Raw genomic sequence first — 57,671 nt, forward strand, 5'->3', positions numbered from 1 at the left:
GAAATAGCTTCTTCTTATTAGCAGCATATTCAAATCCACCTTTATATAGAAATGTTTGATTATACCACAGCAGAGTAAAAGACAGCTGGAAACTGAGTGAAGGATTTAATTCCTTAACAGCTTCCACCAGTTAACAGCTTTACCTGTACAAATTTCCACAGCCAACTGCTTCATAAATGATTTTATTAGCGGTCGTCGTCCTGCTTCTAATCATAAATTTTTCCATAAGATTGATGTTTATCTCTTTAGCGTGGTCGCTTTCCAGCTGGGAAATTATATTAATCCATGAAAAACAGCGAAGAGCTCTGCTTTTCTTTATTATCTGAAACTGCGCTCTGGCTTGCTTCTCCAGGAGACTCGACTCTAAAGCAGCAGGAAACTTTCTTCTAAGCTCACCTGTATGCAGAAAGCCAGAATATACACAGCACGGAAAATGAGAACGGAATGCAAGTATGTGTATATTCTGAAAGAATATTAATTTACGATCGATGAAACACTCAAAAGTATGCTATTTTAAAAATTAAGTACCTTAAAAAGTAAGGTACTTTAAAAGCGGCACAGCTTAAAAGTAACGCATCTGTATTTCGGCTTAAACAGAGTTTTTACAGCTTAAACATAGAGTTCAGAAGGATCCTGAGGAAGTCCTTTTCTGCCAAGTTTTGCAAGAGCTTTTTCGAAATCCTTGCCTGTTACAATTTCCCTGTCTTCAATAATTGCCTGGTGGAGAGCTGTCTTCAAAACCTTTTCCACAAGGTCCCTGCCCGAAAGCCCTTTTGTTTTCTTTGCAAGAGCCTGGAAATCGCAGTCCTCTACCGGCAAGGGGAAGGTTTTTACATTTGATTCGAAGATCCTGAGAACCTCTTCTTCTCCAGGGAGAACAAATTCGATCTCTTCTTCAAACCTGCTTCTTACAGCGGAGTCCAGGGAATTAATCCGGTTTGTGGAGCAGATAGTACATACTCCATCGCGTTCCACTATACCATCCATTTCGGTCAGGAGAGCGTTTACGATTTCACTTACATCTCCTCTTAACTCCTGGAATTTCCTGTCCAGGGCTATGGCATCAAGTTCGTCAATGAAAATGATACATGGAGCCATTTCTTCCGCCCGGTCGTAGAGCTGGTGAATCTGGCGGGCTCCGTCTCCCACGAATTCCCCTATAAGCTGGGTGGCTTTTACAGGAATGATGGGCACATCGGTTTTGTTTGCGAGGGCTTTTGCAAGCATTGTTTTTCCGGTTCCTGAGGGCCCGTAAAAAAGAATGTTTCTTGGCGCCCATTTCCCGAAACGCTCGGGCTCTTCGAGGAAACGTTCAATTAGCCTGCATTTTTGCTTTGCAGTTTCCTGCCCGACTACATCTTCGAATATAACACTGGTCTTTATTTCCGTAGACGATGGAAGGCCGTTTTCCTCTTCAGTTACGATAATTGAGGTTGAGTTTCCTATCATGGATTCTGCAGGTTCCACATCTATAATTCGGTAAGCAAAATCCGGAAACATCCGTCGGTCAAAAAGATAATCTCCCTTGCGGGCAACATACCCATTCCACTGTTCTCTGGCATAGAATTCAAAAACATCCCTATTTTCAATAACAGGATATTCGTCCATCATGCCGCTTAACGGATAACCTTCGGGCTTCAGAATAAGAAGCTCGGAAGTAGACTTCACAAACTCGGTATTGTTTTCAGGAGTTTTTTTCGCGTTCACTCTTTGTGAGACTGGTCGCACTTTGTTATCAACTCGAATACTTTTCTATACCTCTATAGTGATCCGAAGAGCTAATAAAATTAACCCTATAAACTAATCCGGATATTCGACTGCGAAAGGCTCACCTGGTTCGGAGAGTTAAGAAAATGGCCTTCTGAAATATTGCTATCGAGGCATTTGCGCGGTAGCCATCTGTCAGGTCTGTTCTTCGAGCCTCGGGCAATTATTATATATTCAGATATGCAATTTATCAGTGCATATGTCCTGAGGGACATTATATAAGTGTAAAATATTTATATGAGTAGACAGATAAATGGTTTATTATTTGAAATATGCTTGAATCACTGATTGTGTAAAATAACAGGCTTTCTAAAGGTTCTAATGTTGGAATTTTAAGAGTGTAGCCCTTTATAATGCGCATGAAGATCTGATGTAAAAGAGAAAGCTAATATATTATATTAATAATATAAAATCCTAACTTATTGAATTAAAATTATTTTCAAACATCGTTTGAAAATTTATGACTAATGTCTGGTAAATTGCCTGACTAATATATATCAATTCTTAAAATTGTACAGCAATATTACGCTGGTAATTAGCAGACTAATGACTTAAGAATCTCAGTACTAGATACGGGTAGTTTCAGAGCATGATTTTTATGTTTACTATGGAGAACACGGAAGGTTTCGACCAGAAAACTCTTGATAAGATGAACTCTGAAGTCAAGAAAACTATGAGCAAGCACGATCCGAAGTCAAAGGACTACAAAAAAATATTCGAACAAGTTGAAGATCAGGTCTTCGACAAATACTGTTCCGAGGTGTTCAGGCCCTCTCTCAAACTTTGATAATTTGTCGTTCCGTAAACACTGCGCCGGTAAAATTTTATTTTTATTTTATTACTTAGCTTTTAATTTTTACCGGCTTTAATTCCTTTAAAATAGATTTGATTACTTTACTAGTGTTGCGTCAATCCTCAAAGATTCAATGATTCTGAATAGTTGCAATCGATTTTATACGACATTTTGTTGTTGACTCGACACTAGGGTTACTTTAAATTTTACTTTTATTTAGAAATGTTATTCAAAGTTTCTTGATTTTTCTTTTAATTTTTAATTGAATTTCAGTCTTATCCGTAAGTTATTTTTGAGTTATATCGATCCTGAAGAAAGAGTATAGTCCCCTATATTTGTGAAAAATGAAAAGAGATTCTCTTGCTTATGGTTTTCAATAACTCACCCTCAAGACCTGAATTTCAATGTAACTTATATTGTAACTATTTTTGTCTTTTTTTGGATTTACCTGTATCGATAACTTTTTTTATATCCCTACCTCTTATTCTCAATTATGATTCATTGCAACAAAATCAAGGCTTTGAGTTTTTTCCTTCTCATTATGCTTTTGTTTGTCCCGATCGCAGGTGCGGCCTCAAATGCAGGTGAGATCCGGAAAGCCGACCTTTTTGAAGCCCCTGAGAATTCTACTGCTGATAATGATCTCTTTACAGAACTGAGTGAAAAAGCCGGGCTTTATAACAAGAATTTCGATCAAGTTCCCGCAATTCTCCAAAGGCTTGTGGCCAGTGAAGAAATTTCCGGAAAAATTAAACTTGATAACGGCGAAATGCTTTACGTGACTTTACTTATGAGAGGAGGACAAATAGGGGAGTTTTATAGGTATGATACTTCTACGGACCCAAACTCTAAGTTAGGGCCTACCATAAAAGTGGAAACCGATGAGCAAACAGTAAAAAGAGTGCTTGATTCGAAAGACCCCTTTAAGGAAGCCATAAAAAGCATGAATGAGGATTCTTTAAAGGTGGAAACTAAAGGTTTCTTCCGAAACACCGTGCTCTGGACTTTAAAGCATTTTTATCCATGAGCTCAATAAAAAAATTAATTTAAAATGCCCTTTCCTCCTTATTTTTTAGGGGAAAGGGTTCTGACCTTATTTGTCAGAATTTCAATGTCAGGATCAATGCTTGACAACCTCTCCAGGATACGTATATCTTCCCTTTTCCATTATCACGCCGATATTTATACTTGTATTGATACCGGTATGCACGTCATCTCCCATAATCACTCCGAGCTTTCTCCTGCCTGAGTCAAGAATCCTTCCTTTCACCATTACTTTTATATTTTTCCCGTCATGACGGAGATTTGCAACTTTCGTGCCCGCCCCAAAATTACAACGGCGCCCGATGATGCTGTCTCCTACATAACTCAGGTGCCCCACATGGGTATCTTCCATTATAATTGTGTTCTTAATTTCCACAGCATTTCCGACTCTAACGTGATTTCCGATTGCAGTGGAGGGGCGGATAAAACAATTCGGCCCTAGATCACAGTTTTCCCCAATTACCACAGGCCCTTCAATATAAGAGCCGTTTCTTATAAGGGTGCCTTTTCCGATTACAACCTCACCTTTTATAGTTGCATTCGGCTCTACCGTGCCTTCGCACATGCCCTTAAGGTCTTTCAGGAGGTATTCGTTTGCTTTCAAAAGGTCCCAGGGGTACCCTATATCTATCCACCTGCTTTCGAGGGGGCTGTAGCCTACAGCTGCTCCGCTGTCGATCAACATCTGGATGGAATCCGTAATCTCGAATTCCTTTCTCACCGATTCCGGGGTCCTGTCAATAAGGTCAAATATAGATTCCCTGAAGAGATATATTCCGGCATTTGCAAGGTTAGTGGGAGGATTTTTAGGTTTCTCTATTATTCTGATCACTTTATTATTTTCGGTCTCAAGAACTCCGAAATCAGATGGATTCTCCACCTCTTTTACGCAGATGACAGCTTCTTCTGTCCTTGAAAGCAGGGCTTTTAAGTCCTCCTGCCCGATAAGCATGTCCCCATTAAGTACAAGGAACTCCCCCTCAACATATCCCCTTGCATACCCTATTGCATTTGCAGTTCCTAGCTGTTCCCTCTGCCGTACGTAATCTATGCTTACTCCCCATCTGCTCCCGTCTCCGAAATACTCTTTTATCTTCTCTTCCTGATAACCTGTGATGAAGACAAAACCCTCAATGCCTGTTTTTATGGCTGAGTTAAGGATATGCTCGAGTATGGGTTTGTTTGCGACCTGGAGCATGACTTTAGGACAGCCAGAAGTAAGAGGCTCCATCCTTGTGCCTTTGCCTGCCACAAGGACAACTGCTTTCATTTAAGCGCCTCCGTTACTAGGTTTTTAGCCATCTCAAAAATTTCATCAACGTTTTCCCGGGCTTCAGCCGTAATTCTCACTTTTGCCTCTGTGCCCGAGGGGCGGACAAGTACCCAGCCATTTTCCATTTCCACACGGATTCCGTCGATATCAAGGACTTTTCCCAGGGGCTCGAGTTTAACCTTTATTTTTCCCATAAACTCTGCCTTTTTCTCGTTTGCACAGGGGAAAGCCCCTCTTTTTGTGGCATACCTGGGAAGCTCTTCTCGAAGCTCACTTAATTTTTTATCCTTCAAAATCTCAACAAGTCTTGCGGCCGCATAAATCCCGTCCGGGCAGTAGGAAATCTTCGGAAAAATCCAGCTTCCTGAAGGCTCACCTCCGTAGATAGCTCCGCACTGTTTTATGCCTTCTGCGACATAGACGTCTCCAACCCTTGTCCTCACAATTTCCGAACCTTTAAGAGAATCGTCAACCATCATCGACGTGTCCACAGGCACTACAACTGTCCCTTTATTGCCTCTGCATTCAAAGAGCCCGAAAATTGCAAGCAGCTCGTCTCCTGACACAAAATTGCCTTTCTCGTCTACTGCCATCATCCTGTCTGCATCACCATCGTGCGCTATTCCCAGATCGGCTCCGAAATCTACAACAGCTTTCTTGAGCATGGAAAGGTTTTCATCTGTCGGCTCCGGATTTCTTGCAGGAAAGTGGCCATCGGGCTGGGCATTCAGGGTTATTACCTCACAGCCCAGTTCCTGGAGGAGATAAGGGCTGATTGTCCCTCCTGCCCCGCATCCGCAGTCCAGCACGATTTTCAGGCTGGAACTTCCGACGAGCTTTTTAATCATATTCATATGATCCCGAATAGCATTTCCGTCTTCTTCGAATTTGCCTATCAGGTTCCAGGGAACCCTGGAAAAGCTCTTATCTTCAATAGCTGTTTCAATCTCGTCCTGCTGAGCCGAATCAAAAGCCATGCCGTCAGGATTCCAGAGTTTGATCCCCACATATTCAGAAGGGTTGTGGGAGGCTGTGACCATTACACCGCATTCGTATTCTCTGGCTGCGTATGCCAGGGTTGGAGTGGTAACAAGGCCTACCTCTGTAACAGCACAACCTGATGCTGTCAGTCCTGCAATCAAAGCATGTTCGATCATCGGGGCCGAAACTCTTGGATCCCTCCCGATAACTGCAGTCTTTTTCCGGCTTCCCAATACAAGCCCTACATTAAGTGCAAGTTCGGGCGTGATTTCCTTGTTTGCGATTCCTCTTATTCCTGAAGATCCGAACAGTTTCATGTATCCCACTCCGAAGTTTCATGAAGTGTATTTTTCTCGAATTCTCTCGATTTTTCAATTATAAATATTCAGTCTTTTCATTATTCTACAGTGACGCTTTTCGCAAGGTTGCGCGGTTTATCAATAGAGCAACCTCGAGCAAGAGCAGTATAGTAAGCAAGCAACTGGAGAACTACAACACTGAGCAACGGAGAAAGCAGTTCATCACTCCGCGGAACTGTGAGGACTATATCTGCATACTTTCCTATCTCCGTATCCGTGTTATCAGCCACTGCGATAACAATCGCGTCCCTTGCTTTTACTTCTTTTATATTGCTCAGCACCTTGTCGTAAGTCTGTCCTCTTGTTGCAATTGTGATTACCGGTGTTCCTTTTTCAAGCAGGGCAATTGGCCCGTGCTTAAGCTCTCCAGCGGCAAAGCCCTCTGCATGCAAGTAGGAAATTTCTTTTAGTTTGAGAGCCCCTTCAAGGGCAATTGGATAGTTCAGATGCCTGCCAAGGAAGAAGTAGCTCTTTGAATTAGCAAAGTTCTCTGCACATTCCTTTATTGCTTCTTTCTGGTTGAGAATCTGCTGAATCTGGCCCGGCACCTTCCGGATTGCCGTAATGAATCTTTTAACATAATCAGGGCTTAACTTGCCTCTTGCGAGAGCAAATTTTACTGCAAGCAAATAAAGGAGGATCAGCTGAGTGCTGAAGGTCTTGGTCGCCGCAACCCCTATCTCAGGCCCTGCTATGGTATATAGTACACTATTGGCTTCTCGGGTAATGGTGCTTCCTACAACGTTCGTTATTGCAAGAGTAGGGCAATTGTAAGACATGATCTCCCGAACGGCTGCGAGGGTATCTGCAGTCTCTCCCGACTGGGTGATTGCTATTGCAAGAGTCCCATCATTCATAACCGGGCTTCTGTACCTGTATTCCGAGCAGATATCTATGTCGCAGTGAATTCCTGCCAGCTGCTCAAAAAGGTATTTTCCAAGCAGCCCTGCATGCCAGGAGGTCCCACATGCCAGAATCTGAACCCTTGAAAGTTTCCTTATCTCCTCCTCGCTCATGTTCAGTTCTTTGAGATCTATGGTTCCTTCAAGCTCCGAGACCTTGCCTGCGAGGGTATTATGAATTGCACTCACCTGCTCGTGAATCTCTTTAAGCATAAAGTGTTCATAACCAGCTTTTTCAGCAGCTTCAAAGTCCCATTCTATCTTTTCTATCTTCTTTTCCTTGACATTTCCTTCTCTGTCAAAGATCTCTACACTAGAAGGAGTTAGAATTGCTGTGTCAAAATCATCTACGAATATAACGTCTCTTGTAGAATTCAAAAAAGCAGTTACATCCGATGCGGCAAAGTTTTCCCCTTTGCCAAGTCCTATAACAAGAGGGCTGTCTTTTCGAGCGAGCACGAGTTTATCAGGTTCGTCAGCGCAGAGAATCGCAAGGGCGTAGGAGCCCTCAATTTCCTTCAGGGCTTCTCTGAGTCCTGTAAGGAGTTCGCATTTTGCTTCTGTTCCGTTAGGTTTCTCATATATGTGCTTGTGCAGGAGATGTGCAATCACTTCTGTATCTGTTTCCGACTTAAACTCGTATCCCTCTGCAGTCAGCTTCTCTTTCAATGCCATATAGTTCTCGATAATCCCGTTATGCACGACCGAAATCTTACATGGATTTCCAGAGTTGTGCGGGTGGGCATTTTCCGTGCTTGGACGTCCGTGGGTTGCCCAGCGGGTATGGCCTATTCCTAAGTTTCCGCCAATTCCTTTCGGGAGTACGGCTTCGAGATTTACAATTTTACCTACTGATTTGTAAGTATCGAGTCCGCTGCCCAGAACCGTAATACCAGCGGAGTCATATCCACGGTACTCGAGTTTTTTGAGGGACTCTATAATAACAGATGCAGCAGAATTCTCCCCTGCATATCCTACGATTCCACACATTTTTTTACCCCTTTTGAAATTAAAGAACTACCGAATGACGGGACAGATCTCTGTATATGGTATTTCCAGATTCTACCTGGCAGTCGACAGCTATAGTTACTCCGGCTTTCACAAGTACGCTGTTCCCGATCCGATTATCGTCTCCAAATATGGTACCGAGTCTGGGGGCTCGATGAAGAGTTTTATTCATAGTGATCAACAGACCTTCTTTTTCTTCAACAAAGAAACCTGAGCCAATTGTATTATTGCTTCCAATTATGGAATTGGAGATCTGCCCGTGCGAGTATATCCTGCAGTCATTCATTATTATACTATTCTGGATCTCGGTAAATGACCTGATCGATACGTTGTCTCCTATTGTTGTGGAGGGCAGGATAACAACATTGGGGCCTATATCGCAATTGTCTCCTATAACAACAGGACCTACAATGTAAGTTCCGGAGCGAATCCTTGTGTTTTTTCCTATTGCTACCTTTCCCCGAATTACAACTCCTTCTTCCACTTCTCCTTCAACCTTCAGATTCCTGGAGGAATTTAACACTATGGCATTTGCTTTTAACAGATCCCAGGAATGGACAGCATCCAGCCATTTTGATTCTGTCGGGACGGAAGTAACTGTTTTTCCCTCGTCTATCATAATCTGCAGAGTATCAGTTATTGCATACTCTCCATTTTCGGATATCGGGGTTTTTTCGATGGTTTCAAAGATCTGCGGCGTAAAAACATAAATTCCGGTATTTACAATACGGCTCAGATCTCCGGGCCTTTTTTCCAGGATCCTTGTAACTTTATTTTTTTCTTTAAGAACCACACCGTAACCTGCCGTCTCTTCCATCCTCACTGTTAGAAGGCTTGCGACTCCACCGTAATTCTTAATGAGATCGGCTATAGTTTTTGGTTCAACCAGATTATCTCCGTTCAGCACTAGAAATTCTGAGTCTTCGGGGCCGATAAATTTCTTTGCCTGTTCAATTGCGTGTGCAGTGCCAAGCTGAGCTTTCTGTTCTACATATCTAATTTTCACCCCGAAGTTCAGCCCGTCTTCAAAATAGTCCATTATTCGTTCTTTTTCATATCCGACAATCAATATAATATCGGTTATCCCATTTTTTTCAAGCGAAGCTATGACATGCTCCAGAATGGGCCTGTTGGCGATAGGAAGCATTACTTTTGAACGAGTAAGAGTGAGAGGTCTGCAGCGCAACCCTTCTCCGGCTGCAAGGATAATAGCTTTCATAGATTTAAAGATCCTTTTTTAGAATTTATACATTACCTTCGAAAGTCTAAACAGAATAATTTAATCTAAATATATACTGGATGTTATGCCTGTATAAGGGATAACCTACAATAAAAAAGTAATCTCTGTATAATTAAAAAATAAGTTTATCCATACAAGGTAAACAGCTCCAGAACATAAGCCGGATAAACTCCGAAATTAGGCCTTCCTCCTACTTTTCCAGCTTTTTTCCAGCAAATCTGAAGACTATGAGGGCAGGAATATTAGAAGCCCGATAAAAATCGTGTTATTCAAGCTTTTTCGAGACTGGGGGCCTGCAGACCTGAGCCGTAGCTCAGGAAATAATTAATACATTAACAATATTTGTAGATCGTTGTTTCTGACAGGATTCTATTTAAGGTTGTATCTTTTACAGGGCATCTTTGTCTTTTTTTCAGAGTCTGCAAAAGTATTTAATTTATAACCCAGAGAGACATTTCCTGCATTTTATACCTTACACGTCTTAACAATTGAGAGTCAGGGCAACTTCGTAAAGATTGGTTTATATCGAGATTTCGATTTACTGTTCAATATTTAATATAGTAATTACCAAATTAGTTGATAACCCCGAAGATGAATCCCCGCCAGCATAGGAAAAGTTGTGCTCGCGTTTCCTTTATTCCGGGTTGCAGGTGCTTTGCATGGTTGTAGAGTCTTGAGTAAATTAGGTATAAATGTGTACGTTAGAAACTATAAGTCACGCCCTTCCAGGAAAATCCCTGAGGACATCTCTCAAGGATTTCAGCAGGACACGTATGAGTAGACAAACAAGATATTTTTCATAAATAAATTTAAGTATGGCTTGAGAACATAGGTCTATTAAAAGAAACTTCAAATGAAACGTTGAAATAATTTTGAAGTGAAAATCAAGCCGGAAGCGGTTAGTATTTCTTTGGGAAATATGAAAGCAGCCTGGAAAAATAAATATTCCCTACAAGAAGAGTGAATTTTAGAGACAAATTCTTTTTAGGGTTTTATCGTCCCTAAAACTAATCATTCAGGCATGATTTCTTTCCTGAGATCAAATACTTTCACTCCGCTTTCCTCAGGTTTATATCATGTGGCGTTGTACTTTGGAACGCCTCTCTATACTATAAAGATAACCAAGAGGCTTGAGGTAGAAAGAATGAAACAAACTGCAGAATCTATTAGAGACCGATTTTTAAAGCTTGGAATCGATGTGCCCCTCGAGGACATCGAAAGCAGACTCGACGAACTGATCACGAAATTCAAAGTTCCTTCCAACGAAGCCCAGCGCAGCGTGACCAATTACTTTTTGAAGAAATATTCCATTCCTAAAAATGAATTTTACGTGAGGCAGGCTGAACCCCAACTTACCAAGATTGTGAACATCTCGGAAGACGGGCAATGGGCAAACCTTAAGGCAAAGGTTGCCCAGCTCTGGGAAAATACTCACGAATCCATATCTCAGGTAGGGCTCCTGGGGGATGAAACAGGAATCATAAAGTTTACCGAATGGAAAAATGCTGAACTGCCTAAGCTTGAGCAGGGAGAGAGTTACCTCTTCAAGAGTGTTGTTGTAGGAGAGTACAATGGCAGGTTCCAGGTTCAGATTAACAAGAACAGTTCAGTAGAAAAGCTGGATGAACCCATCGAGGTAGGGGGCGGGGATTTCACGCCGACTGCAAGAGAAGCAGAGCTCAGGAATATTGCCGATCTTATTGGTGGCCAGTGGGCTACAGTTAGAGGAAAAGTAGTCCAGCTCTGGGAAAACTCCCATGAATCGATTGAGCAGGCAGGGCTTTTAGGAGACCAGACAGGTGTTATCAAATTCACTAACTGGGCCAGTTCCGAACTTCCGGATATGGAAGAAGGCAAAAGCTACATGCTGAAAAATGTAGTTATCAATGAATGGGACGGCAAGGCTCAGATCCAGCTTAACAGGTCAAGTTCCATAGAAGAACTTGATGAAGATATCGAGGTCCGAACATCTACTTTCACATACTTCGGAGCAATGGTGGACATTCAAACCGGCTCAGGCCTTATAAAGCGCTGCCCCGAGTGCAAGAGGGCTCTGGCCAAGGGTGCCTGTGCAGAACACGGGAAAGTAAAGGGAGAATACGACCTCAGGATAAAAGCGGTCCTGGATTCGGGATCCTCAACTCAGGATGCTCTGATTAACAGGGAACTTACCGAAGAGCTTACAGGACTTTCTCTCGATACTGCAATTGCAATGGCCGCAGATGCCCTTGACCCCGGAGTTGTGCTGGACAAACTGAAACACGAACTTGTGGGCAGATATTATACTGTCAGCGGGCACAAGCTTGACCGCTATATCCTTGTGGATTCGATTACTCCAAGGACTTCTCTGGACAGAGAGCTCCTTGAGGAAATGCTTACTGAACTGGAGGTGGAGTAAATGACAGGCTTTTTCAGGGAAGTAGCCCGCAGGGTCTTTGCCCAGGAGCTGAAAGATTCGAACCTGACATCAAGGGATGAAAGTGACCAGTACGCACCACAGTATGTCCTAACCCCAACAGGAGCTAAAGTAAACCGCATCTTCCTTGTAGGCACACTTATAGAAAAAGAAGATATCGGAACCGACTCCGAATACTGGAGGGGAAGGGTTTCAGACCCAACAGGTTCCTTCCTAGTCTATGCCGGACAGTACCAGCCCGAAGCAGCCCAATTCCTTGCCGACTGCGAACTTCCAGCTTTTGTGGCAGTCGTGGGCAAAACCAGCACCTATACCACAGATGACGGTAATGTGTTGACCTCTATACGCCCAGAATCCATCCAGCAGGTAGACGGACTTGCCCGGGACCTCTGGGTACTCGATACCTCAAAGCAAACTCTTGAGAGGATAAGGGCAGTTGAGGCAGAGGAAGACCCGAACTCAAAACTTGCAAAAGAACACTACTCTACTGATACAGATTATTACCGTGCAATGATTAAAAAGGCTCTCGAGTCCCTTAAAGAAAGAGAATAAGAATTAAATAATAGATAAACGAAGGGGAAAACCCCTTAATTTTTTTCAAATTTTGAAATTTTTTCCTTTTTGGGTTTTCCGGAAATTTTTGTATCTCTTGATTCCTTCTTTTTTATTATCCTTTATTCATCTTCTTCGTATTCTTTTCCCAAATTTCTCTCCTTATTCTCCATTTAAACCTCCATTTTACCCGGATTTGTACATTTACATTTCTCGGGTTGATTTAACATTTTGATTGATTAGCAAATATTTTTATTTATACTGTCTTTGGACAAAAAGAGGCAAAATATAGATAAATAAACGAGACATGATATAAAATGAGGAATATGTGTTTGAATGCGAATTATGTGTTCGAATGCGAATTAACGATAAAATAATCAAGAAATTGAAATGTGAGATGATCCTGTGAAAACCTATCTTCTGGTCTGGTTCAGCAGTGAAGGTGCCCGTCCATCAGAGATTAATCGAAGACTGACGTCTCTGGGTTTCGAACCCATGCAAGGTAGCTACGATTTTATATATAATTGGAATAGCAACGTTAGTGTAGAGAAGGTTCTCGAGTTTGGGGATAAGGTATACTTGAGCCTTCAGGGCACAGGTGTAATGTTCAAACTGGAGACAATGTGAACTGGTAGAACTCGCAAAAATAAAGTGCGTGAGACCTCACTTAGCTAAGGGCTTATTAGAAATAAGTCGGTAACAATTATTTTGGAACCAAATCGAGGAAGCTGCATATGAGAATAGTTAAGTACGGTGTAAAAATGTACCTACATTATTTCGTGACTGGTCCTGAGCATGTGCCGGAACTCAGGCAATAAATAAACCGGTATTTAAAATTATTATTCAGGCGTAATTGAGGATATAATTCTTTTTCAGGCCTATCTCTGTAAGTCCGGTCAGACCTTTTTTTCATCCAGGCCTTCTTCCTGATTACGTTTTTTCAGGGCATCCCGGAACTTTAGATATCCGCAGGTGTCCCCTTCAAGAGGAATTATCCTGCCGCTAACATTCCCTTTTTCAATAATCAGTTCCACAACACTCGGATTTGACATCCTGGGTTTGGTAGGAGAGCCCGGACAAACAAGAACAACATCCCTTTTCTCAATTAAAGGACGGTGCAGGTGCCCGAAAATCAGGATGTCTACTTCCATTTCTTTTGCAAGGTAACCCTGCGCAGTCGTATCAGTTACCGAAAGTCCTCCTTCATGCACCACTCCGATTTTTACCCCTTCAACTTCGAATTTCAGCCTCTCGGGAAGGAGCTGCTTAAGATCGGAAGCATCATCATTTCCGAAAACAGCTTTCAATTTTCCGCTGGCGTTGAAAGCCTGATAGGCCTCCATAGTACTGAAGTCCCCTGCATGGACGATAAGGTCAGACTCTTCAAGAAGTGTTTGAAGTTGCGGGGGAATTTCCCTGGTTTTCAGATGAGTGTCGGAAAGTGCAATCAGCTTCATGGAAAATCTCCTCATTATATTAATAAAATATGCTCTATAGATAAAAATATGCAGTTAAACGCGACAAAACTGAAATAACTGGCAACTGACAATTATTCTGGAAAATATAGTCATTCGGGAAAAATTCTGAGAAAAATTATCCGTTAACTGACAATCTGTTTGGAAAATAAAAGCTTCTTACCCGGGGGTTCGGATCTGTGTTTAAGAAGGTAATCAACTACAGGGCAAAAATACAATAAACAAGGTACATAAGGCCTTGTATGGATAAGAAAGTAACGAATAATATAACAAATATTGTAGAAGTATGGCTTTTATCCCTACCTGCCACCTTCTGTCTTCGCCGGAAGCTGCCGAGGAAGGGAATTACGGCCCCATTGTAAAAAGTCAGAAGAAATTACTCGAGTGTCAGGTCTACGAGTTCGTACTCCAGATTCTCGGTTTCCAACCTGTTAAGGAGAGAAGCAACCTGCTCATCCACTGAAACCACAAGGGATGATAAACCGTGGTATGCAGCCTCGATAACTGACTCATTGGTTCCGAACATAACATTCGGGCTTACGCCTATCTTGCGCAGAGCGATAAGCGCTTCTACACCGATAGCTGCTATATAGGGTTTAGAGCTTGCCAATGGTTTCAGGCGCTCGATATCCACCTTTCTTGACCCTCCGCGCTCAATCCTTGGAACCTTGCAGATTGTAATTGTCGCATTTTCCAGGTCGATCAGGCCTTTGAGGCTGGTTACTCCTACATCATCCCCTGCGGCTGCATCGGATATGACAGTGCCTGATGCACCTGTCTTTTCCGTGCTGCTTACGTACAGGAGTCCTTTTTCCATTTTCAGGTAAACCTGCTGGCCTTCTTTTACATCCTCTTTTGTGATGGCTGTCCAGGTTGAAACATGACTGATTATATCCTCCATAACAAAGCGAGCGTAACGCTTCATATCTACGGCATTTTCAAGAACCCATTCCACGCCTTCTTTTGTGATCCTGTACCTGACGCGGCCCTCAGTAACAATCAGCCCATCATTTACAAGCTCCTTGATATATTCCGAAACTGCCTGGGGGGTTATTCCGATTTTAGCGGCAATTTCCTTTTGTCTGACATTGGGCTGGTGGGCTGCAACTTCAATAAGGACCTGAAACTTGGTTACTCCACTTTTAGTCTGGAGGATTTTAATCATCAATCGTAATTCTCCTCGACATCTTCAATTAATTTTAACCTTTGTCCCATTACCGAAAGCCTTTCAGACCGTCTGGCAACAGCACAGATATAGAACGGGTTTTTATTAAGGGCACGCGTGAGATTGCTCATAGAGGTATTACCTTCTTCTACCAGCCTTTCCAGTTCTTCCATGGCATCTTTGACCTCCTCGTATGGCTTGAAGGTCAGCATAATGATATCGCTAAGATCTTCAAAAGAACACTGAAAGTTAACCTGAACCTTGGAATAGGAGCTGTGGTATTCTTTGGAGGGTTTTTGTCCTGCCTCGGGAACTCTCCACTGGCTCTCAAGGAGCCCTGCTTTTTTCAGGATATGAAGGCTTTTTGATGAGTCTGTACCCATGAATTCGTCTATCTCTGTTCTGGTCATCCATTTGTTTGAAAGTGCATCGAATATCTTTTTGTGAGTTCTTGACCCAAAAGTCCTGAGTAATGGTACTAAATAGGAAGGATCGTTAATTATTCGAGTTCTTTTACCCATTTACTCTTCTCCTTCTCGTCTTATGTTATAAGCTTTCAAATATAATAAAGATTTGTAATGTGATTACTCGTTATAACCGATATCAAGCCCTTCAGGCCCTTCCCAGTTAAAAACGGGGGCAATGCGCTTCTGTCCACGGCATTTTTCATGCAGGGCATGAGCAACGATCGGAAGAGCAATAGTAGCATCCACGAAAACCTGGACTTTTTTTGCTTGGGCTGCGATCTTTCCCCAGGAAACAGCTTCGTCAAAAGTACAACCTGAAAGTCCTCCCCAGTGTGGAGAGTCGGAAGTATACTGGATTGCATAATCATGCCCTCCAACATCCATTCCCAGGATAGAAGCTATTACTTCGGTCTGCTGGATAAAATTCTTTGGAACTCCGCCTCCAACATAGACAACTCCGGTTTTTTCGGATTTTTCCACAATCTGCGTGATCTCATCAACATCTTTTATCTGGTCGATATCAAGTTTAAATCCTCTTCTTCTTGCAATGGTAAGCCCGATACCTATTGAACTGTCAGAAAGTGCAGGAACAAAGACCGGAATATTCTGCCTGTATGCACTCACTACTATAGAATCCTCTGACGCTCCACGCCTTACAAGTTCCTTTCCTAGCAGGTGAATGAACTCCCTTGATGAACAGGAAATTTCTCCGATTTCCTCTGCAAAATCGGCAATGAGGTTATCTGCGCTCCTGAATTCTTCTTCTACTGCAAAGACATCGTATATTCTGTCCACGCCGTGCTCGAAGAGTTTTTCGTCGTCAGCAAGATGGGAGCCCACATAATGCTTCTTGCCGAGGGCCTCGTGGGAATCATGGAACAGATTCGCCCCTGTGCTTACAAGGCAGTCTATCATCCTCTGCCGGATCATATAAGAAATAACCCTGCGCATGCCAGCAGGAACCATAGCTCCGGATAAGCCCATAAGCACTGTCATATTGTTTTCTTTTAGCATGTTATGCCAGGCCTGAACGGACTCGGCCAGTTTCCGTCCCTGGAAACCTGTTTTGAGCATTCCGTCCATCAATTCGCTTATAGACCTGTCCTTTACATCTATTGGTACGGTTGGGTTATCTGTGAATACATTAAGATGCATACCATTCTCCAAATAAACAGATAATGATAGTTTTGCCTGTAACTCCTGATGCTGCGGCATTCGGCAACAGGCGATAAGAAACGCAAATAGCGCTCTAAATGATTATATAATTTTTATTAAATATCAATATATGTGGACCCTTTCACTGGAGGATTTGACAAAGATAAATTATTCCAGAGAGAAAATAATTCGCCGGGTTCAGGGGGGTTGAACCAGAAAGTAAAGAATATGAAATTGACAGATAAAGATCAGTTTTAATATCCTCAAAGTAATGTCCGTAGATAATCTCGGAAATAAATGTGAGATTACCTGTTAAAGATTCAGATTACAAAAACTGCTGCAGATACCACGGTCATCCAGTTTCCTTGCTCGTCTACGAAAGAGGACCTCGGAACGCTGAAGGTCCTGAGAGGCGCTTCATTTGCCCAGGTGGTATACATGTTTCTGGCAAGTTTCGCTGCATGTTCCCCTACGTCTTGTTCAGTTTCTCCAAAAACGTGAAACTCAGAGATGTAGCCGTGTTTATCTGAAATTTGAGGGAGTGCGCATCCCACCGATGTGCTTAGCGTCCTTCGTGGTTCATTGGAAGAAATTCTCGACATCACGCAAAATACAATCTCCCCAGGATTCAATTCTTTTAAACCTTCCTCTCTGGATACTATCTCACAATTGGGAGGCAGGATAGAACTTACAGTGACAAGATTAAATTTCTCAATGCCTGCATCTCGGAGTGCAACTTCAAATGATTCAAGATGTTCGGGGTGTGTACCAACTCCACTTGTAAAAAATACTTTCCTGGGAATTAATTTCGTAATCATCTTTACATCCTTGTGAAATAATAAATTGAAGCTTAATCCAGATGGCAATTATCATTTTTAAGTGTTGCCCTTCAATTTTGCTGGAAAGAAGCTCAATTCCTATTTATTTAGGAAATAATGAATATAAGAAAGTTTGAAAAATTCCTTTAATTTAAAGTTATCAGTTGCGTTCTAATTTTTATGACCCCAACTCTTTCACAAGTTCTCTCATAAGCTTTATATTATGCAGGACAATTACATCGTGTATTACTTCCTGCAATTTTCTTGCTTACCTCTCTCAGGACAGAGAATAATCATGTCTTTTTCAAAATTTGCTGAAAAAGAAGGGCCTGTTTGTCCAATTGTCCTGGCAGAAATGACGTTCTTTCTGGCCTGAGGCCTGAAGAATCAACCAACAGCAACAAAACGTGATGTCGGTATAGATGGAAGAGAAGCTCAACTTAAAACTTCTGGAACTACTTGAGGGCAGGCAGCTCTCGATCAGCGGGCTTTCCCGGGAACTGAAAGCCGGAGGCATAGAAGAGCACAGGCTGATCCTTACCGGCTATCTCAGGGCACTCAGGGACCTAAAAATACTGGACGAAATCGAAGTCCCTCCCTCCAAAATTTATGCTTTACCTGAAAAAATAAAAGAGCCATTATCCGAAAAAGGCAAGGAACTCAGGTCTCCGGAACTTTCGTACTCGGAAGACATTTATTCTATATTCAGAACGCAGCTCCTTAAAATCGACCTTGACATGCGGATTCCTGTCGGGGTATATGTAGTCTCAAGGCTGTTTGAAAGGCCCTGCTTTCGCCGAGAGTTAAAGCTTATAGGAATAACTCAAAAACATCTTGACCAGTACCTGGAAAAACCCGGCATAGTCTGTGAGGCACCGGATGCATACCTGAAGAAAGCGAGAGCCGATATCACAAAGGTTGAGATCCCTCCAGATGACCCTGCATACGAAATACGGGAAAATAGGGAAGAGATAGCCAGGCTTGCGAACGAAGTGCTTGCAGGGCTGATTAAACACAGGGTTGACCTTGAGGGCCTGGTAGCAAAAAGCAAGCAAACTACCCTGCTCCCCTGAAAAAGGTTTCATTTTTAAATCTGAAACTTTACGTAAACAGGAATCAAACCGTTTGATTATAGTTCGCTGGTGGTTCGAAAATGAAAGTTGCCTGTGTCCAGATGGATGTGTTGCACTGCAATAAACAGGAAAACCTTGAAAACGCCCTCTCTATGGCTCTTGAAGCCTTGATAAAAGGAGCCGAAATTATTGTTTTTCCCGAGGTTTTTTCCACAGGCTTTTGCTATGAAAACTTCGACCATGTGGCAGAAAACCTTCCTTCCCCGATCCTTGAGAACCTGGGGTGTTTTTCCGAAGCCAATGACTGTGTTCTCATAGGCTCCATAATCGAAAAAACTGTTTTGGAAAAAGAAGTTTCTGACGCCGGGGTTTCAACTCACTATAATAATTCCACTCATTATCATAATCTCGGCTTCTGTTTCGAGTCAGGAACTCTTGCAGGCACTTATCGAAAAACTCACCCATTTAAGAACGAGAATCAGTACTTTTCCAGGGGTAACTCAATTGAACCCATTTCCCTTAAAAAGCAAAATCTGAAAATTGGCCTTGAGATCTGTTACGAACTCCGCTTCCCCGAGGTCGCACGAAAACTTGCCCTTTCCGGTTCCGATCTCCTTGTAACGACAGCAGCTTTTCCCAATCCCAGATCCGAACACTGGAAAACCCTTACAAAGGCAAGAGCAATCGAAAACCAGATCCCGCATATTGCCTGTAACCGCACAGGCTCTGCTCCTGACTGCACTTACTTCGGAAACTCAATGATTATCGATGCATGGGGGAAGGTAAAGACTGATGCAGGCGACAAGGAATGTGTTATTGTCTGCGACCTTGACCTGTCCGAAAAAGACGAAGTCCGAAAGGCTATTCCTGTTTTTGAGGATAGGAGAACCGAGCTTTATTCCGACAGGTAACATATTGTTTTAGGCAAGGTCGAGAACTTGCTGTAAATTTAAAGTCTATTTTTTGTGCACTGAGTATAATTCCGTTCTCTCAATTGAATTCTACCCGGCTAACTTCTCGAGATCCATTTATTCGTATCTCAGTGCATCCACTGGCTTTAATTTCGAAGCCCTGTACGCAGGGACAACTCCAGAGATAACTCCTATCATGACTGCAAGAGCAAGTCCTTCAAGCATTAGAGAAATTCTTACTCCACTGCCCCCTCCAGTCATATCGCTTCCCATCATCGCCTGAAGACCAGATGAAACAAAGGATCCCAGAATAACTCCAAGAATACCACCAACAAGACCTACCATTGCGGAGTTAAAAAGGAAAATCATAAGGATATCCCTATTTTTTGCTCCAATGGCTTTCATAGTCCCTATTTCCTTTGTCTTTTCAAGAACAGAGGTAAACATGGTATTAGCAATCCCGACGGCTCCTACAAGCAGGGACACGGCTGCGATGGCTCCGAGGAAAAGAGTCATTGAACTCATCATTTCGGTGATAGACTCAGCCATAGATTTTGAGGCTGTTAAGGAAAAGTCCCTGTCATCTCCCTGGATAATGTGCCTTGAGACCATAAGCCTTTTTTCGATGTCTTCCGTCAGTCCATCCACCTGATCTTCACTCTTGGCTTTTACCGTAATACTATCATAAACATCTTCTTGTGCGTCCTCAATAAGGTCTACTGCTCCATCGATTGGCATGTAGATATTTGAGTCATCCCCCATGCCTTCTTCTGTAAGGATTCCGACAACTCGCACTGATTTGTTGTTTACTGTTATTACCTGGTTGACTCCAATGTCATGGTCATAAGTTTCACTGGCTATGCCGCTTCCTATGACTGCAACATACTTATCAGCTGGTTCAAGTAATCTTCCGGATTGTGTTTCCAGCGTAGTCATGTACTTCCAGACCTGGGGATCCACACCTGTAATTGAGAGAGTTGCAGTTTCTCCTGTATATTTTACCTCCTCCCTGCCGGAAATTTCTCCGGCTATATACTGTACACTATCCAGGCCTTGAAGTGCGTCAATGTCATCATCCGTCAATTCAGAATCTGTTGATGAACCTCCCATTCCGGGTGGTCCAGGCATGTTAGATGATGCCTGGGTATACCCCGGACTTATTGTTATTATCGTCAGGTCCAAATCGGCTAACTCGCTCTGTATGCTCGCTTGCATGGCATCCCCTAAAGATATAATGCCAATTACAGATCCGACTCCTATAACTATCCCGATAATGGTCAGCCAGCTTCGGAGTTTACTATGCAGAAGCATGTTCAGACCCATTTTCAGGTAGGTTGAGTTTCTCATCTTGCATCCTTCCGTTCTATATTGATGCTGCTCTTCTCAGGCCTGGGGGTCTTCAGGCTTTTTATTACCGGATTTTTCTATTCTCCTTGCCTGGATTTTTTCCTGTATTTTCTTCCGGTAAACGAATACCCCTCCTGCAAGCACTATTAACACAATGTAGAGTAAGTATGAACCGATACCACTGCTGCTGCTTTGGCCTCCTGATCCCTGTGCAGTCATATTTCCGGAGGTCATTTCGAGTTTTACTTCCTTATCAACTGTTATTCTTTCTCCTTTTGCATCCGTATATTCAATCTGGACTTTCAGTGGATTTGTATCCATTGAAGCGGAAGTTGCATTTTCTCCTTTATCACTGGATTTTGTATTATCCGGTGATGCTTCGGGACTACCTCCTGCAGCCTGTGAGCTCGCAACGTTGAAAGAAGCAATTGTATAGTCTCCTTTCTCAAGATTTCCCACAATCGTTGAAGAACTTCCCGACACCTTGTAATCATCCTGGTCCGGGACCGATACTTTCACCGAATATGCCATATTGTTGCCTACGTTTGCAACTGATAGGGAAATCTCGCCTGCATCGCTTTCGGAAAAGGAAACATCAAAATCAGTCTCTCCACCTACGAAAAGCCCTGCCGTGGTATTGATACTTTGTTCGTTGGATTCATAGTCTTCATAACTAAGATCCATATCCAGCGTGTATAGACCAGGATCTGCGTTTACATCTGCCATGATGGAGTAAGATACGGTTACAGAGTCCCCAGCTTCCAGATATTTGATGTACTTTGTGTTGTCAGAGTATACCGGCAGAATTACCCCTTTCGGATCTTTCCAGGAGACTACCAGATTTTTGATAGGGGAAGTTCCGGTATTCGTTATGATAAGGTCCAAAGGCTCTTCTTTTGCAATATCAATATTCGCTTTGCTTATGGTTACGACCTGAGCGTATTCTTTACCCTTTACTTCTAGCTGGATCGTTTTTGTAGTAGTAATTGTATTTGATGAGGCTCCGCTTTCTTTTGCAGTGGTAGTGATATCTATATCATATGTTCCTGCAGACGCATTTGAATCCGTCATGAATCTGAATTTAAGAACCGCTGCATCGTCATCATCCTGCCGTGCATTCAGGTAGGAGATCTCTTTTACAAGATTTTCTCCTGAAACCTTACTGAAAGGGTATTCCGGATTGACTGTAACAGTTATGTCTTTGAGGTCAGCGTTTCCTACATTCTGCACGCTGACAGTGAGTTCAACAGTTTCTCCAGGACGAGCATAATCAGGATTCTGATTAGTTAGATTTACATCCAAGGATGCGGAATTTATGTTTCCGTTTGAGCCAAGCGCTGTCCCGGCTCCCAGGCATATGAATGCTGAAAACAGCAGTAAAAGTGTTAGCAAAGAGAACTTTTTCATTTTAATCCCTAAGGTTCATTTTTTGTTCGTTTTTCGATTTTTTCGATCTCCCCATCTCTGATGTACACAACTCTTGTTGCATACTTTACAATGTCAAGATCATGGGTCACAATAATGATTGTCTTTCCTTCTCTTTCGTGCAGCCCGTCCAGAAACCCCAGGATATAGTCCCCAGTCTTGGTATCCAGGTTTCCTGTAGGTTCGTCTGCCAGGATTATAGGCGGGTTAACGGCAAGAGAACGAGCAATTGCAACTCTCTGCCTCTGCCCACCTGAAAGCTGAGAAGGAAGGTTCTTTTTCTTGTCCGTAAGTCCGACAATATCAAGCAGGTATGCTGCTTTTTGTCGGGCTATTTGCCTGCCCTCTTCCTGGAATTCCAGGGGTAAGAGCACATTTTCTTCCGTACTTAGAGTGGGAATAAGGTTGAAACTCTGGAAAATAAATCCTATCATCTGTCCTCTGATGAGTGCAAGCTCTGATTCATCAAGTTCAGATATGTCTTTTGAATTCAGGCAAACCTTACCTTTAGATGGTATATCCAGGCAGCCGAGCAGGTTCATAAGTGTACTTTTCCCACTTCCGCTGGGCCCGAGAACAACCAGAAACTCCCCCTCGTAGATTTCCAGGTTTATTCCCTTAAGGGCTGCAAATTCAACTTCTCCCATCTGGTAAATTTTCCAGACATCGGTAAGTTTGATAAGAGGATCTTCTCCATTTTTAGAAATCCTTATGGCGTTAGAACTTTTAGCAGAATCATTTCCGGAATTATTGTATGGATTGATTTTTAGATCCTCCCTTGAATCATTCCCCTCTGAATCATTCTCAGATTCATCGTTGAAACTCGCAGCTTTTCCGAGCGAATTCATAATTTTTGAGGGATCCAACTTCGTTTTAAAAGACTCGATTATTTCAGTAAGTGTCATATACAGCCTCTAAAAAGTTAGTCGTCGATGAGCTGAATATTTTTAAGGAATTTGAGTTCATTCTTCTCTCTGTTGGCAGTGTACCGAAAGTTCTGTAAAATATGATTGACTCTGTATCCTTTTCTTTTCACCACAAAAAAACAGGATGCAGCGTCAATGGTTAATTTATTCTCACTCATAAAAGATTATCTTGTCGATCAGGAAGATGGAATTCGCCAGTTAATTACTTGGTTTTTAAACCTTGCAATGGAGGAGGAAGCCCTCCTCCAAGCTGGTGCACAACGTTATGAGCGGACTAATTCACGTAAAGCCAGTAGAAATGGCTACAAACCCCGAACTCTCCTGACCAAGCATGGAAAACTTGAATTGTTAAAGCCTCAATTCCGTGAGTTTCCGTTTGAAACCCAGGTTTTTGAGAAGTATTCGAGAGTTGAAAAGGCTATCTTAACCGCTATAGCGGAATCTTACCTTCAGGGTGTTTCCACACGAAGGGTGGAAAAGATCATGACTGCTTTAGGAGTAGGAGGAATCTCAGCCTCTTGTGTTTCCAGAATTACCAAAGAACTGGATGAGAAGGTTGAAGAGTTCCTCTCAAAGAGAATAGAACACGAAATACCTTACCTGCTTATTGATGCGACTTATTTCAAGGTAAGAGATGGGCTTCACTATGAAAACAAAGCTCTCTTTGTAGTTGCTGGGATCAGGGATGACGGTTACCGAGAGATTCTTGGAACAAGATTGGCAGACAGTGAAGCTTCTATGTTCTGGGAAGATCTCTTTGATGATCTGAAAGAAAGAGGGTTAAGAGGTGTCAAGTTAATCGTTTCTGATGGTCATAAAGGAATACAGAAGGCAGTTAGGGAATCCTTTATTGGATCAAGCTGGCAGATGTGTCATGTACATCTGACAAGACAAGTTCTCAAGAAGGTGCCAAAAAAGAGGCAGAAAGAAGTGGCTGAGAAGATAAAAGAAGAGTTAGGAGACCGTCAGAAGTTAAATGACCTGATTAGGGAACTGGATAGTATGGGGTATAAAAGTGCAGCTGATACTCTTGAAAGTTTTCAGTATGATATTATGAACTATACGCAGTTTCCAGAAAAACACTGGAAAAAAATAAGAACAACAAATATGATGGAGAGGACTAACAAGGAGCTTAAAAGAAGAAGTAAGGTAGTAGTGCATTTCCCAACAAGGACTCAGTATTGAGACTCGTAGTCTCAATACTGGATCACAGGAAACAAGTATATAGTAATGGAACAGTAATCAAAAATAAAGAGTAAGGGGTATAGAGTAAATTTTACAGAAAAATAGGCACACTGCCTCTCTGTTCATAGTTTCCATCGTTTCCTTTAACCGTTTTTTAATGTGGGTTATGAAAATTCAGATATGAGACATATTATCTGCGATTTCTGATCCTGCACCTATTTTTGAAGCCTCTTTACGTTCTTTGAAAATCCTATATACCCTGAAAAGCAAAAACCCGGAAAGCATAAATGCCAGAAAGTCCGATACCGGAAAAGCTACCCAAACCCCAGGAAGATCATATAAACGGGGAAGGATGATGATAGCGGGGATCAGGAAAAGGAGCTGTCGACTAATGGAAAGAAGGAAAGCGGGTTTGGCTTTTCCTAAGGCCTGGAACAAGGTTGATGTGACTACATTCAAACCTATCAAAGGCGTTCCAAGAACAATAATCATTATAGCATTTTTCCCAAGCTCCAGATATTGCGGGTCTGTACTGAATAATCCTAGAATTTGTTCTGTGAAAAGGTAAATTATAAGCATGCCAAGAAGCCCAAAAGTAGTTGCCGCTACCAGAGACAATTTTACAGCTTCGGCTATCCTTCCATACCTTTTTGCTCCGTAGTTAAACCCGACAATCGGTTGCAGGCCAAAACCCATACCCAGGAGTGGCAGGAATATGAAGGAATTAATCTTCATTACTACACCAAAAACGGCAATTGCGACATCTCCCCCATAAATTGCAAGTGCATTGTACACGAAAATCATCATGACACTGCTCGAGCATTCCATCACAAAAGATCCAGTGCCAATGGCTCCAATTTCCTTAATTATTTCCGGATCTGGTTTCAAGGTTTCTGACCTGAAAGGAACAGCCCCTTTTCCTTTAAGATAATATAGCAGGAGCCAGACCGAAGCTACGGCTTGTGACAGTACGGTTGCAATTGCAGCTCCCCGCACACCCATTCCGAAACCAAACATAAAAAGCGGGTCAAGGAGAATATTGAGGCCGCCTCCTACAAGCATAGCATTCATTGCAAGGCGTGCGTTTCCTTCAGCCCTGACAATATTCTGAACAGCTACTCCAAAGACAAAGAAAATTCCTCCTGCAATTATAACTTCAAGATATTCTCTGGCATAGGGCAGGATTCCAGCAGTTGCTCCGAAAACTTTCAAAATCGGGTCAAGATAAAGAAGACAGGGAACGGATATAAGTACACTTAAAATTAAACTCAGGGAAAAAACATTCCCAAGAACTCTCTCGGCTTTTTCATTCTCTCGTGCTCCAAGGGCACGCGAGATAATGGAAGAACCCCCTGTTCCGAGAACGATTCCAAAAGCCATAATTATCATCTGGATTGGAAAAGATATTGAAAGTCCGCCTATGGCCTGGACACTATCTGCTCCATAGACCAGTCCCACAAAAAAGGTGTCCACAACATTATAGAAAGCCTGCACCAGCATTCCGATGATCACAGGAGTTGAAAGCTTAAACAGGAGCTTCCTTATATTCTCCGTACCCAGAAATTCACTTTTTTCATCCAAATTTTTCGTCTCCGTCATTTTTTATTTCATGTCATCCGACCGTAAGATGGAGGCTCGAACCCAGGATCAAAAAGTTTAATCGAAGCTTTATGGATGAGTAGCCTGAAAATTGTTTTTTCTTCAGGTGTGAAATCCGAAAGGAGAGTATCGACAAAGGAATTCAACTTTTCAAGAATCACACCTCTCATTTCCTTCCCTTTTTCGGTCAAGTAAACCCTGTAAGCTCGATGATCATTTTCGTCCCTTTGCCTGTACAAATAACCTTCTTTTTCCAGGCTCTGGATCGCTCTGGTACTTGTTGCTTTGCTCACTGCCAGGATTTTTGCAAGGGACTCCTGGGAGACACCATCTCTGTGGTATAAAACAAATAAAAACTCAAATTGTCCGCTTCCGACCCGGTAAGCTTCAAGTTCCTTTGCCATATAGGCCAGGTGGCTTCGGTAAATGTGGGCTATCGGGCCGCATATTTCTCTTGGGTCTTCCATAATTATATCCTTCACTTATTATGAATCGGAGTGATTTGTGTAAATTAAATATATATGTGTGATAGTTACATATGAAACTGATTTAAGACATAATAGATTTATGATGTATATAATAGTTACGCATGAAACTAATAATCATGAATGACAATTAACAAATTGCCATATAAAAACATAAACAATTGAAGGGAAAAGTATAAAAAATGCATATAGTTCCGGTTATCGATTCTACTTTTCGCAGAAATCCACAAAAATACCATTTATTACCCAAGACATCAGTAGCTAAGGAATAATAAACATATAACTTCAAATTTTAAGTTCGGGAATTGCTCTAGAGTTTCATTTCCCTAAATAATCATTCATGGTAACAAAAATCCTTGACATTATATTTGAATCATTCCTAAAAGTAGTCTCACCTTCGGATGACATTGGGAAGATCAGTAAAATTTTATATTTGTGTACAACTGCAAAATATAGGATTGATCTAATTCTTCATAGAATCATGACGTAGAGTTCAGTTACTCGTGAAACTAAATTAGAACTGTCAATTCGCAAATATTCATAGGACTCTTATGTAGTTGAACTAAGAAACCAGAAACTTGAGGTCCTGGATTGTAAAAGCACAGTGCCTTTTCAAACTCAGGTATATCCGTTTTTTAAGTTTTATTGATTTAATCTGAAAAACCAGACAATTTCCATCAAAAATCGCCCACATTTTGAAAAATGTAAAGAGATTCTTGTGGTTACGATTTCCAATAACTCACCCCCAAGACTGAAATATCTGTAAAGTTCAAAAAAAGATTAAAGATCAAAAAACACAAGATAGAACTTAGAATTGTAGGAAGGAAACAGAAGTATGAGGCCCATTTATAGGGAATAAGTAATTCCAATTAATAAATTTCCAATATCAATAGCCTCTAATATGGAAAACTTTGGTTTGTTATTTACATTCCCTAATAGGGAATACATCATTTTGAAACAAATGAATTGCAATATGTCTCTTGATATTGAATATGAGGCCCATATTCAATAATTACATCCTAACTCATCGGAATTAAGGTTATAAATTATAATATGTATGCATCTGTCAAATTCAGGTTTTAAATGATCCCATATTTTCGGCTTTGCACCTAAAGTACGTTTTGCACCTAAAGTCGGATAAAAATGGTACTAGGTGCAAAGCCCATATTTTCCATTACTATTTAATTGTATTTTGGGCAGTACATAAGGGGTCGTTACGAAATAACTTAGGTAACACATAATTATTTTGGAACAAAATCGATGGAGCTGCTTATGAAACTAATTAAGTACAGTATCAAAATGTGCCTAAGTTATTTCGCTGTGGGTCCTTAGTGATAATTTTAAGACTCAAATGTATCTACAAAATGAATATTTATTGCCTACAATGAATAATAACAGGAAGAAAACCTTTGTTTCTTCAAAGGTATATGAAACCCAGAGAAGTTGCTTGTGAAGATACAGATAAGATGCTTGAACTTTCAGACTGAAAAATTCAGTATTTAAATCATGAGCTGATCCCAAAACTCAATATCACTAACTTCAGAATTCAAAAATCATTAGTCGATCTTCTGATTAGGAAAATGATTCTGGAACTCTTGTTGCTGTGAAAAAATTGGTTTTGGGTGAGCTCCATAATTGCGCTGGCTCACCCAGCAGCAAGCTACAGCGTGTTCGACTGAAATAAAAGCTTGATAAACTAAAATAGTTATTAAGTTTAGATAAATATATATTCTTTTATATACATATTAAAAAGAAGGAGTAAGTAATATATATCTCAAATACCGATCGACCTTAAAAGTATATCTGCAGAAGACCTTGATAAAGAAATTCTCAGAGCCGGGATCATAGCCGAGCTTGATGCCATAAACCTATATGAACAAATGGCAAACCTTACTAAGAATCCAGATATAAAAACCATCCTTCTGGACATTGCAAAGGAAGAAAAAACGCATATAGGCGAGTTTCAAGCCCTCTTACTTATGTTCGACCCCCAGCAAAAGCAGGAACTTGAAGAAGGAGCCGAAGAGATAGGAGAGGAATTATCTAAATAATTCTTATTCTATTTCTTTATTCTACTTGGATAGCAGTCCAGAGCACAAACAGGCAGAGTGTGCCAATTTTTCTATAAAATTTACTCTATACCCCTTTTGTGGTGAAAGGAAAAGGATACAGAGTCAATCATATTTTACAGAACTTTCAGTACACTGGTCGTGCACCATTAGCTGGTTGATATTTAGTCTTTGAGTACTTTTGCTTAACCGCATCTGTTCTCTTAACTTACACATGGGAAGAAAATTTTAATGTAACAACGCAGAAAATGATATGCAGAGCTTAAGTAGGAAGATTTCTTAGAGAAATATCAACTTATTATTGATTGACGACCGGTACACTGCCGATTAATTAAATATAAACTTTAATAGTTAATATGAAAAATATTGCTTTGTACTATGTAACAGTTAAACATCCATAGTAGGAGATAATTAATCATGGAGGGAGATTTCTATAAGGAAAATTTAGAGAAGATTGAAAAAAGATTTTTCTCTATAGCCGAGATGACGGGGCAATTAATATTTGACGGTGATGCAAAAACAGGAAAGATTGAATGGTCCGGACCTATTAAAGAGTTTACCGGTTACACTCAAGAAGAATTCAGCAAAATGGATTTGGCTGCCTGTAAAGACTTGATACATCCAGAAGACAGAGACAGAGTATGGTGTGCTTTGGAGAAGTCTTTAAGGACCGGGGAGAAATTTGGGCAAAAATTCAGGTTCAGGAAAACAGATGGGAGCTATATTCATGTGGAAGATAGCTCAGTTTTTCTTAAAGATGAAAATAACTGTGTATACCGGGCAATCGGCTTGTTAAAAAATATTACAGAAAATAAGTATGCTCAGGAAAAACTCAAGGTGAGCGAAGAACATATTATAAAATATCTGCAGAACTTCAGAGGCATTGGATTTGAGTTAAACAATGATTTCAACCTCGTGCTGTTGCACGGCGCTGTAGAGGAGATCACAGGTTATAAAAGTGAAGAGCTTCTATCAGGAAAAATCAGATTGGTTCAGCTAGTGAATCCTGAGGATAAAAGTAACTTTCTTCAAAATAGAAAAAAGCTGAGCACTGCATCTAATTCTTTAGTTGAACAAGAATATAGACTTTTGAATAGGAATGGGAATATAGTTTGGGTCTTTGAGTCTATTCAGGTTGTACACGATATAGATGAGACAAATCGGTTTTACCAGGGTTTTATCCAAGATGTCACTGAGCGAAAAATCTCAATGGAAGCTCTTGACAAAGCCAATAAACTTCGCAAAAAAGAAATCCACCACCGGATTAAAAACAACCTGCAGGTAATCTCCAGCCTCCTAGAATTAGAGTGCGAGAACTTGCTGTCCGGTAATCTTGAACGTGAAAAAGTTATTGAAGCATTTCGAGAAAGCAATAATCGAATCACATCCATGTCTATAATTCATGAAGAGCTGTATAACTCCAAAGATATGGAGACAATCAACTTTGCTTCATACCTGAAAGAACTAACAGATGATCTTTTCAAATCATATAAAGTAGGAAGTTCTGATATCCAATTGTTCTTAGATGTGGAAGATATATTTTTTGAAATGGACAATGCAATCCCTTTGGGTATCATTGTCAATGAGCTCATTTCTAATTCCCTGAAATATGCATTTCCAAAAGGACGGAACGGGAAAATTCACATCAAACTTCACAGAGACGTTAATGATAAAAAGAAAATTTTAACCTGTCTCTGCAGACATTATACATTAGTTGTTGAAGACGATGGTATTGGTTTTCCGGATTCAATTGACTTTAGAAACACTAGTTCACTAGGCTTACAGTTAGTAAATACTCTTGTTGATCAAATCAATGGTGATATAGAACTTAAAAAAAAGTCCGGAACGAAATATAGGATACAGTTTACAGATTCTCGGATCTAAATGCCTTCAATGAAATAACCTATGAAAATTATTATTCTTCGGAACTTTGACTGGAGATCTTGATTTTCACTATCAAGATCATCAATAGAAAATATGAAGAAGTTGTTTTTTGACAAGTTCGAAGTAGAAGTGAAGTTAGCGAATGTAAACTTAGGTAACAAGAATCAGATATCAACTTGAATTTAAAGCTCACTTAATCTTATGCTGTACATATGAGTGATATTTAAAGTTTAATCAGTTTATCAAAGATGGTGGTAATTGTGATAATATCCAGATATGACACGTTGTGGGAAAATTACTATTCGAGCTACAAGAATGTTGCAAGCCCTCACAGAAAGCCAGGTCTTTTTAAATGGCTGTATGATAGTTACATATTTCTACATCTTTCTTGCGTTGACTCCTCTAGTGTCTACAAACTTGCCGACTTCAAAACGTGTCTAGCTCTAGTGGATACAGCCGTTGATGACTCGTGTGATAATGCAGCTTTTATAATTGAGAATGGCGGAAACAAATTCAGTTATGAGATGTTGAGTATTCTTTATAATGCCGATAAAATTGCATCTGGAACTTACACACCATCACAACCTAACTTAGATAATCTTTATATAAAAACTACATTTGATATTTTTTCTGACTTCCTTAAAAATCATCTAACATCCCTTCCAAGATACTATGATTTCAAAAGTGAGTTTTTCCTAGCAATAAGAAGCGTAGCCGGGTCAATGGAGTTCTCATATCTTTTAAACAGGAATAAGGTTGTATACCCTTATTCTCTTGTTGTCCAGAATAAGGGTCCTTCCACAATGGTTGCAGTTCTATCCATACTTGATCTAATGTCCTCCGAAAGTTTTGATGCTTCGGAACTTGGAAAAGCAATAGCCCTTTTTAATATGGCGGATGTTGTAGCAATGCTAAATAATGCAGTCAATACATGGAAAAAGGAAATAGTTGAAAGAGACTACAGTAGTCCGATAATTTCATTAGCTCTTGAGAAAAGGCTTATCAAATTTAGTGATTTCGAGAATCTTAGTACAGAAAAAATAGAAGAAAAGCTATTACCATTATCTTTAATGATAAATGATGATCTTAATAGGAAGATACTATTAATGGAAGAGTTCGTAGAGACTTATGAAATAAAAAGCTTTGATACTTTAAAGTATATTAACAACTATAGAACCTACGCATTTGAAAGTCAAAAAAAGAATAAAGAGGTATGTCAGAAACAAATGACTTGATTGTCTGAATAAACCCCGATGAAACATTTAACACATTATTATTCAGGTTCATTTTATACCATTATAGGAATAAACCAATCTATAGGATATTCACAGGGCATGGCTGCGGGAACTGTGAGTCACTGAAAAGGTATGTTGATAAAACACTACTTAAAATTCCAGAAATAGAGAATGGTGTATTCTTTGAGGTCGTAATGTGTGATGACCACCCAAAAGAAATGGGCGAAGATGACGTCTCAATGATGCCGCTTTCCGTATTGTATAATATTGATGGAAAGCCTGTTTGGCATGCTTCCGGCTGGCATGATAACGAAGAAGTATTGGAGCAGACCAAAGGGTTACTGAAGTAAATATAATACTCTTCTGAGGCAAGGACATGACAGTCTAACAAGCATGAGACACTATCAAGGTTTGGCATTCTCTGAGGATGAGCTAAGGGTCCGCTACGAAATAACCTAGGCAACACATAATTATTTTGGGATTAAATCGATGAGCTAGTTTGCGAAACATTTGTGTACTGTATAAATAAGTGCCTAAATGATTTCGCGGAGGGTCCTTAGTTCTATCCCACAAAACTCCGCTGGTATTTGAATAACCAGTCACCAGACTATCAAATTGTCTTATCCAGCATCCCTGCAATAAGCTGCAAATCAACTCCTGCTCCACTGATTAATAAGCGTTCTTTTTTGTTGCCAAGCAACTTCTGCGTCCAGTCAACAAAGCCGCCATCTACAATTTCTATATCCTCAACATTAATCTTGAAATTAATGCCTTGATAATAACTGTTATCAGTTTCTTCCCTATTCACGATAAAATCAGTATGAGGATATATCTCACGAAGGTGGCAATGGATTCTATCAATAAATCCAATTTTATCAGTATATCCATTTCTTATGTTCAGAGTTACTTTAAGCCTATACCCTAATTTGTTTCCGAAGTAGTTTATATAAAACTGTATATGTCTGGTTATCGTATCCTTTTCAAAACAATAAGAACCTGTGTCTTTGCCAGAACTGGCAAGAGTAAACAAGCTAAAATGAGGAACAAATGAATTAATTTTAAACATTTGTCCGCGAGTAACTCTGCAGATTGCGGATAAATGAACAGGACTTTTTGTGTTATCAATGGTTTTGTTTTTTATTCCACTTGCAAGGTATATGGCGAGCATATTGGTGTTGTCTGCAATGAACTCCAGTCCTCTTGTCGCAGAGATAACATTGTTTTGATCAACCTTAGCTATAACAGAGCAGCTTCCTAAAGGGCTTGCAGGAGAAAGTAAAACAGATAAAAAACCTGAGGCTTCAGCCATTTCGAGCATTAAAATTTCGACTTTCTTGACTTTAATGGGATTAAGTCGAGACGGCTTTACAAATCGGTTAGATTCATACTTGCTTAAGATATCATTAGGAGTATTTTTGTTCGCTATTTCTTTTGAAAGAGCAAGCAAAAGTGTGGTGATTTCAGACTGTGACAGCCTGGTTGTAAGCTCATTTATTAAATTTTCGTTGCCTGTTTTTTCAAGTACATTTTTTATAATGTTCTGTTGTTTCATTACTACTCCCCTATTACTTCTTATTGTTCTTTTACAGGCGCTGCCTGACAACCAGGAAAGGCATTTTCTAATCTCTGGATTTTATACGATTTTCGGGGTGCTTGGAATTATTCATCCGGCTAGACGACAATTTTTTATCCCATTATTTCTCCTATTTTGTGCATGCAGTCTAAACCTAAACACTGTTTACTACTAAAAAGTAATAAGGAGTTTTTTATTGAATAATCACATGCACATAAACATGGGCATCTGGGATAGCAAAAGCCACTGTTATAGTTGAGCCAAAAAAGAAAAAAGTAAGAAATTTCGGGCTTTCTCACTTTGCCCGGATACAGATTCTTTTAGTCAAGAAGAAACTATTTTACTCTTTTACTCTTCTTGCGTTACCTTTTCAATATAAATTGCAGGCCTCAGAGGTTCTGCAAACCTGGACTTTTTCTCAGGGTCGTAGGCAGGAGAATCGGCACTCTGGATCTCAACAGGACAGCCTATTTCTTTTTCCAGGAAGGAAGCTGACTCTTTCAGGAGAACCTGCTCATCGAGACCAGGGCCGGCAAAGATTTCGTACCTGTCTGCGCCTCCGCTTTTGAACTCCGGGACGATCTTCTGCACGAACTTCGGGATATCCTTGCTGAAACGTTTCAGGTCAGGGTTTGCCATCACCATTTTAATAAGGGTACCTACCTCGAGAGGAGCTTCGAGCTGCATTTCGCAGGCACATTTAAGGACTGCGGATTTCCAGGCAGGGGCTGTGTAGAGGTGAACCTTCTGCGGGGTCATCTTTGTTACCCTCAGGATCTCCTCAATATCTTCCAGGGTTCCCTTGACCATTTCTTCGGCAAGTTCTGCGCCATCGTCTATCAGGTCTTCATTATAGAGTGGATACTGCGCAAGAGAGATCGTGTCTTCGTGCCCCATAGCTTCCCAGATTTCCTCACAGAGGTGCGGAGTAAAGGGAGTCATAAGCCTGACCCAGTTGTCAAGCACGTAGTAGAGCAGGGCCTCTCCACCTCTCCTCTGATACCATTTGACATCATTTATTAGCAGGAAAAAAGAATTCTGTATAGCTTCCCTGGTCTGGATAGCGTCAAGGGCAATATTCGTTTCCCTGATATAGTTCTGCATCCTTGAAAGCATCCAGCGATCGATCTGCTTTAGCTCCATGCTCAGGTTTGCACGTTTTCCACTCTCGATAACATCCTTTGCAAACGAGTAAAACCTGTCCACCTGCCGCCTGGCAGAATCAATTCCGGCTTTATGCCAGTCTGCATCCTGAGTCTGTTCGGCTGTAGAAAGAATGTACAGCCTTGTGATATCTGCGCCGTACTCACTGACTGCGCTTTCCAGGGTCAGGATCGGGCCTTTGGACTTGCTCATTTTCTGTCCCTCGAGGGAAACAAAGCCATTTACTGCAAGGGCTCTTGGCCAGTTTTCTTCCTCAAAAAGGGCTACATGGTGGAAGAGGAAGAAAAGCAGGTGGTTCGGGACAAGATCCTTTCCGGAAGAACGCAGGTCAACCGGATACCAGTACACGAAATGCCTGCGGATTTCCTCCACAAGTTTCGGATCAAGGCCAGTATCCGCAGAAACTGCTTTGGGATCACCTTTTCCAAGCAGGACATAATCGAAGAATGACAGGGTAAGCTGCTCAAGAGTAAGGTCACCCTTTTCGATGAACCTGGCAATAATGTAATAGCTCATGTAAATTGTCGAATCCCCGAGGGACTCAATCAGCCATTCCTTATCAAAGGGAAGGCGGGTTCCAAGGCCTTTTCTGCGGGCGCAGGCTTTATCCTTAAGCCAGTCGACCTTGTTCTCGAATTCGACCCTGTACTCTGCAGGGATAATCCGCATTTGGCTGAGGCATCTGTAAACCTTTGCTTTCCATTCAGGGTTCGAATAATTAAGGAACCACTGGCCTTTCACCATATTTACGACACAGGACGTGCCACAGCGGCAAACTATAGGTTCGCTGAATTCGTAGAAGGTCTCTCCTGCGTTTGAGCTGATTAAGTCTTTTGTAAGGATATCCTTAATCTTGGAGACAGCATGTCCTTCGTATTTTCCTGTAATCTCCTTAAGAACTCCCCCGTGGAACTCCCTCCTGTACACGATCTTTGTGGCTTCCTCGGCCCTGGGATCTTTCTGGCTTGTTACCCCCATATTTTCCACGATTTCTTTTGCAGGGAATTCTCCAAACTCAGGCACTTTTATAAGAGAGATAAGTTCGATTTTCCTGAGGTCTTCGGTTATCCCGTACTTGCTCAGGTCAACATCGTAAAGGTCTCGGAGGGCCAGATAGTCAAAAGGTGCATGTGCAGGCACGCTCATAACTATTCCGCTTCCGTTTTCAGGCCTGACAAAGGATGCGGGAAGGGAGATCACTTCGTCGTCTGTTACCGGGTTAGTGAGTTTGATCCCTATTATGGATTTTGCAGGTATGTCCTCAATATACTCGACTGTCCGATCCGTAAAGGTGAGTTTCCTGAAAGCATCCCTGCTAACGACCCAGAACTCTTCAATTCCATCCTTTTCAACTCTCGCTTTTACGTAATCTACTTCCGGGTTGACCCACAGGTTAGTCACTCCGTATGTCGTTTCAGGTCTGAGAGTAGCACAGGGAAGAACGATGTCTTTATGCCGGAACTTTACCAGCGTATATTCGACAATCGTAGCTTCTTCCCCGTACAGAATGTCGTGATCCTCTACGGGGTTATTGTCGTTCGGACACCACTTTACCGGATGGGAGCCTTTCACGATCAGGTCCTTTTCTCCAAGCCGGATATACTGCCACTCAATGAATTTTTTATAAGTTGGGTCCGTTGTAGTGAACTTGCGCCTCCAATCAATGGAGTAACCTATCATACGCATGGCTTTCTCGGCTTCATGCTTGAAATAGTCAACAATTTTTTCAGGTGTATCGAGCGTTGGCAAGATATCCCCTGGAATCCCATGTAGCCGTTCATAGACGTCCATGGTCTGGGGGTCCCGACTTGCAATCAATTCGGCAAGCCCGACAATAGGCGTGCCTGTCACATGAAAGCCCATAGGGTAAAGCACGTTGTACCCGAGCATCCGCTTGTGCCTTGCCACAACATCGCCTATTGTAAAGGTCCGGGTATGTCCTGCATGCAGGTTCCCGTTCAGGTAGGGGTAGGGGATCGTTATGAAAAACTTTTCCCGCTTATCGGGCTCAGCCTGGAAAATCCCGCTTTCTGTCCATTTTTTCTGCCATTTCGTTTCGATCTCGTGAGGCTTATAGTCCTGCTCCATTGGTGTCCACGCCCATCGATTATTTTGAGGTTAAAACAATCATTTTGATGTTAAAAGAATCTGAATACACTCGTAAGAATTGATATAACAGTAAACGGTTTCAGAAAGCTAATAAGCAATCTCAAGAAACCTTAAATGATTGAAAGATACAGGAACCGGAGTGAATCGACATTTCAATTGTTTACGGTTCCGATACCAACTAAAATAATTATCTTCCGACTGATCTCTGTAATCGAAGCTCTAATAAAATCTGTTTTTCAGGTTTTATTTCGCCTTTCCGAAGATAGCTTCCCTGATGGATTCTATATTGGCATCCACCACAGTCGGCTCCTCACAGATATCAATCGCAGCCTGCGGGTCTTTAAGCAGGTGCCCTGTGGTGATGCAGACAATGGTTTCGTCCCTGCTTATAATGCCCATATCAACAAGTTTCTTAAGCCCTGCAACCGAGGCCGCGCTTGCTGGTTCGACACCTATGCCTTCAAGCCTTGCAAGATCCTTCTGGGCTGAAAGAATTTCTTCGTCAGTGACAGATTCCGCAGTCCCGCCCGATTCCCGGATCGCGCTCAGGGCTTTTTTCGCGTTAACAGGATTTCCGATCCTGATTGCTGTTGCAACTGTTTCAGGTTTCTCTTCAGGAGTTATTTCCGGAGCCCCGCTCTTTATGGCTTTTACGATGGGGCAGGAACCTTCTGCCTGAATTCCGGTCATTTTCGGGAGAGAATTGGTTATGCCGAGTATCTTAAACTCCCTGAAGCCTTTATAAATAGCGGTAATATTTCCTGCGTTTCCTACGGGCAGGACAATCCTGTCAGGCACCCTGAAGCCGAGCTGGTCTGCAATCTCAAAGCCGATAGTTTTCTGGCCTTCCAGCCTGTAAGGGTTGATTGAGTTCAGAAGATAGATCTTTTCCTGGGAGCAGAGCGTACGCACAAGGGCAAGTGCATCGTCAAAATTTCCGCGGATGCTGAGAACCTTTGCCCCGTGCATCAGGGCCTGGGCAATTTTTCCAAGGGCTACTTTTCCTGCAGGCAGCAGCACAACCACAGGAATTCCGGCTTTTGCCCCATAGATTGCAAGGGCTGCAGAAGTGTTTCCTGTAGACGCACAGGCAACGGTACTCATGCCCAGTTCAAGCGCTTTTGTAACCCCGACAGTCATCCCCCTGTCCTTAAAAGAGCCTGTAGGATTCATGCCTTCGTGCTTCACATAGAGTTCTTTAATCCCTATTTTTTCAGCAAGACGGTCGCATTTATAAAGAGGTGTCCCGCCTTCCCTGAGAGTTACAGGCTCCCTTTCTATAGGAAGAAGTTTTGCGTACTTCCAGACCGAGGGGCATTCGGTCTTTAATTTTTCCATGTCAATTTTAATTGAGGAATAGTCATAAATAACATCAAGCAGCCCGTCGCATTTGCTGCATGTATAGATTACTTCATCTTTTGAATACTCTGCACCGCATTCGATACATTTGAGATAATACATTAAATGTCTCCTGTGTCTGATAATTTTGAATTATTCGGATGCCGGTTTTCAAGCCACGCCCGTTTAAGGTTAGTAAAACCCGGACTCCCGGTCAGCATAATCTGGATTTCGGATTAGTATAATATTAGAGTTTAATAATATTTTGTATCCTTAACACTCTACTTGCTTTTAAATTATACTGTTTTTTAAAATGGTACAATCTTAAGTATTATAAAATCACCGCAGCAGCGGTTATCCAGGCAAGTCCAGTATTTTCAGAAGGTTAAAAAGGAATTACAAAAGATTTTTGGAACACTGCGCAGAGTTAAGACCGGAAAGGCAGAGAAGTAGCCTTTTTCTAAAAGATAAGGGATATTAAGGCTTTCTAAAGGGTTTCGGGTTTCAGCCTTGCTTCAATCCAGCTGGTATTCTGTGACTTCCTTGCTAAGGAAATAGCCGAGAATTGTTCTTATCAACACAACCGTACCCAGCAGGAGCAGTTCTTCCTGAGAGGGATTAAGTAAGGTTTCCAGGATATCGGCTGCAATGAAAAACTCAAGCCCGAAGACAATCTTGTTTGTAAGCTCTTTTCTTACTTGCTGGTAACTGAAATGTTTCTTCAAAACTTCAATGAGGATAACCCCTGAAATTGACCTTAGTCCACCGTATATGATGAGGAGAGAGCCTACAATATTGAACAGAGACGAGAACGCGTTGATAAACACACCTTCAAAAAATTCAAATGTCCTTTTAGCACCCCCTTAAAAGCCAGCCCGCGAAATCCGGAAAAAACTCCCGATTAACATTTATTTCTTTGAAATATATATTCTTCCTGTATTTAGCCTTCAAATCCTATTCAGGAAATAAGTTCGAGGGAGAAAAAACTAGTTTTTGCGGAAACATAGTTCTATAGCAGAGCTTTAAGAAAAAAAGAATATAGACCTCAATTAAACGAGCACAAAAAAGAAGCTCGGAAGGAAAATATTTGGTTTTGACTCCTTCCGGGCCGAGTTACCTGATAAAGCTTGGAGTTATCGGTTCTTCCGGACAGAATGTTTTTCTGAACGGTTTATTTCTTTTCCAGACTTTCCGGCTGCAGAGCCGGAATTTTTCCATGTACAATTCCGTAAGCTCCGACAGCTTTAGGGGCTCCGAGAAGGAGTTTTCTAACCCTGTTATAGACACTGGGGAACTTCTGCGCGTCAAGTTCTGCAAGAATGTCTGCAAGGATTTTGACCAGTGGAGTATGATACTTTGCCTCCATTAGGTCTATATTTGCAAAGGCATTTAGCATATTGACTGTGCTGTATTCGTTTACAGGAGTCAATTTTCGCAGGATTTCCGCAAAAAGCGTCCTTCCTTCCTCGGTCTGAAGCGATTTTTTGCGATTGCGGGCAAAACTTCCATAAAGGGCACGCTGGTCGTTTGTCTGTTCGATCCTGAAAGCGTCTGACCTTTCCATTTCTCTCACCAGTTCGACCGCGTCAATGCTACTGTTGCTTCCTATTACTGCAAGGAAAGCTTCCCAGGCAACGAGATTTTGCTTTGATTCGGCTTCAAAAACCCTCAGGACTTCAATTTTGTCAGGAGCCGAGCTATTCAGGTATGCAGCAAATGCGCTCAGCCTGTCAGTTGCACAGGTCGCAGTCTCGAACTGTTGTTTTATCATGGCATGAATGTCAGGAGTATCAAGGGTTGCAAGGATGCCCAGACAGACATTTTTAGCCTGCCTGCTTTTGATTACCCTTGCTGTCTCTTCCAGAGTCGCATCCCTCGGAGCCGAGGAATTTTCAAAGAAGCGGTAGGCGGAAACAACGGAATTTATGTATTTCCAGGCAACTGCCTTCAAGAGCTTCTGTTTTACCTCATAAAGCGCCTGGTATCTGTGGGCAAACTCATCGTCTTCGACTGACTCGAAGATGGTCAGGAACTGGCCTCCTGCCCTTTCGAGAAGCTGCCGGTCGTTCAGAAGCCTGTAGAAAAGTTCGACAAAGTCTTCAGAAGGCCTTGATTCGGGATTTTTGAGGAGCCTGAGCTTTTCTCTGTCAACCAGGGTATAGAAAGCCGTAAACCTACCTATGGTATCTGTATCTTTTCTTACCTGCATCAGGAGCTCATCCTGGCCTGCCCTGTAGATGAGTTTCCCGTAGAAAGAATAGCCTCTGTTCAGGGAGAGGAAGGCAGGCATGTCCACGTTTTCAACCGTAATTTCCGCAGTTTCCCCGCTGACCCTTTCCAGAATTTCTGCAAGGTCATTTCCGTTTTCGTCAACAAGGGCTGCCTTGAATGGGAATTCCCAGGGCTTTCCGCCTTCCGGAACTTTCTGCTTGAGGAGGAAGGTAAACTTCCTGGAAGCTCTGTCGTATTCGGCTGAAACCTCGACTACAGGGAATTTTGTCTGTTTCAGCCAGGTCTCGGACATTTCCTTTAAAGGCTGTCCGCTTTCATTTTCCATGGCTTCGATCCAGTCCTGAGTAGTTGAGTTGGAGTGCCTGAACTTTTTGAAATAACGGTCAAGGCCCCGGACAAAGGTGTCCTTTCCTATCAGGGACTCGACCATGCGCACATATTCCGGGGCTTTCACATAGGTGACTGCAGTGATCAGGTCATTGGGGTCATTGAAGCCGTCAGGAATGATTGGCATGGAAGCTGCCCCGGAATCCAGGGCAAACGTTCCCGAAGCCGGCGCGAGCAGCTCAAGTACCCTGCCGAGCCTCTGGTAGTCCTCGCCAAAGAGGAAAGCATGGTACTGTTCTTCCACATGCACTGTTACAGCTTCATTCAACCAGATTTCAAACGGGCTTTTTCCGGTGACTTCGGACCCATTCTGGTTGTGGTGGTATTCGTGTACCTTGACCCGGATCATATATTCAAAAGCCGGGTCTGTCGTCTGTGGGAAAGGCATTATCCGGTTTGTGGTAATTGTGGTATTTCCCACATTTTCCATACCCCCGAAGTCCGAGTTCTGCATCCCTATTTCCCTGTACACGGTCCCTGTATACCTGTATCCGGGACTGATGGTTCCGGCAAGCCCGGCAAGCGTATCCCTGATTTTTTCGAGTTCTTCCAGCGTGGACTCAGGTTTTGTTTCAAGTTTCATTTTCTCTCGCTTGCGGACAAGCTCAAGGATTTCCGTCCTGACAGGTAGTTTCTTCTCATCGAACTGCTCAGGCCCTGTGAAAAGGTAAACCCACATGACAGAATCATGCAGGACATCAAGGGCTTTTTCGGCAGCAGTTGCGTTTGAGCCAGGCGGCACGAGCAATTCCAGCAGGAAAGTGCCTCCGTCAGGATATTCGAATTCTCTGGTGAAAGTAGAATAAGTCCCCACACCAAGGAAAAAAAGATACGTTGCCATTGGCGTGACCGAGTTGTCATAGACGATTTTGTCCCGCCCGGGCTTTACGGTATGCCTCTCAACCACAACATCCCCGTTTGTGATCAGGTTCGTGTATCTGGAGTCTGCAATAATGGCAGTCTTATAAGTGCATTTTGCAGTCATGTCGTCAATACACGGCACGATTCTCTGGAACCCCCACTGCTGGCACTGCGTGATCTGCTGAGGAGGAGCCCCTGCCGGTGTTTCGTCGTAGTACAGCCCTTCAAGGATATTTTTGGTCGGCCTGCAAACCGTATCCGTAATGACCGCAACCTCAGTGTGAGGCGGAATTACATCCCTGAAATCAATCTCAAGAATCGCATCGTCCTTCCTGTATCTGTAAGAAACCTCACATTGTATGCAGCTCACAGCCCGAATCTCAAGGTCCCTGCAGTTTAACTCCAGCTTCTCTACAGGCGCATCCCTGGTTTTAATCCTGAGCACGGACTTCACATTAGTCCTGTCCTCATAAACATCAAACACCAGGTCCATATGCAAAACGTCAACAGTAAGTTCCCCGAAATCTTCAGGATAATATTTGTAAAGCCTATTCTTCATAAAAAGGTCACCGAGTAAAATTTATAAGAGTTATGTTATGGGATAGAAATGGAAGGTATGGGATTTAAAGGTGTAGTTTTGGAGAACCGAATGGTTTTTATTTACTGATTAATTTTCTTAACATGATTCTCAAATTAGAACCTGTTTTAATAAATTAATGTCAGATTGAAAAAAATTGAATAATGGCTTTTTCAGTTTTTCTAATAGAGTCTATTCGACGTTCTCCTTGGGTTTTCTACATAAAATTCTCATTTACTATCATTTACAAACTCAAAAAAGATAAAAGAGACAACTATTTATGACTCTAAAATAATTGAAACTTAAAATTATTTGCCAAGACTTTTGGATTAAGATGGTATAGATGAGTAAAATTGAAAGGACTATTGAATATGTTAAAGAATTAGCCGAGAATTTTGGGGCGAAAAATGAAGATATTTTGAATGATTACATATTTCGGAATAACACAAAAGATGATGCTCTCAATCAAGGTGGAGCATTTTTTGGGTTAATTTCTCCGGAAGAAGAACCATCTGGTCCTTATCATGATTTTTCTCTAGTAATCTTCCCAGATAAAGAAAATAGACCTTGGTTAATTTCACTTGTTGTTGGTTCTCTCGGATTTAAAAATGATTATGAACTTGCAGCCTTGCCTGGTGTGAGAAGACTATATTCTTCAATCGTTAGTGAAGATGGCTTCTGTAAGACCTCGTTTTTGGATATAGAATCCAGTTTGCCAAGGCAACTTACATTAAAAATTCCAAATTTAGAGAAAACTTTAAAAAATTATTCTAAACTCAAATTAGCTTGTGAGATTATTTGGGAACCTGAATCCGAGGCAGGCAGAAAAATCATAGAAGGCTTCATTGCAGCTTATGCACGATTGAGAAACTTTCCCCGGAACGCAGAACAAAGAAAAGCAGTCTCTAAAGCAATAGACAAAGTCACAAGAGTTAAAGATGTGAATGAGGAAAAAGAAGCACTAAGCCTTGTTTTGAAAAGAAGGTTTGTGATCATTCAAGGTGCGCCTGGGACTGGAAAAACGAGATTAGCAAAGATTATTGCACAAAAACTTGATTCAGAAATATTCTTTACACAATTTCATGCAGAAACCAGTTACAGTGATTTTATCTATGGTATAAAACCTGACCTAGAGGCTGGAGAAGTTGCTTATGTAGAACAAAAGGGTATATTTTACGAATCTTTGAAAACAGCCGAGAGTAACCCTGAAAAAAATGTTGTTCTTATTGTGGATGAAATTAATAGGGCAAATTTATCTAATATTTTAGGCCCTATTTTCTACCTTTTTGAATATCAGTTAGAGGATAATTCCGTCGAAATTGACATCGGGGGTGGGTACAGAATAAACAATATCCCCTCGAATTATTATGTAGTCTGTACAATGAACACTGCAGATCGGAGTCTAGCTGTTGTTGATTTTGCTTTAAGACGAAGATTTGCATGGTACACATTAAAACCTCATATAATTGAATCATCCAGAAAGAAAGAATTTTTCAAAGAAGATTTCTCAAAGTTTAATGATATATTCAATATGTATGCGTTCAGTGAAGAACTATCATTACAACCTGGACAAGCCTATTTTATCGCTGAAAACGAAGAGGAAATGAAAGATCGGGTTAAATATGAGTTGCTTCCTCTTATCAGAGAATACCTTGCTGAAGGTCTTTTAGTAAATGCAAAGGATGAGTTTACCAAGTACTTCTACGACCGAATAGACGAGGTATTATTTGAATGAATTCTCAGGAAAACATCTTCCTTGAAGTTCCGTGCCTTACTGAGAAGTCACAATCCATTTCAGGACTATTTCTCGCAAAAAAATGGTTTAAGAAAGCTGACAAGAGATATTTATCTGAATATTTACAGAAATTCATTGATTATAATAAAGATTCTTTTGATTTTCTTCAAGTCACTCCTAAAATTGAGGGAAGCGGAAAAGGAGTTTCTTTAAATTTTAAGTCCGATCGTTTTATTGGTGCGATTCCACTAAGATCGCCAGATACCGGTAAGCAGATGGGGGATTTTGTAGTTAAGCCCCGGTATACCTCTGCAACTGACCAGTTTTCAGAATATGTTGAAATTGTAAATCTACTGGAAAGTGAAATACTTCCTGAATTCAAGCATTCGATTCCTCTTTTGTCGCAGAATAACATGAGACCTCCTCTCTATTTGGAGGCGGTAAAGTTCGTAAACTTATTCGAAAAAGCGATAAAAACCAAATGGAACAAATTTCAAACAACTAAAAGAATATATAGATACCCAAAATCTCAGGTTGATTGGAAGGAATATGTGGAAAAAGAATTTGACCCTGCGAAAAGGTTGCTTTTTCCCTGTCATGACAATATTCTGAGCAAATTCCATAGTGAGTTTTTTGAATTAAAATACGTTTATGGCATTGCAAAGAGAGAAATTACTTCTTTTAAGACTCCTCTAAGTATTAAATATCAATATCGAGATACTTTGACGTATTTGGATAATGCATTATATGAGTTTCCTGAAAAACTGACAAATGAGCTTCAGATACATCTTTCAGATCCAGTAATCATTAAAAAATTAAAGACTCAAGGGAATAAAATTCTGAACGGAAACTTCGAAGAAATTACTTCATGGAGAATTGATTTTTCCCTTATATTTGAAAAATATGTCCAATTCATATTCAATCAAATTTCGTTGGAAATTGGAGCAAACCAGTTAAACAATTACAAAATTAGACGTTCTTCGCATTTTAGCCCACTCTGGAGCCTCAATTATTTAGAACCCGATATAATTTTGATGAAAAATAACTTGGATATCGTAATAGATGCAAAATACAAATCTCACCTCTTCAATTTAAAAAGCACCAACGGAGAGTTAAAAGAAGAACATCGAAAAGATTTACATCAATTGCTTGCGTATACTGCTTTTACAAAAAACAAGAATAAAGTTGGAATTTTATGCTATCCTTATAATGAACAATATATTTCAGAATTAAATTACATTTTCCCGTTTTCTAATACTAAAAGCAAGATCGTTTTGTTGGGTATTCCCTTGAATAAATATAAATTGAATGGTCTGAAAAAATTAATTATTACATATCTTTCTGAGATTGAGCGAGAATGTTCAATCTAAAAGGATGTCTTCACTTTTGATTTTTCTCAATTTTTGTTTTAATTATAGTTCTGACCTCGCTTCGCTTGGAACAATAACGGTAAAAGATACTAATCTGGCTTTCCGTTGTCTTTTTCTCAGATCTTAACCCATCTCCCTAAACTATAATTTCCTTTATTCTCTACAGCCCCGGTTTCCATTTATTCATCAGCCCACTACAGCCAAAAAATAAAAATTCTCTTTTAATAACTCTCCCGCCGCCTGAGAAGCTTCTAGCCCCACAAATTATTCAAATTAAAAAAAGGTAAAAAAGGAAATAAGATCTGAGAAACAAAAATGCCTCTCAGTCAACCTCGACAGTGAGTGTAAAGTTCTTCTCTGTGCCGGTTGTATTCATCCAGGACTGTTTGTATATACCGTTTACCTGCTGGCTGCCCTGGTCCACGGCTTCAATAATCCATGAACGAGTTCCCGGAACACCAACCTTGCCTTCAGGAGCTTCATCCTGAGTATATCCGTCGCTGAGAATAGTGAGCCCTTCGCTCACGTTCAGTTGCCAGGAGTAGCCTGTGGACGGATTTTCCCTGAGTTGAAGGGTAAAATTCTCTCCATTTTTGAGACTTATGCTTGTTCCGTTGTCAGCTTCGGTTACTATCTGCCCTGTTTCCACAGTTTCATTAGCTTGAGTTGTGTTATTTTCAGTTGTGTTGTTTTCAGTCACAGGTTCTGACTTTTCGGTACAACCGGCTGCAAAGACAACAGCAGCAATGACAAAAAGCATTGTTATTATCTTTAAAATTTTCTTCATAACTATTCCCTCAAAAATCCTCTTTCTTTAGCTTCAAAGTATCTAATTTATTTACTTCTTTACTGGTATTACCGGTCTTTGAAAATGAATTCACAAAAGAATTGATCCCCATATTTAGCAGTTTTTCGAGAATCAATATTTCTTGCAAAATTTTGATGAAGGCTGCCAGGTAAAAACTAATCCGGATGGATCAAGATGAAAAGTGAAGGGATTGTTTTGTACTTCAGGAAACATCCAGACACTCCTGACAATATATGTTGTAGTAACTTTCTTTTGAATTAAATTTTTCGATTTACTTCGAGCTTGTCTTAAAATTCAAACCATTCATATAATTGAATAATGGAGAATGTCAACTTTAAAATTCATACCGTAAATTTTTCCCAAAATTCAGGCATATTTCTGCCAACTATAATTTAGTTTTACCAATTTTAGTAAAAAACCCGCCAAACATGTGAAAACCTCATGTCGGGCTTCGGGCTAATTCTTAAGAGGTTAGATCGGGATGCAGGGGGAAGACAATGAATTTTCGGTCTGTTGCGGCGTCACTGGCAATAATGGGTTTAGGCGTTTTTTGCCGCAAAATATGCTTTTTAATACTCATAATGTGTATTCAGAATATGTTGACGTTAATTTGCGAACTTCATTCAATGAGGGTCTTCTATGTATCTACGAAATGTTTATAACAGGAAATCATTAAATATTCGTTTAAAGCTTTTCAGGTATGTGTACGTAGTTGTACATTTTTTGTTAAAGTGAATAAAAAGAGCTCTTGAGGGAGTGGGTTATGTTACTTTAGTCAGTGACTTACCATAAAGTACAAAAAATAAAAATAATATCTTAATAACTCTCCAGCCGCCTGAAAAGTTCCCACTCCCGCAAATCTCACGTATCTTTAAACTCCCGCCCGCAGGGAATGATTCAGGATTTATCTGGGAAAATAGTTACAAGAACATGAAGAATCTCAAAGCCACGAAATGAAAACCGATTACAGGCTCAACAGTACCCCACATGCCTTCGCAAGTTATATATACTATCCATTAGAAATAGTGATATTGTATAAAAGTCTCTAATCGGAGAGTGTTTTTTCAGATAAATGCTGCACCAGAAGATCAATGTAACTGAACCTTCAGATGCATCCATTGAAGTTTTCAGCTTTTTGTCTCATTTTAAGAGCTTCATAGGAACTAGCTTCCATGCTTTAATGCAGGGGATTCTATTTAATTTGAGCTGGTTGAAAACTGCCGACGATAAAACCTTATTCAATTAGAAACACAAAAATAAATTAAAAGCAGATAAAAACAAGCTAAATACAAAACGCCTTTAGCACCTTTATTTGCGAGGTTAGAAACAATATGTCAGAAGAATCCGATGATCCAGACAGTAGTGATAGTGGCAGTCGTCAGAAAATGTTCACAGTAACCGGAATGGTCCTGTGTGCAGTACAGTTTACATTCTTCGTATGTATGATTTTAAAGTTTATCGAGATGGATTTTCTCGAGGGTTTTAAATTCATGCTGCTTGCTTACTCTTCAGCGTTCATTTACAATAACCTGGAGAATTCGGGGAAAATTCCCATTGCAGCCGAGAACTGATGACTGTGTGGTTTTGCTTTAAAAACCCACACCTTCTATAGTAACTATCTGTTCTGAATTTTTTTCTTTTTTTTTATTTATTTTTATTCGTTCATTTTCCTGTCCTCAATATTCAAATTCCATTCCAGTAATGACTTTTTAATAACTTTTTACTGACTTTTTACTGGTTTTTTACTGGTTTTTTACTGGCTTTTTACTAGCTTTTTACTGGCTTTTTACTGACTTCGTACACTGAACTAATTTTTTATGACCTTTTACCGACTCCAGTAGGTAAAACGTTATTAATTTGTGAAAACATAGACTGCAAATATATTCTTACGGATTCGAAAAAAGAATAAACGGATTTCTTCGAATCCGAGAAGATATAAACAATTCATAAATAGAAAAAGAGATATAGGATAATTTTTTAGTACCAGCAATAACTCTTATGAAACTCTTATGGGATAAACATGGATTTTACCTTGGAGATTGATACCAATTACTCGCTTGAGGAAGTAACCGAGGTTATTCGCGCGGCTCTGGAACATGAGAAACATCTTGCGAAATACAAGGTATACCGCTATTCCATGATCTGCGATGAATTTGAAGACCAGTACGACCTTATATCTACCGAATTCATGCAAAAATTCGACGCCGGCGAACTTATGGGTGATGACAAATATTTTGACTGGTATGCTGCAAAGAGAGGGCTTGACCACTGGAAGAAGAAGCTGGTTCTTCTTGAAGGTGTAAAGATCTGACTGCTCGAAATCCTTCTGCCCACGTATTCAAACTTAATATTTAAAATTATACTGTTATAATGTTGTTTTAAGGTTTATTTAGCATCCATAACCCCACATGATTTATTTTTTATTGGAAGTATTTCCATTCAAGTGTGTAAAATTAGTGGAAATGTATAAATAACTGCCGCGCCATCTTCTCATCAGTAGCTTTTTTCTGGTGGTAGGATGGGGACAAAAATCGGGTTAACAGAACTGGTCTTTCGGTCTGAGAAACGAAGGAACCTTCTCCTCTTTCTGAAAGACAGGCCCAGATATATAGATGAAATCCAGGATCACCTTTGCGTAGATCCCGTTTCCATCCTCCCACAGCTTAAAAAACTGAAAGACCGAAAACTGGTCATACAGACGGACCATGCTTATGAACTTTCCATTATGGGGAAGGCAATTGTAGATAAAATGCCCCCTCTTCTGGACACCCTGGAAGTTCTCGAAGATAATTTCGATTACTGGTCACGACGAAATCTGGAAGGAATCCCTAAGGTTTTGCGAAGGCGAATCGGGGAGTTAAAAAACTGCAAACTTATCCGTCCTGACCTCAGCCATATGTTTGAACTCAATCCCGAATTTGTGGAAAATTTTCTCCGCTCAAGGCAGGTTCTCGGTTTCAGTTCCTATTTTCATCCCTCATTAATCTCTCTCTACCTCGAACTGGCAAAAAAAGAGGCCGAAATTTCTTTAATGCTTACCGGGGCCGTGCTCCAGAGGTTTAAAACAGATTATAGAGATGATTTACAAACTTTGATTGAGTTTAAACATGTTAACCTATCTCTTTTCCCGAAAGATCCGAAACTTGCAGGTTTTACAGTTACAGACAGGTTCTTCCTGCTCACCATTCTTCCCGAAATAAAGTTTTTTGAAAACGAAAGCCTGTTCAGTTTCGATCCTGAAGCCCTCAAGTGGGGTACAGACCTTTTTTTACACCTGCAAAAGGAAGCAGTTCGGGTAAAAGTCATTTGAATTTTTTGCTTGCAAAAATCCTGAATAGGAACTTATTATAAAAGGAAGGTCTGTAAAATGTTAGGAATCAACGAAATAATAATGATTGCGCTCCGGATAATAATACCTTTTATATTTGTGGTAATTATTGTGAAAATAATTTGTAAATTAAAATGGAATTGACAATCTAAATAAAATATTCTGTAAAATATATTTATTGTTGTACCTGTTAGATTCCTTAGAAAGAATATTGCAGGAAAGACGGCATTGTTCGTCTCCCTAAAGCCACATACTATTCTCAAAGCCCGTATACCATATTATATTTTGATTGACCTTAAAAACAGTTATAAGAAGAATTGTACTCCCGGGAGGAATTGCCTCTCCTGGAAGATTTTTTTGTATTTTGAGCCGTTTAGACTTTACCGAACAATTTCGTTAGAATTTTCCGCTTTGCACTTCCTGTCATCTGTTCAAGAATAATGTGCGTAGGCGTATTTTTTCCTGCAGGGGAAACATCCCCTTCCCTGATCGCCCTGAGCACGGCTTCCAGAGTGTTTTCAGAGGCGTCAATTTCGGTATATGCCTGCCCCACCATTTCGGGAATATGGGAATCGCTTCCTGCAACGCCCGGGATTTCGAGCCTCTTTGCTTCGATTGCGGCTTTCCGGTTGGCTCCGTTAAAAAGGCAGCGAGAATTGAATACCTCAACTGCATCAATATCAAGCCCTTCAAAACTTCCTATCCCATGAGAACTGCGCTTGAAAGGATGAGGTATGATAACCGTACCTCCAAGTTTCCTGGCCCTTCGGATCGTTTCCTCCGGACTCAATAAAGGCTCAATATCTTTCCGGACTCCGAGAACTAGGATGTGCCCTTTCGAAGAGGTAACCTCCACTCCCGGAATGACTGAAATTTCAAGGCCAAGTTCAAGGGCTCTTATTTCACAGGCAAGCCCGCCTTCTATGGTATCATGGTCACAAATAGCAAGTCCCTCAAGCCCCCTTTTACGGGCAGCTTCAAGTATGTCATCATGGCTTGATTTGCTGTCTTTTGAATGATCGGAATGTACGTGAAGATCGAATTTCATGTTAATACGAAAATGAGAACTGGATTTATATAAATTTTGAAACGGAAAAGGAAAAAAGAAAGGTAACTATACCCTGAATAGTTACCATTTGTTAATATTTCAATTTAAAGACCTAAAGTTAATCGCTGATTACTGGCACAGCAATTTTGCGTTTAATCTCACCATCTATGCGGACAATCTTGATTGGTACTCCATAGGCTTCCTGAAGATTCTCCTCAGTAACCACAACTTCAGCTGGGCCCATTGCCAGAAACCTCCGATCTTTCATGATACCCACCTTGCTTGACGACAGGAAAGTATGGTCAGGGAAATGCGAGGTCATCACCAGTGCCAATCCCTTTTGAGATAGTTTTCTTATCATTTTTATTGTGTAAATTTGGTTGCCTACATCCAGATGAGAAGTCGGCTCGTCAAGCAGGAGAATCTCAGGCTCCTGGGCAAGCACACGAGCCATAAGCACAAGTTGCATCTGTCCACCACTGAGTTCTGTGTATGGCTTGTCCCAGATGTGCTCAATGTTCACTGTCCTGAGGGCCTCAAGCGCAATTTCTCGATCTCTGTGTGAAGGAGAAGCAAACGTATTCAGGTGAGGGTTCCGCCCCATCATGACCACCTGCAATACAGAATATGGAAAAGTCGGAGTATGGATCTGAGGAATGAAACCTATTTTCTTCGCCAGCTTTTTTGGCGCATACGACGAAATGTCCTTTCCATCTATATAGATATTTCCTTCATTCAGCGGATAAAGATTGCAGAGGCAGCGAAGCAGAGTAGATTTGCCGGTGCCGTTGGGTCCGAGAATACAAAACACATCCCCCGAGTCTACCGAGAATGAGATATCCTCGAAGATATTCCTTTTTCCATCATAGGAAAAGGTAGCATTTTGTACTTCAAGTCTTGCACACATCATGACCACGCCTTTTTAGTGATATATAATAAATATAAAAAGATCGGAGCACCTAGAATCGAAGTGACTATACTGATAGGTATTTCTACGGACATCAGCGTCCTGCACACCGTATCGACTGCCAGCAGATAGGAACCTCCTAACAGTATGGATGCTATTATCATGTCTTTATGATCAGGACCGACTAACATCCTAGAAATATGAGGTATTATCAGTCCCACCCAGCCGATTACTCCTCCAATGCATACGGCTGCAGCGGTCAGTAGAGTAGAACAGACAATAAATACCAGACGAAAACGCTTGGTATCCATCCCCAACGATCTAGCCTCTTCATCACCCATCGAAATAATGTTAAGATGCCATCGCAGCAGGACAATTACCAGCATGGCAATTAGAATAACTGGTATGACCTGAATAAAATTAGCTGTGGAAGCCTTGGCGAAGGAACCCATAAGCCAGAAGACGATATCAGGAAGCTTGCTATAAGGATCGGCCACAAATTTCAGCAGCGAAATAATTGCAGAGAATAAGCCGCCGACAATAATTCCTGCCAGCACGAACACCAATGTAGGATTGCTGCGATAGACACGACTTATCGCAAAGGTCATACCCACTGCAAGCAGCCCGAAAGCGAAAGCTGACAATTGTATTACATCGGTTCCCTGATCCATCAGTATCGCCAGAGCCGCACCTACCCCTGCACCGGCAGATACGCCCAGAATGGACTCCGAAACCAGCGGATTGCGGAAGACACCTTGATATGTGGCACCTGAAACTGCAAGACCTGACCCTGCCAGGATGACTGCAATTGCCCTAGGTAATCTCACGTCCCAGACAACCGTATCCATGACTGTGGACCAGGTATGCGGTATCGACCAGAAAAAAGCTATCTTTACACCGGTAATGATTGCTATCTTATCTCCGATCCATTCCAGGATACCGGCAACTACGATGACCACAACAGTAACAGGATCAATGGGGTATCTGCCCATGAAGAGGGCTGTGATAAGAACACCGATCAGCAGCAGGAACAAAATAAAGTTTATCGATGCTTTACCCGGATATAACCTGTATTTGGCCTTGCTACTAAGAGTAACATCATTGGAGTTATGCGCATTTTCCTGTCCGACTATTTCTACTCGTTTCATGATTAACATACCCTGAGAATAGAAATCTTCGGTTCAGTGGTTGCTTCAATACAGGCAATCCGTATCATCCCTACATACTTCCCTATTTGTTCTCAACAGGCCCTAAAGTTCATGCATTAGCTACAGACATAACTCAAAAAATGACTCTTTCAACACCTGATTCTTTGAGAAGCTTCGAAGCAGTAACGATAGTATTACGATACTCCATACGACCGCGATATTCCAATGCTGAGTGCAGGTACCAGTTGTTCCTATAACACGGAGCACGATTGATATGCACACCGCCAATACGGTTACCTCCACCAGCCATCACCCACATGGGAATATCATCATAGCTCCATCCAGCCGCTGGTCCGATGTCGATATCTCTCAGAACCAGACGCATGATTGCAATAATACGGGAGCCTTCCATTGTCGAGCAACGCGGGTGTTCCTCCATAGGTGTTCCTCTGACCGGGAAGAAGCGACTCACATACACGCTTTTCAGGTTCCTGAACTGGCGGACAAAGAACATGAAATCCACATAATCTTTGTAACGTTCAGGCCCTGTCGTCAACCCGGCAAGCATCCCGGTACCGAACTCCAGCCCTGCATCGTTAATCGTCTCCGCCAGTTTCACCTTGGCATCGAAGCTGTCTCCTGCCTTGACCTTTTGGAATAGGTCACGATTCGCAGTCTCAAAGGATGCTCCGATACGTTTCACACCAAGCCGTTTCAGTTCCAAGAGGCTTTCCTCTGACATGGCAGCACCGACATTAACCGTTATGTCAGCTGATGTAAGGGGAGCGATTGTGCGGACTATCTCAACAATGTCCCTGCCATCGGACCGGCGGTCTGTGCCACCGCTAAGATGGAATTCTCTCAGTCCCTGCTCTTCAATGTATTTCACACCAATCTTTATTTCATCAATGGTCAGGGGCTGGGTAGTATCCTTGGTCCAGTACGGGCAATATGAACATAGTGGCTGCAGTTTGCAGGGAAGAACCGAGGCAATTCCCCCACTCCATCGAAAAGTGTTACCTATCTCTTTATTTTTTACTGCTGAGGCTGTCCGGAACATATCCTGTGCTTTTGCAAAATTCTCGGTTTCTTTAAAAAGAAAGAGAGCCTCATCGTAATCGATGGGCTCATTTATGCCTTTCTGAAGTATTTCTTCATAAGACATTACCTGATTCGTCATGTTACCGTCTCCGCGATTTGCTCATCTGTTATGTTATCGTAGAGGTAGAACTCTGAGTAGAACTCACGCGTCTCGTTATTGAAATCAAAAGTTACTTTATCTGGGTGAAGTTTCTCTGCTGTCCACATTAGACCCATAATTGATTGAATTCCGTCTAATGATTCCCAACGGGGAGCTGCGTATACATGACCATTCTTCACTGCATTGATGGATTGCCACTGAGTATCGTTTAGAATTGTATTCTTCTCTGTTTCTGTCTTTGTAATAATTACATCGGGATTCCAGAGAAGGACCTGCTCAATGTTGACAACAAGATGCTCATCAACCTTCTGGGTCGAAGTAAGCGTAGTGTTTGTATCGTACAAATCGACACCACCTGCCAGGTCGATTATCGAACTCATTACTGTAAGCGATCCCACAGTTGAAAGTGGCCCATCGTGAGACGCATAATAAACTTTCACACGCTGGTCCTCTGGAATCGTCGAAGTAATATCAGTCACCTTTTTGACAGAATTGTACCAGTAATCTGCAAGTTCGTTTGATTCTTCCTCATTACCCAGTATCTTGCCCATTAATCTGAATGATTGCTCGTAGTCTGTCAGATTGTCTTTAGAGATAGCAACCACTGGTGCTGCATAATCAATCTGCTCCTGGTCTAAGTTCGGATCTTTTGTCATAGACACAATCACATCAGGATCCAGTGCCAGCATCTGTTCTTGGTTCATACCTTTGAAATATACCCCAGTAACAGGCAGACCACTTAGAGTGTCATTTGCGTCCTCCGGTACCAAACGAGGGTTTGCATTGAACACCATATCTATACTGTTTAGTTTTTCTGATGCCAATCGCCATGTCATATATGTGGGAATCGGATGCAGACAACTGATTCTTTTAATGTTTTCAGAAGTAGGAATCGCCACCGTTCTCTGTGCTATGTCAGTAAGCTCTATTGTATCATCGGAGTCACTTGTCTGTGAAGAACTGCTGCTACTGGAATGTCCGCTGCCTGAATGACGTGTCGGTAAGCTTACATTGCTGTCAGAATAACTTGTGGTATTAGATGTGGTATTATTAAATGTAGTATTAAACGTGATATTAGATGTGGTATTAGTAACATTCAGGGAATAAACGGGTGCACTCTCGTTGGCTCCGTTAGTACCAATATCCTCTGCGACACTCGTCGATTTATCATCGCTGTTGTTTTCTTTTTCGGCAACGTGGTCTACTTTTTCCGTGATCTTATCAGAACTTTCACTTTCCTTTGCCGAATCACTGTCCGTACAGCCACTTAAAAAGACTGCAGCCACCAACATCATGGTTATGAAAAGGATTTTGAATTGTTTATTCATATCGAATCCACCTCTACAAGCAATTTGTTGTCATGTACATGCAACCTGCAATGAATGAATCTGAGCCATGCTCAGTAAACTACGGAAGTCAAGCCTTGTCATAGCCAAGGATTCCCACTATAGTCATGGAGAGAAATCATCAACAGCTACCACTGGGATGTTTCAGAGCGTTTTACTCATCCTGCGCAACTGCTGGTCTGTCGGTTACATGCTTACGCACGATGTCAGGGCCATAATCAATATAATTTCAGAAATGAACTCTTTTTGCATTCATAGCAAGACCACAAACTTTCAATGCTTATAGCGTTATGTTCGAACGAACATAATGGTATAAATAGCTATCGTGTTTTCAGAATGACGTTGAATATATTTAGAGCAAAATAACAGGTGTATTTGTCATTGGAAGCTACGTGAAACCAATGACCTTCTTTCTTGATATTCGTCCCTGTTTCATCGCAATGGATCACAGGAGAAGTGATTACCTTCTCTCGAATCACATTTTCAAATTCCTCTAAATTCCGGAAAAAGAAAAATTAGCACCGAAGAAAAAAATTCATCTGCATCTTGATTAAAAAAAGCTGCGATAAAATAATTCGTTTACTTGCGAACGAATCATGCTCATAAAATCAGAGTGAAATGTCAGAAGAAATTGCGAACGAGCAACAACATAGCAAAAAATCTGGTTTTAAGGGTATAGTTTAGGATATTAGGAGGGTCTAATGTCTTCAGTAGACGCTCGTTCGCAAGTTAACAAACGATTTCTGAATATAAATACCTTTCGTAGATATACGAACAGCGCCCAAGCCATGCGAAAAACTCCCTGGAAAAAAGATATTGGAAAACACTCTGGCAATATTCCAGCATCTTTTATAAAATTGAAAAAGCTTTATACTCTTCAGAAAGACCGGAAAATTCTCCAGGCATTCTCAGTCTTCCCGGGGCTCTAAAAGAGCCTGAGCCCTGTTAATTATCTCTGTTCTGGCTTCATAGTCAACCAGGATCCGCTCTCCGTACTCAACCCTATGCACGATTCCTTCTTCGTAAAGCCACGAAAGAAGTGACATTCCTTTCTCCGAATTCGGCAAGGAAAGAGGACAAAAAGACCAGGCAGGCAAATGTCTAATAATCTCGGCTTTTAGCGCAGTCATGCCGATCCCTTCTTTTGCGGAAACAAACGCAGGATTCGGAGCCATATAGCCTATCTGTTCCATAATACTATCGAGTTCGGATTTATCAAGCAGATCGGTCTTATTAAGCACGGTAATGACAGGAACTCCCTGGATGCGGTCCCATAGAGTATCATGGGATGTAGAAAGTTTCTGCAGGATCGTCTCTGGTTTTTCGCTTGCATCGACAACCAGGAGTATAAGATCCGAGAGGAAAATCTCTTCCAGCGTGGACTTGAAGGCATCAACCAGCCAGTGGGGAAGATCCTCGATAAACCCAACGGTATCGGTCAAAAGAGCTTTTCGCCCTCCAAGGTCCAGGGCACGGGTCATGGGCACAAGCGTTGTGAAGAGCATATCCTTTACCTCAACACTCTCATTCACAATAGCATTGAAAAGAGTGCTCTTTCCCGCATTTGTATATCCTGCAAGGGAAATTAAGGAAAAGCCTTTCATGTGCCTGAAGGCCCTCAAGGATTCATCGTCTTTTTTTGCAGATTCAAGCTCACTTTCAATTCTTGCGATCCTTTTCTTCAGGTCATGTTCATAAGAATCCTCGTAATCTCCAAGCCCCATAAACCCTGCCCTTTCCTCCTTCTTCAGGAGAGAAACAATAGCTCTTGCCCTTGGAACTTCGTATTTCAGCCTTGCCAGTTCCACCTGGAGCTTTGAGCGATGAGTAGTTGCTCTTTTTGCAAAGATCTCAAGGATAAGCTGAAATTTGTCGATAACCTGACATCCGCAGATTTCAGAGATATTGAAAAGTTGTGTCGTAGAAAGCTTGTTATAGAAAATTACCTTTTCTGCACCCGTGCTTCTCACAAGTTCGGCAAGTTCCTCTATCTTCCCTCTTCCAAGCTGATACCTTGAGTCCGGATATCTGGTCTGAGTAAGTTCGCCAACCGGAACGTACCCTGCAGCTCTTGCAAGTTCCCGAAGTTCCTTGAAGAGATTTTCCTCGCGTTCAGGATCTGAATTGGGAAGGGTCCTTTTAACGAGAATTACCCTGTCCTCGTTATCGAATTTGTGTTCTGCTGAAATGTTTATGCCTCGATTTGAAGTTCGTTAATCAGTAAATTGCGTGCGCTCAGAGAAATGTGGTGTACAAGTTCTATCGCCCTTCTCTCGGCAATAGATTCCTGATATTTGAAAGCCCTGGTAAACATACTTTCCGGCACCCACAAGGGTTTATTGTACATATCCCCCTTTTCTGCCACAATAGTGCCCTCGAAAGAAAGCTGGTTAGCCGTATCCTCAATGAGCTGTACGACATCCGGCAAACTGGGAGCTAGATTAAGCCAGACCGGCAGGATCTTGATCTGCCTGACCTTCTCTATATGGTTGGCTGAGACAGTCAGAGCTGCTGCAGCACAGACCATATAATACCCTCCTTTAATCCTGTGCCTGCCAGAGATGTCCACTGCAATAATGTCCCACATGTATACTTCACCCTCGCGCCGGAGATCCCATTTTCGTGAAATTGTAAAGGAAACGATTACATTAATGGAGGGAAAGCCCCTCATAGTATCACATTTTAATTCTGCTGATGTCCAGGTACTTGACCTCTTCCCCTTTCTCGACTGCAAAAAGCATTGTCTTACGCACGCTGTTTGCAAGCCGTATAGCTCCGGACATAACTGGAAGCCTGAACTCGAAATCTGCAGGGATGACATTTACAAGGTATTCTGAATGCGGAATTTTTTCTATTGACTCGACTTTTCTGTATACCCTGAAATTCGTCCCGAACTTAAAGCCGGTTTTGACCACATGCCCGGAGTCCCTGAGGTGTTTATATGCACTATACTTTCTCAGGAAAGAACTCTCGATCTCAGAGGCT

General features: G+C 41.4%; 45 protein-coding genes and 2 pseudogenes (1 of these 47 running past the window's edge). 17 read left to right on the forward strand and 30 right to left on the reverse strand.

Features of this window, described 5'->3' with window-relative positions:
• Nucleotides 1–609 precede the first annotated feature (609 nt).
• Nucleotides 610–1,728, reverse strand: a complete 1,119-nt coding sequence (locus tag RG963_RS02720; RefSeq protein WP_310574744.1) for an AAA family ATPase — start codon at nucleotides 1,726–1,728, stop codon at nucleotides 610–612.
• Between the two features lie 646 nt (nucleotides 1,729–2,374).
• Between RG963_RS02720 and RG963_RS02725 the strand changes: the two genes are divergently transcribed.
• Entirely contained in the window at nucleotides 2,375–2,554 is a 180-nt protein-coding gene (locus tag RG963_RS02725; protein ID WP_310574745.1) for a hypothetical protein, read from the forward strand.
• Nucleotides 2,555–3,053: 499 nt separating this feature from the next.
• Nucleotides 3,054–3,587: a hypothetical protein gene (locus tag RG963_RS02730; protein ID WP_310574746.1), complete on the forward strand. Its 534-nt coding sequence runs from the start codon at nucleotides 3,054–3,056 to the stop codon at nucleotides 3,585–3,587.
• 93 nt (nucleotides 3,588–3,680) lie between these two features.
• Here the strand turns inward: RG963_RS02730 and glmU (RG963_RS02735) are convergent, their stop codons facing one another.
• The 4 genes from glmU (RG963_RS02735) to glmU (RG963_RS02750) form a co-directional block, all read right to left on the reverse strand.
• Complete coding sequence (glmU, locus tag RG963_RS02735) at nucleotides 3,681–4,874, reverse strand: bifunctional sugar-1-phosphate nucleotidylyltransferase/acetyltransferase (RefSeq protein ID WP_310574747.1); 1,194 nt, start codon at nucleotides 4,872–4,874, stop codon at nucleotides 3,681–3,683.
• A complete protein-coding gene (gene glmM, locus RG963_RS02740) occupies nucleotides 4,871–6,175 on the reverse strand; it encodes a phosphoglucosamine mutase (RefSeq protein ID WP_310574748.1) in 1,305 nt (434 codons plus the stop codon). Before glmM ends, glmU (RG963_RS02735) begins: the two co-directional genes overlap by 4 nt.
• A gap of 80 nt (nucleotides 6,176–6,255) precedes the next feature.
• The gene (glmS, locus tag RG963_RS02745) at nucleotides 6,256–8,109 is read right to left on the reverse strand and encodes a glutamine--fructose-6-phosphate transaminase (isomerizing) (RefSeq protein ID WP_310574749.1); all 1,854 of its coding nucleotides are present in this window, start codon (nucleotides 8,107–8,109) and stop codon (nucleotides 6,256–6,258) included.
• A gap of 19 nt (nucleotides 8,110–8,128) precedes the next feature.
• Nucleotides 8,129–9,346 (reverse strand): bifunctional sugar-1-phosphate nucleotidylyltransferase/acetyltransferase, encoded by a 1,218-nt coding sequence (glmU, locus tag RG963_RS02750; RefSeq protein ID WP_310574750.1) that lies wholly within the window; start codon nucleotides 9,344–9,346, stop codon nucleotides 8,129–8,131.
• Between the two features lie 1,165 nt (nucleotides 9,347–10,511).
• Between glmU (RG963_RS02750) and RG963_RS02755 the strand changes: the two genes are divergently transcribed.
• The 3 genes from RG963_RS02755 to RG963_RS02765 all read left to right on the forward strand — a co-directional run bounded on the left by RG963_RS02755 (nucleotide 10,512) and on the right by RG963_RS02765 (nucleotide 12,962).
• A complete protein-coding gene (locus RG963_RS02755; protein WP_310574751.1) occupies nucleotides 10,512–11,765 on the forward strand; it encodes a replication protein A in 1,254 nt (417 codons plus the stop codon).
• Nucleotides 11,766–12,335, forward strand: coding sequence for an RPA family protein (locus RG963_RS02760; RefSeq protein ID WP_310574752.1), 570 nt, complete (start codon nucleotides 11,766–11,768; stop codon nucleotides 12,333–12,335). It begins immediately after the preceding gene.
• 405 nt (nucleotides 12,336–12,740) lie between these two features.
• Nucleotides 12,741–12,962: a hypothetical protein gene (locus RG963_RS02765; protein WP_310574753.1), complete on the forward strand. Its 222-nt coding sequence runs from the start codon at nucleotides 12,741–12,743 to the stop codon at nucleotides 12,960–12,962.
• 269 nt (nucleotides 12,963–13,231) lie between these two features.
• Here RG963_RS02765 and RG963_RS02770 read toward each other — a convergent pair whose 3' ends face one another.
• From RG963_RS02770 to RG963_RS02790, 5 genes are all read right to left on the reverse strand, one after another.
• Nucleotides 13,232–13,792, reverse strand: a complete 561-nt coding sequence (locus RG963_RS02770) for a metallophosphoesterase (RefSeq protein WP_310574754.1) — start codon at nucleotides 13,790–13,792, stop codon at nucleotides 13,232–13,234.
• A gap of 394 nt (nucleotides 13,793–14,186) precedes the next feature.
• Nucleotides 14,187–14,975 carry a DUF7839 domain-containing protein gene (locus tag RG963_RS02775; protein ID WP_310574796.1) on the reverse strand — a complete coding sequence of 263 codons (789 nt, stop codon included), beginning with the start codon at nucleotides 14,973–14,975 and terminating at the stop codon, nucleotides 14,187–14,189.
• Nucleotides 14,975–15,496, reverse strand: coding sequence for an ArsR family transcriptional regulator (locus RG963_RS02780; RefSeq protein WP_310574755.1), 522 nt, complete (start codon nucleotides 15,494–15,496; stop codon nucleotides 14,975–14,977). Before RG963_RS02780 ends, RG963_RS02775 begins: the two co-directional genes overlap by 1 nt.
• Nucleotides 15,497–15,559: 63 nt before the next feature.
• Nucleotides 15,560–16,597, reverse strand: a complete 1,038-nt coding sequence (locus RG963_RS02785) for a deoxyhypusine synthase (protein ID WP_310574756.1) — start codon at nucleotides 16,595–16,597, stop codon at nucleotides 15,560–15,562.
• A gap of 320 nt (nucleotides 16,598–16,917) precedes the next feature.
• The gene (locus RG963_RS02790) at nucleotides 16,918–17,415 is read right to left on the reverse strand and encodes a pyruvoyl-dependent arginine decarboxylase (protein WP_310574757.1); all 498 of its coding nucleotides are present in this window, start codon (nucleotides 17,413–17,415) and stop codon (nucleotides 16,918–16,920) included.
• 422 nt (nucleotides 17,416–17,837) lie between these two features.
• Here RG963_RS02790 and RG963_RS02795 point away from each other — a divergent pair, with 422 nt between their 5' ends.
• Both RG963_RS02795 and RG963_RS02800 read left to right on the forward strand, forming a co-directional pair.
• Nucleotides 17,838–18,488 carry a hypothetical protein gene (locus RG963_RS02795; RefSeq protein WP_310574758.1) on the forward strand — a complete coding sequence of 217 codons (651 nt, stop codon included), beginning with the start codon at nucleotides 17,838–17,840 and terminating at the stop codon, nucleotides 18,486–18,488.
• An 80-nt stretch (nucleotides 18,489–18,568) separates the two neighbouring features.
• Nucleotides 18,569–19,399: a carbon-nitrogen family hydrolase gene (locus tag RG963_RS02800; protein WP_310574759.1), complete on the forward strand. Its 831-nt coding sequence runs from the start codon at nucleotides 18,569–18,571 to the stop codon at nucleotides 19,397–19,399.
• Between the two features lie 117 nt (nucleotides 19,400–19,516).
• Here the strand turns inward: RG963_RS02800 and RG963_RS02805 are convergent, their stop codons facing one another.
• From RG963_RS02805 to RG963_RS02815, 3 genes are read right to left on the reverse strand one after another with little or no spacing between them, the layout of a single operon-like run.
• Nucleotides 19,517–20,746 carry an ABC transporter permease gene (locus tag RG963_RS02805; RefSeq protein ID WP_310574760.1) on the reverse strand — a complete coding sequence of 410 codons (1,230 nt, stop codon included), beginning with the start codon at nucleotides 20,744–20,746 and terminating at the stop codon, nucleotides 19,517–19,519.
• 36 nt (nucleotides 20,747–20,782) lie between these two features.
• Nucleotides 20,783–22,153, reverse strand: a complete 1,371-nt coding sequence (locus RG963_RS02810; RefSeq protein WP_310574761.1) for a COG1361 S-layer family protein — start codon at nucleotides 22,151–22,153, stop codon at nucleotides 20,783–20,785.
• Nucleotides 22,154–22,161: 8 nt separating this feature from the next.
• Complete coding sequence (locus RG963_RS02815) at nucleotides 22,162–23,076, reverse strand: ABC transporter ATP-binding protein (protein ID WP_310574762.1); 915 nt, start codon at nucleotides 23,074–23,076, stop codon at nucleotides 22,162–22,164.
• Between the two features lie 105 nt (nucleotides 23,077–23,181).
• Here RG963_RS02815 and RG963_RS02820 point away from each other — a divergent pair.
• Nucleotides 23,182–24,339, forward strand: a pseudogene (locus RG963_RS02820) (IS256 family transposase).
• A 117-nt stretch (nucleotides 24,340–24,456) separates the two neighbouring features.
• Here the strand turns inward: RG963_RS02820 and RG963_RS02825 are convergent.
• Entirely contained in the window at nucleotides 24,457–25,863 is a 1,407-nt protein-coding gene (locus RG963_RS02825; RefSeq protein WP_310574763.1) for an MATE family efflux transporter, read from the reverse strand.
• 26 nt (nucleotides 25,864–25,889) lie between these two features.
• The gene (locus tag RG963_RS02830) at nucleotides 25,890–26,348 is read right to left on the reverse strand and encodes a MarR family winged helix-turn-helix transcriptional regulator (protein ID WP_310574764.1); all 459 of its coding nucleotides are present in this window, start codon (nucleotides 26,346–26,348) and stop codon (nucleotides 25,890–25,892) included.
• A 1,787-nt stretch (nucleotides 26,349–28,135) separates the two neighbouring features.
• On the opposite strand from RG963_RS02830, the gene RG963_RS02835 reads away from it, so the two are divergent.
• The 4 genes from RG963_RS02835 to RG963_RS02850 all read left to right on the forward strand — a co-directional run bounded on the left by RG963_RS02835 (nucleotide 28,136) and on the right by RG963_RS02850 (nucleotide 31,904).
• Nucleotides 28,136–28,417 (forward strand): ferritin family protein, encoded by a 282-nt coding sequence (locus RG963_RS02835; protein WP_310574797.1) that lies wholly within the window; start codon nucleotides 28,136–28,138, stop codon nucleotides 28,415–28,417.
• Nucleotides 28,418–28,852: 435 nt separating this feature from the next.
• Nucleotides 28,853–30,319 carry a PAS domain-containing sensor histidine kinase gene (locus RG963_RS02840; protein WP_310574765.1) on the forward strand — a complete coding sequence of 489 codons (1,467 nt, stop codon included), beginning with the start codon at nucleotides 28,853–28,855 and terminating at the stop codon, nucleotides 30,317–30,319.
• Between the two features lie 446 nt (nucleotides 30,320–30,765).
• Complete coding sequence (locus RG963_RS02845; protein ID WP_310574766.1) at nucleotides 30,766–31,554, forward strand: hypothetical protein; 789 nt, start codon at nucleotides 30,766–30,768, stop codon at nucleotides 31,552–31,554.
• A 194-nt stretch (nucleotides 31,555–31,748) separates the two neighbouring features.
• On the forward strand, nucleotides 31,749–31,904 hold the full coding sequence (locus RG963_RS02850) for a hypothetical protein (protein ID WP_310574767.1): 156 nt from the start codon (nucleotides 31,749–31,751) through the stop codon (nucleotides 31,902–31,904).
• Nucleotides 31,905–32,164: 260 nt separating this feature from the next.
• Here RG963_RS02850 and RG963_RS02855 read toward each other — a convergent pair whose 3' ends face one another.
• From RG963_RS02855 to RG963_RS02875, 5 genes are all read right to left on the reverse strand, one after another.
• Nucleotides 32,165–33,106: a hypothetical protein gene (locus RG963_RS02855; RefSeq protein WP_310574768.1), complete on the reverse strand. Its 942-nt coding sequence runs from the start codon at nucleotides 33,104–33,106 to the stop codon at nucleotides 32,165–32,167.
• A 369-nt stretch (nucleotides 33,107–33,475) separates the two neighbouring features.
• Entirely contained in the window at nucleotides 33,476–36,379 is a 2,904-nt protein-coding gene (leuS, locus tag RG963_RS02860; RefSeq protein ID WP_310574769.1) for a leucine--tRNA ligase, read from the reverse strand.
• A gap of 264 nt (nucleotides 36,380–36,643) precedes the next feature.
• Nucleotides 36,644–37,861 (reverse strand): threonine synthase, encoded by a 1,218-nt coding sequence (gene thrC / locus RG963_RS02865; protein WP_310574770.1) that lies wholly within the window; start codon nucleotides 37,859–37,861, stop codon nucleotides 36,644–36,646.
• Between the two features lie 392 nt (nucleotides 37,862–38,253).
• Nucleotides 38,254–38,565 carry a DUF1622 domain-containing protein gene (locus tag RG963_RS02870; protein WP_310574771.1) on the reverse strand — a complete coding sequence of 104 codons (312 nt, stop codon included), beginning with the start codon at nucleotides 38,563–38,565 and terminating at the stop codon, nucleotides 38,254–38,256.
• Between the two features lie 344 nt (nucleotides 38,566–38,909).
• Entirely contained in the window at nucleotides 38,910–41,777 is a 2,868-nt protein-coding gene (locus tag RG963_RS02875; protein WP_310574772.1) for a M1 family metallopeptidase, read from the reverse strand.
• A gap of 361 nt (nucleotides 41,778–42,138) precedes the next feature.
• On the opposite strand from RG963_RS02875, the gene RG963_RS02880 reads away from it, so the two are divergent.
• Both RG963_RS02880 and RG963_RS02885 read left to right on the forward strand, forming a co-directional pair.
• A complete protein-coding gene (locus tag RG963_RS02880; protein WP_310574773.1) occupies nucleotides 42,139–43,530 on the forward strand; it encodes an McrB family protein in 1,392 nt (463 codons plus the stop codon).
• Nucleotides 43,527–44,900 carry a hypothetical protein gene (locus RG963_RS02885; RefSeq protein WP_310574774.1) on the forward strand — a complete coding sequence of 458 codons (1,374 nt, stop codon included), beginning with the start codon at nucleotides 43,527–43,529 and terminating at the stop codon, nucleotides 44,898–44,900. The genes RG963_RS02880 and RG963_RS02885 overlap by 4 nt, the downstream gene beginning before the upstream one ends.
• A 322-nt stretch (nucleotides 44,901–45,222) precedes the next feature.
• Here the strand turns inward: RG963_RS02885 and RG963_RS02890 are convergent, their stop codons facing one another.
• Nucleotides 45,223–45,687 (reverse strand): protease inhibitor I42 family protein, encoded by a 465-nt coding sequence (locus RG963_RS02890; protein ID WP_310574775.1) that lies wholly within the window; start codon nucleotides 45,685–45,687, stop codon nucleotides 45,223–45,225.
• Nucleotides 45,688–47,039: 1,352 nt separating this feature from the next.
• Between RG963_RS02890 and RG963_RS02895 the strand changes: the two genes are divergently transcribed.
• The 3 genes from RG963_RS02895 to RG963_RS02905 all read left to right on the forward strand — a co-directional run bounded on the left by RG963_RS02895 (nucleotide 47,040) and on the right by RG963_RS02905 (nucleotide 49,018).
• Nucleotides 47,040–47,279: a hypothetical protein gene (locus tag RG963_RS02895; RefSeq protein ID WP_310574776.1), complete on the forward strand. Its 240-nt coding sequence runs from the start codon at nucleotides 47,040–47,042 to the stop codon at nucleotides 47,277–47,279.
• 449 nt (nucleotides 47,280–47,728) lie between these two features.
• Nucleotides 47,729–48,019, forward strand: a complete 291-nt coding sequence (locus RG963_RS02900; protein ID WP_310574777.1) for a hypothetical protein — start codon at nucleotides 47,729–47,731, stop codon at nucleotides 48,017–48,019.
• 207 nt (nucleotides 48,020–48,226) lie between these two features.
• Nucleotides 48,227–49,018, forward strand: coding sequence for a helix-turn-helix transcriptional regulator (locus tag RG963_RS02905; RefSeq protein ID WP_310574778.1), 792 nt, complete (start codon nucleotides 48,227–48,229; stop codon nucleotides 49,016–49,018).
• Nucleotides 49,019–49,409: 391 nt separating this feature from the next.
• Here the strand turns inward: RG963_RS02905 and RG963_RS02910 are convergent, their stop codons facing one another.
• The 9 genes and pseudogenes from RG963_RS02910 to endA all read right to left on the reverse strand — a co-directional run.
• Nucleotides 49,410–50,084, reverse strand: a complete 675-nt coding sequence (locus RG963_RS02910; RefSeq protein WP_310574779.1) for a PHP domain-containing protein — start codon at nucleotides 50,082–50,084, stop codon at nucleotides 49,410–49,412.
• A 118-nt stretch (nucleotides 50,085–50,202) separates the two neighbouring features.
• A complete protein-coding gene (locus tag RG963_RS02915; RefSeq protein WP_310574780.1) occupies nucleotides 50,203–50,994 on the reverse strand; it encodes an ABC transporter ATP-binding protein in 792 nt (263 codons plus the stop codon).
• Nucleotides 50,991–52,139 carry a FecCD family ABC transporter permease gene (locus tag RG963_RS02920; RefSeq protein WP_310574781.1) on the reverse strand — a complete coding sequence of 383 codons (1,149 nt, stop codon included), beginning with the start codon at nucleotides 52,137–52,139 and terminating at the stop codon, nucleotides 50,991–50,993. The genes RG963_RS02915 and RG963_RS02920 overlap by 4 nt, the downstream gene beginning before the upstream one ends.
• Before the next feature lie 133 nt (nucleotides 52,140–52,272).
• Nucleotides 52,273–53,319 (reverse strand): radical SAM protein, encoded by a 1,047-nt coding sequence (locus RG963_RS02925; protein WP_310574782.1) that lies wholly within the window; start codon nucleotides 53,317–53,319, stop codon nucleotides 52,273–52,275.
• Nucleotides 53,316–54,668, reverse strand: a complete 1,353-nt coding sequence (locus tag RG963_RS02930) for an ABC transporter substrate-binding protein (protein ID WP_310574783.1) — start codon at nucleotides 54,666–54,668, stop codon at nucleotides 53,316–53,318. Before RG963_RS02930 ends, RG963_RS02925 begins: the two co-directional genes overlap by 4 nt.
• Before the next feature lie 377 nt (nucleotides 54,669–55,045).
• A pseudogene (locus RG963_RS02935) lies at nucleotides 55,046–55,192 on the reverse strand (IS66 family transposase); the annotation flags it as partial.
• 402 nt (nucleotides 55,193–55,594) lie between these two features.
• Nucleotides 55,595–56,881, reverse strand: a complete 1,287-nt coding sequence (gene hflX / locus RG963_RS02940; RefSeq protein ID WP_310574798.1) for a GTPase HflX — start codon at nucleotides 56,879–56,881, stop codon at nucleotides 55,595–55,597.
• Nucleotides 56,878–57,273, reverse strand: coding sequence for a DUF2209 domain-containing protein (locus tag RG963_RS02945; protein ID WP_310574799.1), 396 nt, complete (start codon nucleotides 57,271–57,273; stop codon nucleotides 56,878–56,880). The genes hflX and RG963_RS02945 overlap by 4 nt, the downstream gene beginning before the upstream one ends.
• An 88-nt stretch (nucleotides 57,274–57,361) precedes the next feature.
• A protein-coding gene (gene endA / locus RG963_RS02950) for a tRNA-intron lyase (RefSeq protein WP_310574784.1) crosses the window boundary here: on the reverse strand, nucleotides 57,362–57,671 show its 3' end. It continues 743 nt past the right edge of the window; 310 of the gene's 1,053 nt are visible here — the last part of the coding sequence; its start codon lies off the right edge, out of view; the stop codon is at nucleotides 57,362–57,364.

This window comes from Methanosarcina baikalica (genome assembly GCF_031461075.1).
Classification (GTDB): domain Archaea; phylum Halobacteriota; class Methanosarcinia; order Methanosarcinales; family Methanosarcinaceae; genus Methanosarcina; species Methanosarcina baikalica.

Coding starts and splice junctions, on each gene's coding strand:
- RG963_RS02725 (WP_310574745.1), top strand. CDS start 2,375: ATGGAGAACACGGAAGGTTTCGACCAGAAAACTCTTGATAAGATGAAC.
- RG963_RS02730 (WP_310574746.1), top strand. CDS start 3,054: ATGATTCATTGCAACAAAATCAAGGCTTTGAGTTTTTTCCTTCTCATT.
- glmU (WP_310574747.1), bottom strand. CDS start 4,874: ATGAAAGCAGTTGTCCTTGTGGCAGGCAAAGGCACAAGGATGGAGCCT.
- glmM (WP_310574748.1), bottom strand. CDS start 6,175: ATGAAACTGTTCGGATCTTCAGGAATAAGAGGAATCGCAAACAAGGAA.
- glmS (WP_310574749.1), bottom strand. CDS start 8,109: ATGTGTGGAATCGTAGGATATGCAGGGGAGAATTCTGCTGCATCTGTT.
- glmU (WP_310574750.1), bottom strand. CDS start 9,346: ATGAAAGCTATTATCCTTGCAGCCGGAGAAGGGTTGCGCTGCAGACCT.
- RG963_RS02755 (WP_310574751.1), top strand. CDS start 10,512: ATGAAACAAACTGCAGAATCTATTAGAGACCGATTTTTAAAGCTTGGA.
- RG963_RS02760 (WP_310574752.1), top strand. CDS start 11,766: ATGACAGGCTTTTTCAGGGAAGTAGCCCGCAGGGTCTTTGCCCAGGAG.
- RG963_RS02770 (WP_310574754.1), bottom strand. CDS start 13,792: ATGAAGCTGATTGCACTTTCCGACACTCATCTGAAAACCAGGGAAATT.
- RG963_RS02775 (WP_310574796.1), bottom strand. CDS start 14,975: ATGATTAAAATCCTCCAGACTAAAAGTGGAGTAACCAAGTTTCAGGTC.
- RG963_RS02780 (WP_310574755.1), bottom strand. CDS start 15,496: ATGGGTAAAAGAACTCGAATAATTAACGATCCTTCCTATTTAGTACCA.
- RG963_RS02785 (WP_310574756.1), bottom strand. CDS start 16,597: ATGCATCTTAATGTATTCACAGATAACCCAACCGTACCAATAGATGTA.
- RG963_RS02790 (WP_310574757.1), bottom strand. CDS start 17,415: ATGATTACGAAATTAATTCCCAGGAAAGTATTTTTTACAAGTGGAGTT.
- RG963_RS02795 (WP_310574758.1), top strand. CDS start 17,838: ATGGAAGAGAAGCTCAACTTAAAACTTCTGGAACTACTTGAGGGCAGG.
- RG963_RS02800 (WP_310574759.1), top strand. CDS start 18,569: ATGAAAGTTGCCTGTGTCCAGATGGATGTGTTGCACTGCAATAAACAG.
- RG963_RS02805 (WP_310574760.1), bottom strand. CDS start 20,746: ATGAGAAACTCAACCTACCTGAAAATGGGTCTGAACATGCTTCTGCAT.
- RG963_RS02810 (WP_310574761.1), bottom strand. CDS start 22,153: ATGAAAAAGTTCTCTTTGCTAACACTTTTACTGCTGTTTTCAGCATTC.
- RG963_RS02815 (WP_310574762.1), bottom strand. CDS start 23,076: ATGACACTTACTGAAATAATCGAGTCTTTTAAAACGAAGTTGGATCCC.
- RG963_RS02830 (WP_310574764.1), bottom strand. CDS start 26,348: ATGGAAGACCCAAGAGAAATATGCGGCCCGATAGCCCACATTTACCGA.
- RG963_RS02840 (WP_310574765.1), top strand. CDS start 28,853: ATGGAGGGAGATTTCTATAAGGAAAATTTAGAGAAGATTGAAAAAAGA.
- RG963_RS02850 (WP_310574767.1), top strand. CDS start 31,749: ATGTGTGATGACCACCCAAAAGAAATGGGCGAAGATGACGTCTCAATG.
- RG963_RS02855 (WP_310574768.1), bottom strand. CDS start 33,106: ATGAAACAACAGAACATTATAAAAAATGTACTTGAAAAAACAGGCAAC.
- leuS (WP_310574769.1), bottom strand. CDS start 36,379: ATGGAGCAGGACTATAAGCCTCACGAGATCGAAACGAAATGGCAGAAA.
- thrC (WP_310574770.1), bottom strand. CDS start 37,861: ATGTATTATCTCAAATGTATCGAATGCGGTGCAGAGTATTCAAAAGAT.
- RG963_RS02875 (WP_310574772.1), bottom strand. CDS start 41,777: ATGAAGAATAGGCTTTACAAATATTATCCTGAAGATTTCGGGGAACTT.
- RG963_RS02880 (WP_310574773.1), top strand. CDS start 42,139: ATGAGTAAAATTGAAAGGACTATTGAATATGTTAAAGAATTAGCCGAG.
- RG963_RS02885 (WP_310574774.1), top strand. CDS start 43,527: ATGAATTCTCAGGAAAACATCTTCCTTGAAGTTCCGTGCCTTACTGAG.
- RG963_RS02890 (WP_310574775.1), bottom strand. CDS start 45,687: ATGAAGAAAATTTTAAAGATAATAACAATGCTTTTTGTCATTGCTGCT.
- RG963_RS02895 (WP_310574776.1), top strand. CDS start 47,040: ATGTCAGAAGAATCCGATGATCCAGACAGTAGTGATAGTGGCAGTCGT.
- RG963_RS02900 (WP_310574777.1), top strand. CDS start 47,729: ATGGATTTTACCTTGGAGATTGATACCAATTACTCGCTTGAGGAAGTA.
- RG963_RS02905 (WP_310574778.1), top strand. CDS start 48,227: ATGGGGACAAAAATCGGGTTAACAGAACTGGTCTTTCGGTCTGAGAAA.
- RG963_RS02910 (WP_310574779.1), bottom strand. CDS start 50,084: ATGAAATTCGATCTTCACGTACATTCCGATCATTCAAAAGACAGCAAA.
- RG963_RS02915 (WP_310574780.1), bottom strand. CDS start 50,994: ATGATGTGTGCAAGACTTGAAGTACAAAATGCTACCTTTTCCTATGAT.
- RG963_RS02920 (WP_310574781.1), bottom strand. CDS start 52,139: ATGAAACGAGTAGAAATAGTCGGACAGGAAAATGCGCATAACTCCAAT.
- RG963_RS02925 (WP_310574782.1), bottom strand. CDS start 53,319: ATGACGAATCAGGTAATGTCTTATGAAGAAATACTTCAGAAAGGCATA.
- RG963_RS02930 (WP_310574783.1), bottom strand. CDS start 54,668: ATGAATAAACAATTCAAAATCCTTTTCATAACCATGATGTTGGTGGCT.
- RG963_RS02945 (WP_310574799.1), bottom strand. CDS start 57,273: ATGTGGGACATTATTGCAGTGGACATCTCTGGCAGGCACAGGATTAAA.